Source organism: Segetibacter sp. (assembly GCF_025963695.1).
GTDB lineage: Bacteria > Bacteroidota > Bacteroidia > Chitinophagales > Chitinophagaceae > Segetibacter.
This window is the reverse complement of sequence record NZ_JAOQAH010000084.1, coordinates 1-57,671: the sequence shown is the minus strand read 5'-3', so window position 1 is coordinate 57,671 and position 57,671 is coordinate 1. Positions and strand designations below refer to the sequence as shown.

The 57,671-nt window shown below is 39.4% G+C and carries 41 protein-coding genes and 5 tRNA genes (1 of these 46 running past the window's edge); 8 read left to right on the top strand and 38 right to left on the bottom strand.

The annotated features are described in order from the left end of the window. Window positions 1-324, top strand: partial view of a class I SAM-dependent rRNA methyltransferase gene (locus tag JWR87_RS14270; protein WP_297821239.1) — the 3' portion only. The gene continues 849 nt to the left of window position 1, outside the view; 324 of the gene's 1,173 nt are visible here — the last part of the coding sequence; its start codon lies beyond the left edge, outside the window; it ends in the stop codon at window positions 322-324. A 41-nt stretch (window positions 325-365) separates the two neighbouring features. Here JWR87_RS14270 and JWR87_RS14265 read toward each other — a convergent pair whose 3' ends face one another. The 9 genes from JWR87_RS14265 to leuC form a co-directional block, all read right to left on the bottom strand. Next, window positions 366-719, bottom strand: coding sequence for a T9SS type A sorting domain-containing protein (locus tag JWR87_RS14265; protein ID WP_297821237.1), 354 nt, complete (start codon window positions 717-719; stop codon window positions 366-368). Between the two features lie 251 nt (window positions 720-970). Then, complete coding sequence (locus tag JWR87_RS14260) at window positions 971-2,011, bottom strand: PorP/SprF family type IX secretion system membrane protein (protein ID WP_297821235.1); 1,041 nt, start codon at window positions 2,009-2,011, stop codon at window positions 971-973. 861 nt (window positions 2,012-2,872) lie between these two features. Next, window positions 2,873-3,106, bottom strand: a complete 234-nt coding sequence (locus JWR87_RS14255) for a hypothetical protein (protein WP_297821233.1) — start codon at window positions 3,104-3,106, stop codon at window positions 2,873-2,875. Between the two features lie 197 nt (window positions 3,107-3,303). Then, window positions 3,304-6,219, bottom strand: a complete 2,916-nt coding sequence (locus JWR87_RS14250) for a TonB-dependent receptor (RefSeq protein ID WP_297821231.1) — start codon at window positions 6,217-6,219, stop codon at window positions 3,304-3,306. Between the two features lie 344 nt (window positions 6,220-6,563). Then, entirely contained in the window at window positions 6,564-7,634 is a 1,071-nt protein-coding gene (leuB, locus tag JWR87_RS14245; RefSeq protein WP_297821229.1) for a 3-isopropylmalate dehydrogenase, read from the bottom strand. A gap of 167 nt (window positions 7,635-7,801) precedes the next feature. Next, entirely contained in the window at window positions 7,802-7,894 is a 93-nt protein-coding gene (locus JWR87_RS20290; protein ID WP_366090731.1) for a hypothetical protein, read from the bottom strand. Window positions 7,895-8,136: 242 nt separating this feature from the next. Continuing rightward, entirely contained in the window at window positions 8,137-9,717 is a 1,581-nt protein-coding gene (locus JWR87_RS14240) for an alpha-isopropylmalate synthase regulatory domain-containing protein (protein WP_297821227.1), read from the bottom strand. 60 nt (window positions 9,718-9,777) lie between these two features. Then, the gene (leuD, locus tag JWR87_RS14235) at window positions 9,778-10,374 is read right to left on the bottom strand and encodes a 3-isopropylmalate dehydratase small subunit (RefSeq protein ID WP_297821225.1); all 597 of its coding nucleotides are present in this window, start codon (window positions 10,372-10,374) and stop codon (window positions 9,778-9,780) included. A gap of 307 nt (window positions 10,375-10,681) precedes the next feature. Further along, window positions 10,682-12,115: a 3-isopropylmalate dehydratase large subunit gene (gene leuC, locus JWR87_RS14230; protein WP_297821223.1), complete on the bottom strand. Its 1,434-nt coding sequence runs from the start codon at window positions 12,113-12,115 to the stop codon at window positions 10,682-10,684. A gap of 483 nt (window positions 12,116-12,598) precedes the next feature. Here leuC and JWR87_RS14225 point away from each other — a divergent pair, with 483 nt between their 5' ends. Then, window positions 12,599-12,772, top strand: coding sequence for a hypothetical protein (locus JWR87_RS14225; RefSeq protein WP_297821221.1), 174 nt, complete (start codon window positions 12,599-12,601; stop codon window positions 12,770-12,772). 290 nt (window positions 12,773-13,062) lie between these two features. Here JWR87_RS14225 and JWR87_RS14220 read toward each other — a convergent pair whose 3' ends face one another. The 8 genes from JWR87_RS14220 to JWR87_RS14185 form a co-directional block, all read right to left on the bottom strand. Beyond that, a complete protein-coding gene (locus JWR87_RS14220) occupies window positions 13,063-14,736 on the bottom strand; it encodes a protein kinase (protein WP_297821219.1) in 1,674 nt (557 codons plus the stop codon). Window positions 14,737-14,877: 141 nt separating this feature from the next. Next, window positions 14,878-16,581 carry a serine/threonine-protein kinase gene (locus JWR87_RS14215; RefSeq protein WP_297821218.1) on the bottom strand — a complete coding sequence of 568 codons (1,704 nt, stop codon included), beginning with the start codon at window positions 16,579-16,581 and terminating at the stop codon, window positions 14,878-14,880. A gap of 84 nt (window positions 16,582-16,665) precedes the next feature. Continuing rightward, window positions 16,666-18,408 carry a serine/threonine-protein kinase gene (locus tag JWR87_RS14210; protein WP_297821215.1) on the bottom strand — a complete coding sequence of 581 codons (1,743 nt, stop codon included), beginning with the start codon at window positions 18,406-18,408 and terminating at the stop codon, window positions 16,666-16,668. A 9-nt stretch (window positions 18,409-18,417) separates the two neighbouring features. After that, complete coding sequence (locus JWR87_RS14205; protein ID WP_297821213.1) at window positions 18,418-19,197, bottom strand: FHA domain-containing protein; 780 nt, start codon at window positions 19,195-19,197, stop codon at window positions 18,418-18,420. A 339-nt stretch (window positions 19,198-19,536) separates the two neighbouring features. Further along, entirely contained in the window at window positions 19,537-23,829 is a 4,293-nt protein-coding gene (locus tag JWR87_RS14200) for an FtsW/RodA/SpoVE family cell cycle protein (protein ID WP_297821211.1), read from the bottom strand. Window positions 23,830-23,845: 16 nt separating this feature from the next. Continuing rightward, window positions 23,846-25,267: a protein phosphatase 2C domain-containing protein gene (locus JWR87_RS14195; protein ID WP_297821209.1), complete on the bottom strand. Its 1,422-nt coding sequence runs from the start codon at window positions 25,265-25,267 to the stop codon at window positions 23,846-23,848. A gap of 98 nt (window positions 25,268-25,365) precedes the next feature. After that, entirely contained in the window at window positions 25,366-26,319 is a 954-nt protein-coding gene (locus JWR87_RS14190) for a hypothetical protein (protein WP_297821207.1), read from the bottom strand. 61 nt (window positions 26,320-26,380) lie between these two features. Continuing rightward, the gene (locus JWR87_RS14185; protein ID WP_297821205.1) at window positions 26,381-26,848 is read right to left on the bottom strand and encodes a hypothetical protein; all 468 of its coding nucleotides are present in this window, start codon (window positions 26,846-26,848) and stop codon (window positions 26,381-26,383) included. A gap of 434 nt (window positions 26,849-27,282) precedes the next feature. Between JWR87_RS14185 and JWR87_RS14180 the strand changes: the two genes are divergently transcribed. After that, a complete protein-coding gene (locus tag JWR87_RS14180; protein WP_297821203.1) occupies window positions 27,283-27,468 on the top strand; it encodes a hypothetical protein in 186 nt (61 codons plus the stop codon). A 222-nt stretch (window positions 27,469-27,690) separates the two neighbouring features. Here JWR87_RS14180 and JWR87_RS14175 read toward each other — a convergent pair whose 3' ends face one another. The 13 genes from JWR87_RS14175 to rpsU form a co-directional block, all read right to left on the bottom strand. Beyond that, window positions 27,691-29,673 carry a gliding motility-associated C-terminal domain-containing protein gene (locus JWR87_RS14175; protein WP_297821201.1) on the bottom strand — a complete coding sequence of 661 codons (1,983 nt, stop codon included), beginning with the start codon at window positions 29,671-29,673 and terminating at the stop codon, window positions 27,691-27,693. Window positions 29,674-29,855: 182 nt separating this feature from the next. Next, window positions 29,856-30,461 (bottom strand): transcription termination/antitermination protein NusG, encoded by a 606-nt coding sequence (nusG, locus tag JWR87_RS14170; RefSeq protein ID WP_297821199.1) that lies wholly within the window; start codon window positions 30,459-30,461, stop codon window positions 29,856-29,858. Next, window positions 30,461-30,655 carry a preprotein translocase subunit SecE gene (gene secE, locus JWR87_RS14165; RefSeq protein ID WP_297821197.1) on the bottom strand — a complete coding sequence of 65 codons (195 nt, stop codon included), beginning with the start codon at window positions 30,653-30,655 and terminating at the stop codon, window positions 30,461-30,463. Before secE ends, nusG begins: the two co-directional genes overlap by 1 nt. A 45-nt stretch (window positions 30,656-30,700) precedes the next feature. Then, window positions 30,701-30,774, bottom strand: a tRNA-Trp gene (locus JWR87_RS14160). An 85-nt stretch (window positions 30,775-30,859) separates the two neighbouring features. Continuing rightward, a complete protein-coding gene (gene tuf / locus JWR87_RS14155; RefSeq protein WP_297821195.1) occupies window positions 30,860-32,050 on the bottom strand; it encodes an elongation factor Tu in 1,191 nt (396 codons plus the stop codon). Window positions 32,051-32,265: 215 nt separating this feature from the next. Continuing rightward, window positions 32,266-32,337, bottom strand: a tRNA-Thr gene (locus tag JWR87_RS14150). An 88-nt stretch (window positions 32,338-32,425) separates the two neighbouring features. Continuing rightward, a tRNA-Gly gene (locus JWR87_RS14145) sits at window positions 32,426-32,498 on the bottom strand. A gap of 133 nt (window positions 32,499-32,631) precedes the next feature. Beyond that, window positions 32,632-32,714 (bottom strand) — tRNA-Tyr (locus tag JWR87_RS14140). Window positions 32,715-32,729: 15 nt separating this feature from the next. Further along, window positions 32,730-32,802 (bottom strand) — tRNA-Thr (locus JWR87_RS14135). Between the two features lie 210 nt (window positions 32,803-33,012). Then, window positions 33,013-33,279 carry a hypothetical protein gene (locus JWR87_RS14130; protein ID WP_297821193.1) on the bottom strand — a complete coding sequence of 89 codons (267 nt, stop codon included), beginning with the start codon at window positions 33,277-33,279 and terminating at the stop codon, window positions 33,013-33,015. A 63-nt stretch (window positions 33,280-33,342) separates the two neighbouring features. Then, on the bottom strand, window positions 33,343-33,642 hold the full coding sequence (locus JWR87_RS14125) for an HPF/RaiA family ribosome-associated protein (RefSeq protein ID WP_297821191.1): 300 nt from the start codon (window positions 33,640-33,642) through the stop codon (window positions 33,343-33,345). Between the two features lie 356 nt (window positions 33,643-33,998). Then, window positions 33,999-34,901 (bottom strand): tyrosine-type recombinase/integrase, encoded by a 903-nt coding sequence (locus JWR87_RS14120; RefSeq protein WP_297821189.1) that lies wholly within the window; start codon window positions 34,899-34,901, stop codon window positions 33,999-34,001. A 67-nt stretch (window positions 34,902-34,968) separates the two neighbouring features. Next, window positions 34,969-35,166 (bottom strand): 30S ribosomal protein S21, encoded by a 198-nt coding sequence (gene rpsU, locus JWR87_RS14115; RefSeq protein WP_297821330.1) that lies wholly within the window; start codon window positions 35,164-35,166, stop codon window positions 34,969-34,971. 103 nt (window positions 35,167-35,269) lie between these two features. On the opposite strand from rpsU, the gene JWR87_RS14110 reads away from it, so the two are divergent. Together JWR87_RS14110 and JWR87_RS14105 are read left to right on the top strand one after the other, a co-directional pair. Further along, a complete protein-coding gene (locus tag JWR87_RS14110; RefSeq protein ID WP_297821186.1) occupies window positions 35,270-35,860 on the top strand; it encodes a riboflavin synthase in 591 nt (196 codons plus the stop codon). A 1-nt stretch (window position 35,861) separates the two neighbouring features. Further along, window positions 35,862-36,884, top strand: a complete 1,023-nt coding sequence (locus tag JWR87_RS14105; RefSeq protein ID WP_297821184.1) for a glycosyltransferase family 2 protein — start codon at window positions 35,862-35,864, stop codon at window positions 36,882-36,884. Window positions 36,885-36,972: 88 nt separating this feature from the next. On the opposite strand, the gene JWR87_RS14100 is transcribed toward JWR87_RS14105, so the two are convergent. The 6 genes from JWR87_RS14100 to JWR87_RS14075 all read right to left on the bottom strand — a co-directional run bounded on the left by JWR87_RS14100 (window position 36,973) and on the right by JWR87_RS14075 (window position 52,507). After that, window positions 36,973-38,313 carry a hypothetical protein gene (locus tag JWR87_RS14100; protein ID WP_297821182.1) on the bottom strand — a complete coding sequence of 447 codons (1,341 nt, stop codon included), beginning with the start codon at window positions 38,311-38,313 and terminating at the stop codon, window positions 36,973-36,975. Between the two features lie 72 nt (window positions 38,314-38,385). Beyond that, a complete protein-coding gene (gene hscA, locus JWR87_RS14095; RefSeq protein ID WP_297821180.1) occupies window positions 38,386-40,242 on the bottom strand; it encodes a Fe-S protein assembly chaperone HscA in 1,857 nt (618 codons plus the stop codon). Between the two features lie 114 nt (window positions 40,243-40,356). After that, window positions 40,357-40,734: an RDD family protein gene (locus JWR87_RS14090; RefSeq protein ID WP_297821178.1), complete on the bottom strand. Its 378-nt coding sequence runs from the start codon at window positions 40,732-40,734 to the stop codon at window positions 40,357-40,359. A gap of 129 nt (window positions 40,735-40,863) precedes the next feature. Beyond that, window positions 40,864-45,969, bottom strand: coding sequence for a C25 family cysteine peptidase (locus tag JWR87_RS14085; protein WP_297821176.1), 5,106 nt, complete (start codon window positions 45,967-45,969; stop codon window positions 40,864-40,866). A 31-nt stretch (window positions 45,970-46,000) separates the two neighbouring features. Further along, the gene (locus JWR87_RS14080) at window positions 46,001-47,104 is read right to left on the bottom strand and encodes a PorV/PorQ family protein (protein WP_297821175.1); all 1,104 of its coding nucleotides are present in this window, start codon (window positions 47,102-47,104) and stop codon (window positions 46,001-46,003) included. Window positions 47,105-47,602: 498 nt separating this feature from the next. Further along, entirely contained in the window at window positions 47,603-52,507 is a 4,905-nt protein-coding gene (locus JWR87_RS14075; RefSeq protein ID WP_297821173.1) for a C25 family cysteine peptidase, read from the bottom strand. Window positions 52,508-52,917: 410 nt separating this feature from the next. Here JWR87_RS14075 and tyrS point away from each other — a divergent pair, with 410 nt between their 5' ends. Further along, window positions 52,918-54,204, top strand: coding sequence for a tyrosine--tRNA ligase (gene tyrS / locus JWR87_RS14070; protein WP_297821171.1), 1,287 nt, complete (start codon window positions 52,918-52,920; stop codon window positions 54,202-54,204). An 81-nt stretch (window positions 54,205-54,285) separates the two neighbouring features. Here tyrS and JWR87_RS14065 read toward each other — a convergent pair whose 3' ends face one another. Further along, a complete protein-coding gene (locus JWR87_RS14065; protein ID WP_297821168.1) occupies window positions 54,286-54,726 on the bottom strand; it encodes a hypothetical protein in 441 nt (146 codons plus the stop codon). Window positions 54,727-54,931: 205 nt separating this feature from the next. Here JWR87_RS14065 and JWR87_RS14060 point away from each other — a divergent pair, with 205 nt between their 5' ends. Further along, complete coding sequence (locus JWR87_RS14060; protein WP_297821166.1) at window positions 54,932-55,576, top strand: alpha/beta hydrolase; 645 nt, start codon at window positions 54,932-54,934, stop codon at window positions 55,574-55,576. On the opposite strand, the gene JWR87_RS14055 is transcribed toward JWR87_RS14060, so the two are convergent. After that, window positions 55,569-56,252 (bottom strand): GDSL-type esterase/lipase family protein, encoded by a 684-nt coding sequence (locus JWR87_RS14055; protein ID WP_297821164.1) that lies wholly within the window; start codon window positions 56,250-56,252, stop codon window positions 55,569-55,571. The two genes, JWR87_RS14060 and JWR87_RS14055, sit on opposite strands and share 8 nt — an antisense overlap. A 321-nt stretch (window positions 56,253-56,573) precedes the next feature. Here JWR87_RS14055 and JWR87_RS14050 point away from each other — a divergent pair. Then, window positions 56,574-57,671 (top strand): glutathionylspermidine synthase family protein (locus JWR87_RS14050; RefSeq protein ID WP_297821162.1); only part of this gene is annotated, 1,098 nt, incomplete at its 3' end.

The window sequence follows — 57,671 nt, the reverse complement described above, 5'->3', positions numbered from 1 at the left end:
GACGGCCGGCAATACGACGTTGTGATGCTGGACCCTCCTGCCTTTACAAAAAGCCGGGAAAACATTGACAAAGCGGTGACAGGGTATAAAGAAATAAATCTGAGGGGAATGAAATTGGTTAAACCGGGTGGGTTTCTAGTTACAAGCAGCTGTACCAACCTGGTTTCACCAGAGTTATTTTTAGATACCATCAAGATGGCCGCAATAGATGCAAGAAGAAAATTAAGGCAGGTAACTTTTAAAGCCCAGGCAAGCGACCATCCGATTATTTGGGGAATAGAGAATACGAATTATTTAAAGTTCCTGATTGTACAGGTATTATAACTTGCCTTGAAGTCTAAAGCTTTAAATTTTAAAAACTCTTACTACTTGCTTACCTGAAATTTGCCAGATTCAACAATACGACCCGATTTATCGCGAAGCTGGAAGATGTATACACCGCGATAAAAGTCGTTTAAAGGAACAGAAGTTTTTTGAGAAACTCCGTTAAGCTCAAACACCTTTTTACCTATAAAATTGAAAACCTGGAGCGTTAGATCTCTTTGAACCGGTTTTAAAAATTCGAAATTAATAACTCCTGATGCAGGATTCGGATAGAACTTTAACACTTTTGCTTTAAGTATCTCAGTAGAAAAAGGAGTATCACTTGGTTTACCTTCCTGGGCCCGGGCAAACAAAGTAAAAACAGTAAAAAGAATTATTAAGTAAAATTTATTCATATTTATCTATCGCCTCAATTTATTTAAAATTAATTATTATTATCGATATACAAAATTTTAGCCACAAATGATAAAGACATCATACTTACTCTGATATTAACCTTAACGCTTCTTTTCGATGTTCAATTGTGCAACCTTCCAAATTCATGCTAAAATTGTAGCCCTAGCTATTTAGTCATCTTTCCCTATAACGGAATGTGCAATTTCTTTCTGAAACAAACCCTGGTTAACCAGTTTAAATATTGAACAATTTAGAAGGTGGGGCACCTTGTGGCGTTTTTACTGCTATTATCCCTGTCAAAAAAGCCGATATAGGTTACTGAGAGCTCCAAACCTCCCTGCCCCTGGCTGGCTGTTCTTAGCTGGCTAACGTTTACGTCGTAACTGAAAGCAATTGAAAAAGGATTATAATCTAACTTAATCACAGGTATAAAGGCATCATTTAAACGAAGAAAACCACCAAAATGTAGAGTATAATCAGGGTTCTGGTAATCATCCCCAATCTTGGTAGAATACATTACCCCACCAACTGTTTCTTTTGAAGGACCTTGTGTTGTGTGGTCTGCTTGAATAGTCATGTAAGAAGTTTCGCTTACTCCAAAACGCACACCCGTAGAATATACCCATTTAGGGCTCAATTCGATCTCGGGCCTGCGATAAAAGCTGTTTCTTGGACGATTAAAATGATGATAAGCAACGCCTATGAAGTAATTATCCTGAGGTCGGTCAGGAGACATGGCAGAGTTAAAAGTCATCCCTACACTTCCGTCTAAATAAGAAAAATTATCGTTTACAAACGATTCTCCATCAGCCAACGAAGGATTAAAACCGTTGCCATCAAACTGACTATTAGTAGTCATTTTGCTGCGATCAATTCTACGTTGCACAAGCCCTCCCATGAAACCCAGAGACAAATAGGTGCTCTTATTTGAACCCAGCGATTTATGGTAGTTCAAAGCCGGCAAAACATTGCTTGTTGTAAAATTTGTACTCCCTGCCTTGTCATACACAAGTTGTAAACCCGTTGTTATAAAATCATCCCCCTGGCCAATTGGTTTTTTATACTCCAGGTTAAATGACCCTGTTTTGTATGGAACCGTTACGCTACCCCATTGGTTGCGATACACTCCCTGTACCCTGATGTCGCCGTTAAAAATACCTGCAAGAGAAGGATTGCGTAATAAAGGAGCCTCAAAAAATTGGGAAAAATGAATGTCCTGTCCCCCGGCAATGGTCGGTATAAAGAATGCCAGCACAATGGCACCAATTAAAAAATTTCGCAACTTTGTCATAACACGGGATTGGATACCAGATATAACGTCAACTTTTTAATTTTATTGAATAAGGAATGCTTTTGCAACATTAATGACAGCTTACAAAAATTAAATACCAGCTCTTTTGAAAGAGCTTAAACAGGTCTGAAATTAAGGCTACAAGCCCTGTTTTTTCGAAAGATAAATGATAAAAGGATAACCAGAAAAATTGCCGAAAAAAAAATTTCCTGCTATTCTTTTTTCTTCCAATCCAGATTCTGAATGTAAAATAACCTAATAATATGATTATTTCTATATCTGTTGCCAACAGCTGAAACTGGTTCACGTAGGCCAGTTGAAGGCTATCATGTTTTACAGTGTTAAACTTTACTGCCAGCAAAACCTGTTTTTGATCGAAGTAATTGTAAACGATCTGTTTGCAAATTTATGTGTACTTCATTTTTTACAACCAATGAAAACCGGTTTGCCGGCTTTTGACCAAATAGAATCCCGTATAATAGATTGTGTCGGATTTTTTAATTGAAGTTGTAGGCGCCAGCTAAAGTGGAGTTATTTAATATTTTGTGCCTGTTATCTTTCTTCCAATCGTATCCACTGCGTCATGCGGGTTTTGTTATATTTTGTATGCCACTAAACCTGCTGCCTTACGCGATGCCCGGACTAGTAACATTGGCATGGCCCTGCAGCAGCGTAAGTTGAAACATAAACATATCGGGCTGTAAGCCGCGAGACGAATAATTGACTATGAAAACTTACCCGCAAAATCTTCTTTAGTACGCAAATGAAGATCGGGCCACAAGCTAAACTCGTCGGGTCAACCTCGTTTAGGTTTTATTCGTTAGCCTTGGTTTCCGAAATCTGATGTTAGCGGCAATTGGCTCAACTGGTACGTTGTTGCTTTTTTTTGCCAAAATGGTTCTTCGGTCCAAGCCCACTGCTTACAGTAGTCGATTTAGCCGCTTCCAGGACCGCTACCCTGTCAACTGATTTGGTGTGGAGGAGGCCAATGGTAAATTCCAGAGCAATTTGATTTTTATTGTGAGGCGGGCGTTTGTTCGTTTTTAAGGCTTTGGTTGCGACGCTCCATTCGTCCTTCGTAATTCTAATGTTCATTATGCTGGAAAAGTAAGATGTGCCACACCTTAAAGTGTAGCACATCTGTCATTATCTCAAAGGGGTTAAGTACCACATGCTCTCTGGTGTTTTACCCTGGTTTTAAATTATTAACTAATAGTTGAACGGAGCGTCGCAACGATGTTGCTACGAAAAACAGCATTTCGTGTCATACTAATGATTCCAAACGGGCGGCTCTATTTGCGAAGTAAACCATCTATTGTTATAGTAGCATAATATAAGGCACCGATGGTTGGACCTGCAGCGAATTGTATATATCGTCTGTTGAAAATATTGCTTCCTCCTAGTTTTACAGTAGATTTTAATTTTGGAGCTTTTACAGATACCTGGGCATCAAACGTTGAATAGGCAGGTACGTTTCCGTTTGCTAAAGTACTTTCCCAGAACACCGTATCCTGCCAGCGCCACACAATGTTGAAGCCAAGGTTCTTAACTATTTCACGACTTCCAAAGGATAAATTGGTTACCCACTGCGGCGTGTTGAAACCGGTTAAGAATACATCAGTATTTGAATTTTCAGAAAGCTCATTAAAATTAGCGTTACCTGAAATTGTAAATTTCTTATAGAAATTGTAGGTAATTCCCAGTGATGAACCATAGCTGTTATAAATATTCTTTGCATTGGTATAAACCCTGTAACGATTTTGTTTAGAACGGGTAAGCATATCTATTACAGCAGCATCGGACCCCACTGTACCCGAAGTTGGAACCGCTACTTCGACCTGTCCCAGAAAACCTTTGTAAGAGTTGTAGTATGCATCAAAATCAAGAACTAGTTTATTGTTGAGTAAAACGCTTTTATAACCAACCTCAAATGAGTTAATGCTTTCAGGTTGCATTGTTGGCAAGTTTGCCACCTGTAACAAATTCCTGTTTTTCAAACCTGCGTCGCTGCGGTTGCTGCCGGCAGAAACATCTTTATTTACTGCGGCAGTAAAAATGTCAGAAGAAGCCAAAGTGTAAGAGTTCTCTAAAAATCCAATTCCTTCATTCACCCGGGCTAATCCACCTACACGGCGCACACTGGCGTTGTTAAGAAAAGACAGTGCTTCAAACAAAGCCGGGAAACGGTAACCATTCTGGAAAGAAGCTCTAAAGTTGTGTTTCTCCGCTACAGTATACACAAGGGCTATGCGTGGATTGAACTTAGGACTAAATTCAGGATTGTTATCTACTCTGCCTGACAAAGAAACCTTCAGCTTGTCATTAAAAAAAAGTTTTGCGACCTGTGTAAAAGCACCGTATTTTCTGTAGTACTGCTTTCCACCAAAAGAACCGCTTTTGTCTGCGACTGTTCTTTCGGCAAGTGGCCTTGACAAATCAACGAAAGTATTGCCATCAGGAATTACCTCAAACAAGCGATAATCTGCACCTACCATAATATTTGCCCAGGTAACTTTACTTAAGTTGTACTGAAAATCTACATGGTATGTATTACTATACTGCCATACTGCTGCACCCCCATTTGGTGCACCACCCGAAACAGAAGAAGCAACGTCCCAATTATTGGAATTTACAATGTTGTTTTTTAATGCATCAAAATGTGCAGTTCCAGGCTCAGCTCTGCCCTTGTCAGCAGTGGCTCTTGCTAGTTGCATCGACGTGGCTAGTGAAACGCCATTATTAACCTGCGCCTGTAATTCGTTTCTGAAGCGTGCTCCCCATTCAGCATTAGAAGCGTTGCTCAAATCAAGGCTATAAGAAAGCGGGTTTAGATTATAGGATTTGCCGGTGCTTTCGCGTAACACGTACGCCCTGAAGGTTAAGTCGTTTCCACGCACTTCAAACTTTTGGTTTTGAACTGTTACGTCGTTCAATTGTATCCTGTTACCACGCTGGAAAACTCCATCCATAATACCATAGCGGTAGCTATAAGAAAGTTCGAGCTTTTCATTCAACTTATAAAATAAACCACCGTCAAACTTCAGGTTTCTTACTTTAGGAAAAATCAGGTCTTTTTCGAGGTAACCCGTGCGCGCCACATTGAATGTTTCGGTCTTGCCTAAGTATTGGACAGCAATTGATTGTCTTGCCTGCCTGTCATCACCGTAACGGCTCCATTGGTCTTTTGCGGGGTTATTCTCTCCCGATAGTTCAGGAAACCCTGGATTTGCAGAAGATAGATTTTGAGGATTCTGATCAGTTAAACCATTGGCAACCCAATCCGTTCCTTTTAAAGTGCTAAAATTGAGCTTAAATGCAAACCTGTTATTAAATGCTTTCGCATATCTAATAGCAGTTTCAGTAAGCGCACCTGGATCTCTGTCAATACCATCAACATGATTGATTCCTACTTTCTGATATATGCTCAGTCCCTGGTATTTAAAAGGGCTTTTGGTCTGCAAATTTGCCAAACCGTTAATTGCATTCATTCCATATAAAGCAGAAGCCGCACCTGGAGTGATCTCAACTGATTCTATATCTAATTCTGTAGCACCAATTGCATTACCAAGTGGCACCCCCAGGGTAGCGGCCTGCATATCGACCCCATCAACAAGTTGAAGGAAACGAAAATTGTTAGGAACATTGAAACCACGTGTATTTGGAACTTTAAAAGTCAAACTTGAGGTGATCATTTGTACACCCTTTACGTTTTCCAGGGCGTCATAAAAGCTAGCGGCTGGTGTTTCCCTGATTGCCCTGATATCGAGTTTTTCAATAGCAACAGGCGATTTCAATATGCTTTCAGAAACGCGGGAGGCGGTAACTACCACGTCTTTTCCAAGCATCGTTTGTGTAACCAGTTCTATCGAGATCTTAGAACTAACTCCTGTTACTTCGAATTCCTGGGGCTGAAAACCTACAGAAGAGAAGACAAGTGTGAGAGGAAACTTATTTTTTGTACGGATGCGAAATTCACCCGCATTGTTAGACGTAGTACCGGCGATTGTCCCTTTCATTTGTACACTTACCGCGGCAAGCGGCTGCTTACTTTCCTGGTCTAGTATTGTCCCTGAAATTTCAATAAGGTTAGTGCCCTGGGCAAATATTGATTGCACAGAAAGAAACAAAAAAAGCAGTAATAAGCTTTGCTTGAACCCGGCATTTAAACCAGCTTTTTCTTCTTTAACTTTTCGTAAATCTTTTTTCATTTGGTTTTTTGAGTTAACTAGTCTACTAATTTAGTAGGATTAATAGGTAAAAAAATATTCGGTATAGCAGAGCAAAAAAGTTAGAACGGAGTATTCTTACCACAACAACATCGCCAATAGGAATTGAATAAAATACACATAGTTGGGCTGTTAGTATTGATGATGGGCAAATTTAAAACCATTTCTATTAGTCTACCAAACTTATAGGATAAAAACCTAAACTTTTTTTGAAGCTGATGATGCAACCAGCCTGGAGAGATAAAAAAGTAGTGTAAAACAAGTTGCCTCCCTTTAGCTAGTAAAGGGAGGCAACAATTATAAAAGGATGGTTAAGGAAATATAGCCTAAATATTATTTAGTACTTGTTCACCCATCGCATCGGTACCTAGTATGTTTTTAGAAGTAGTGTGAGAGTCTGCAATATCACGGGTACGGTATCCGGCTTTTAATACCTTGTCAACTGCGTTAATTAAAGCATCAGCTTCTGCTCTTAATCCAAAAGAAATATCAAGCAGCAAAGCTGCGGACAAAACAGAAGCAAGTGGATTTGCAACTCCCTTCCCTGTTATATCGTGTGCAGACCCATGAATGGGTTCGTAAACCCCCGTTCCGTCGCCGATAGACGCTGAAGCAAGCATACCCATAGAACCGGCAATCTGGGAAGCTTCATCTGTTAGAATATCTCCAAAAAGGTTAGCAGTAACCACTACATCAAAGCGGCACGGATCCTTTATCAGTAACATTGCTGTAGCATCTACAAATTGATGCTCAACTTCTACTTCCGGATATTCAAGCGCAACTTTTTGTACTACCTCGCGCCAAAGGCGGCTTGTCTCTAACACATTGGCTTTATCTACAGAACAGAGCTTTTTCTTGCGGGTCATAGCAGCTTCGAAAGCTTTCCGGGCAATTCTCTCCACTTCGTAACGACTATATTCTGCCATATCGAAAGCCGTATCTCCATTATTTTTACGGCCTTTTTCGCCAAAATAAATATCGCCTGTCAGTTCCCTGAAAAACAGGATATCTGCTCCCTTAAGAATTTCAGGTTTAATGCTTGAAGCACTTAGCAATTCATCAAAAAGTTTTATAGGACGAAGGTTAGCGTACAATCCCAGTTCTTTACGCATCCTCAACAGTCCTTGCTCCGGTCGCACTTTAGCAGTTGGATCATTGTCGTACTTGGGATGCCCGACAGCACCGAATAAAACAGCATCAGCATCTTTCATTTTTTGCAGGGTTTCCTCGGGCAATGGATTACCTGTTGCTTCAATGGCTACATGACCGATAAGTGCTGTGTCGTATGTAAACTCATGTCCGAATTTAGCAGCTATCTTATCTAAGACTTTCTTTCCTACTGCTGTTACTTCCTGTCCTATCCCGTCTCCGGGAACAATTAATATGTGTTTTTTCATGTGTTGGTTTTAATAAAAGGCAACTAGTAAAACAATATGGCGTCAGTTGTCTTTAACCTTGTCATATCTTTTTAATTAATGACAATAACATTCGATCTAATTCTTCAGTACTACCTAACAGGTATTAAGACGATCTTGCGCAAGATAATTTAAGTTGAAAGCAATTTCTACTTGTGTTTGTAATTTGATAGTGAACCTACGGTTATTTGTAAAAATTTTTTGCAATCTCCTGTTGAGTGTCTTCCATAACCTTCCGCGATATTACCGGGAATTGAAACTGTGCGGTCGCCGGAGTGGATTTGTCAATCCCCACATTTCCACGGTAGGAAAGCTATTCGAAGCAGCGTAAATATCTGTAAAAAACAATATTGATTTCTCCCAAGCCATTAAATCTCTATAGCTATTTATTGCTGTCATCCTTTCAAATTGAAAAGGGTACCAAACAGGCAGTCTCTCACTCATTGCCTCTTTGCCTGTTGCCCCTTTTGCCTCCTTTCGCCTATTAAATTAAGTTGAGCATCTTTTGCGTCGCCTTTATCGCTGCTACTGTTTGATCGCTATCGAGGCCACGGGTTTTAAAGTGTTTTCCGTTGCTGCACAACCAGGAGATAATGGTTTCGCAGAGTGCATCGGACTTTCCCCCGGGAGGAATTCGCACTGTATAATCGGTTAGTTGGGGTAACTCAAGTCCTTTATTTTTATACACTATTTTCAAAGCGTTCATAAAAGCGTCGTACTGCCCGTCGCCTTGCGCGTGCTCTTCAAATGACTCATCGTCGATCCGCAACTTCAAAGTAACAGAAGGCCTTAGGTTTTTTGAATGCGTGAGCACATAATTTTCCAGCTGCACTTTTTCCTTTATTGTATTACTATCTAAAACATCAGAAAGAATATAGGGCAGGTCCGCTTGGGTAACTACTTCTTTTCGGTCACCCAGTTCAATGATGCGTTGGGTAACTCTTTTCAAATCTTCATCAGAAATTTGTATCCCCAGCTGATGGAGGTTATTTTCAATGTTTGCCTTTCCGCTTGTCTTGCCCAGGGCATATTTACGCTCGCGACCGAAACGCTCGGGGAGCAGGTCGTTAAAATATAAATTGTTTTTCTTGTCACCATCCGCGTGAATGCCGGCAGTTTGAGTAAAAACGTTTTCACCAATTACCGGTTTGTTGTCAGGTGTTCTAAAACCAGAAAATGTTTCAACCAGTTTACTAACGGAGTATAGTGATGTTTCAACTACTGAAGTTTTTACATCTTTCATGTAATCGTTCAAAACTGCAACTGCACTCGCCAGGGGAGCATTTCCTGCCCGTTCTCCCATTCCGTTAACGGTTAAATGTATTCCATCAATTCCCGCTTTTACCGCCTCTAAAACATTGGCAGTACCCAGGTCATAATCATTATGGGCATGAAAATCGAAGTGTATTTGAGGGTATCTTAAAACAAGTTCCTGAACAAATGTAAAAACTTCAGAAGGTATCAATACGCCCAAAGTGTCGGGCAAAAGAACCCTCTTAATTGGCTGGTGCTGTAAGAAGTCGAGATACTGCAAGACATACTCATGAGAGTTGCGCATACCGTTGCTCCAATCTTCGAGATACACATTACAGTCGATTCCTTTTTCAGTTGCAAGTGCAATTACATCAGCCACTTCAGCAAAATGCTGTTCCGGAGTTTTCTTAAGTTGATGGGTTAAATGGTTTAAAGAACCTTTGGTTAGCAGGTTCATTACTCTTGCACCTGCCTGCAACATCCAGTTTATAGAAGTATAGCCGTCAACAAAAGTCAGTACTTCTATCCTGTCCAGGTATCCGTGTGCTGCCGCCCATTCGGTAATATTTTTTACGGCTTGAAATTCGCCTTCAGAAACTCTTGCCGACGCAATTTCTATCCTGTCAACTTTTACCTCGGTAAGTAGTATTTGAGCAATGGTCAATTTTTCTGACGCAGAAAATGATACCCCGCTCGTTTGTTCTCCATCACGAAGCGTAGTGTCCATGATTTCAATATGCCTTTGAACATTTGACCTTTTATTGCCGTTTGCAGTCGTCTGCCTGCCTTTTGGTTCTATAGCTACTTGCATATTTCTTTCGGTAAATTATTCAAAATAAAAAATACAATACTGGTTGTATGAGCAACTGTATTAGTACATGCTACTTGCCGCAAAAGCGTTTACATCATGTTTCATGGCCTGCAGATAATCAATGTCATCAAAGCCGTTTAGCATATTATGCTTTTTGTAACCGTTAATATCAAATGATTCACTTTCACCGGTAGCAAGAATGGTAATGCGTTGTTCTGGTAAATTTACTTCGAGTTCAGTTTTTGGATCTGCTTCAATTGCAGTAAATATTTTGTCTAAAAATTCAGCACTTACCTGTACTGGAAGTACACCAATGTTAATAGAATTTCCTTTGAAAATATCAGCGAAGAAACTTGAAACAACACAGCGGAAACCATAATCATAAATAGCCCAGGCGGCGTGCTCGCGGCTACTGCCGCTACCGAAATTTTTTCCTCCAACTAGTATTTTGCCGGAGTAAACAGGATTATTTAAAATAAAATCTTCTTTTGGAGTGCCGTCCTGGTTGTACCGCCAGTCTCTAAATAAATTATCACCGAACTCCTTGCGCTCCGTAGCTTTTAAGAAGCGTGCAGGGATAATTTGGTCGGTGTCAACGTTTTCTATGGGCAAAGGAACGGCCGAACTTCTGAGGATTGTAAATTTATCGTAAGCCATGTTATGAGCTGCTAGCTTTTAGCCGCTAGCTTCAAGCTTTTTAGGTTTTGATTATTCTTTTTATGAAAAGGATGATTTTACGGATTTTTTTGGTAACGAGCTGCGGCTCCACTTTCAACATCGTTGTGTCACTCACTTGTACTTATATTTTTTAATAAACCATTGCTGCAACTAATTAAAAAGTACAAGAGTGCGACGCAAGAAAGATTCATATTGCATTTCTGCCGGCTTCAAAAATTCTTACAAGCGCTTCAGAAAAGTTCTGATAGAATTTGCAGTCGGTTTGAAGCTGTAGGCTGTTCTTCGCTTAATACGTTCCCGCTACCTCCAGCTCTTCTTCCATCAACTCTCTAGGGTCAGTAACTACACCCGTTACGGCAGCAGCAGCGGCAACTAACGGACTGGCAAGCAGCGTTCTGCTGTTTGGTCCCTGGCGACCTTCGAAGTTGCGGTTGCTGGTACTTACCGCATATTTACCTGCTGGTACTTTATCATCGTTCATTGCAAGGCAGGCGGAACAACCTGGCTGGCGCAATTGAAAGCCTGCTTCATGTAATATATCCAAAATTCCTTCTTCCTTAATTTGTTGCTCCACCACATGCGAACCTGGAACAATCCAGGCGGTTACATTGTCTGCTTTTTTGCGGCCTTTAATAATAGACGCAAACGCTCTGAAGTCTTCAATACGGCCATTAGTGCAACTACCAACGAAGACATAATCGACTTTCTTTCCAATCATTTCATCATCTTCATGAAAACCCATATAGTTAAGAGACTTCTCGTAACTTGCTTTACCCCCTTCAACTTCCCCGGATAAAGGTATGTGCTTGGTAATGCCAATACCCATTCCCGGATTGGTTCCGTAAGTAATCATTGGTTCAATATCAGCAGCGTCGAAAGTAAATTCTAAATCAAAAGTTGCATTTGTATCGGTCTTCAAAGTTTTCCAGTAGATCAACGCTTTATCCCACGCCTCGCCTTTTGGAGCTTTCTCGCGGCCATTTATATAGTCGAAAGTAGTTTGATCGGGGGCGATCATTCCTCCACGCGCACCCATTTCGATACTCATGTTGCAAACTGTCATCCTGCCTTCCATGCTCATGTTTTCAAACACATCTCCGGCATATTCAACAAAATAACCGGTGGCGCCACTGGTGGTCATTTTTGAAATAATATATAATGCGACATCTTTAGGAGTAACTGCCCTGCCTAATTTTCCATTAACACTAATCCGCATTTTCTTAGGCTTGGGCTGCATAATGCACTGAGACGATAAAACCATCTCAACTTCAGAAGTACCAATGCCAAAAGCGATGGCACCAAAAGCGCCGTGGGTTGAGGTATGAGAGTCTCCGCAAACGATGGTCATGCCGGGAAGGGTGATACCGTTTTCAGGACCGACAACGTGTACAATTCCGTTCTTAGGATTGTTTAAGCCCCAATGCGAAATACCGTACTTAGCACTATTTGCTTCTAATTGATTTAACTGGTTGGCAGAGAGCAGATCTTGTACAGGAAGATGCTGATTAATGGTTGGAGTATTGTGGTCGGCTGTAGCGAAAGTTCGCTCAGGTGACATAACATCAATACCTCTTGTCTGAAGACCTAAAAAAGCAACCGGGCTGGTAACTTCGTGAATGAAATGTCTGTCAATAAAAAACACATCAGGACCGTCTTCAATTTTTCGAACCACGTGTGCATCCCACACTTTATCAAATAAGGTACTTGGAGTGTTGCTCATTTTTTAAACTTTACTGATTTCTTTACTATTTGTTGAAAACCAACTACGAAAGTCAGAAAAATATAGTGTAAAACCTTGAGACGTAGGGAATTTTATTAAAAAAATATCCAGTCAAAAATCATTTTCAAAATTAGCTACAAGCAGTTGGATCCACTTTTAACTGCTTGAAATCAAAAAGTTACATATTAAAAAGTAAATAAAGAGTAGAAAAGAAATTACATTGATCAGAATTGTTGAAGCCCAGTAAAACGCTTTTACCGTATATACAATACTGCCTATTGAACCCGCTTTCTCTAGGAAAGTAAAATTGAAACAGGTGCAAAAAAAGTGTGTTGAAAAGCCTGTTTTCAACATTATTATTAATCACCTAACATTAGCATTACATTTACTAATCGACCTCTTAAAACATTAAACATTCTGCTTTACTTACAGTCAAATTAAGAGACAAGCCTAACTTAATAGACAAGCCTAAAACTAAACGAAATGTCAGAGATAGAAAAACACACCGTAAGGTCACAGATAGAACAGATAATTGAAAGGTCGAGATACCAGGAAGAAACGTTTTTAGTAGATAGCAAAACCGCTGCTAGAAACATTCTACAATATCTGCAGAAGGAGAATTTGATACTATTCGAAAATGTAGAGATCAAATCATAACCACCAAATAATTTAGAATAATAAAAGGGGAAGTCGGCTTCCCCTTTTATTATTTGTGGCCGGGAGAGAGAGACATGTACACAAAAAATACGTTATAAATAGTCCAATACAAAGCTACCAATCCAATTATAATTGAAAGCGGAAACACATTGCTAATATGTTTACAAAAATGGTTCACAAATAACCTGCGGATGAACGAAATGCGACGCAACGATGACTAAACAAAGCGATAAAGCTGGTTGCCTAAAAAGACCCAACTGATTTTGAGCAACCTGAATTTTGAAATATTTCTAGTGCTTGACATTCAGCATATCTAAAAACCTGCTGGCAGTAGTATCGCCCCGCAATGTTGCTTCCATTAACAGCACAGAGCCTTTTGCCAGGTTTTTGGCGAAAGTGCATCGCTCGAAATAGTTTGCCTGTTGTAAGGCTGCTTTATCGTCGGCGAAGGAGTACAGAAAGCCAAGTGTTCGTTTTGCCGGTGTATAACCTTTATCGCTTGCTTTTTTTAAAAGCGCGAAAGCTTCTGTACAACTTATATTTTCATTCTTATTCTGGAGCGCCAATTTGCCATAAAAATACATCGCCTCGGGTACCTGCTGGCGCGACAAACTACTGTAGATAATAAAAGCTTCGGGGAGCTTGCCTTGAGTAAGAAATTGTTTTGCAGCCTGCAATTGATTACGTATTGCAGAAGACTCTGTAACAGGAGCAGCTAAAGACGGAGTAGCCGGCTTTGTAGCGAACCGTGGTTCTTCTTTGTTATTTAGTACAAAATAAGCAAGTGCCGACGCTGCAATAAGAATAATAAGAAACAACACCCTGTACTTTTTGTAAACGGCAGCAATACTAATAGCTGCGACAGGGTTCTTCTTACTAATTATTCTTGTGCTTTCGGATAAACCCTTGTTTAAAGAACTATTCTTATTTGTACTGGTTTCTAAAACCTGGTATTTCACCAACTGTTGATGTAAATCTTCTCTTTCCTTGCGTAGCCGGTTATTTTCGGCTTCCAAAAAGTTGATACGATCATGGGTTAGCTGGTGCGTGTTTGCTGTTCGTATGTAATTTTGCCAGGCATATTCATGTAGCTGCATGCCGTTAGAAAAACGATTCTCGGGTTTCTTCTCAAGGCACTTGTATATCATCGTATTCAGCCAATCAGGAACTTTCAATTCCTGCTCCTTCTGTTCGTCGTTCCAGCTATCCGGCAGTGCTTGTTGGCGTAAAAAAAGAATATCTGGCGGTGGCAGTTCCCGGTGAGCTACCATCACTGCGTTTCTACCTGTTTCGCCTTTATTGTGTAACGGAAATGGAACAGAACCTGCCAACAGTTCAAATAATACTACCCCGAAACTATACACGTCTGTTTGAAAGAGCATGATGCCCTCATTTTGTTCGGGAGCCATAAACTCAATAGCTCCTGCATGTCTCAAACTGGTTCTTCGCTGCTCATCAGACATCATCGCCAGACCAAAATCGAGCAATACATAATTACCAGTGCTTGTATTATACTTTACATTATTGCCCTTAATATCGCCATGCCTTACACCTACCTTGTGGCAATGGGCCAATGCACACGAAAGCTGGTCTGCAACTTTTAAAACTTCTTTTATGGTAAACAAACAAGGATGAGGTGGGCGTAATAGCTCTTCCAAATCGGGGCCCTCGATATACTCCATCTCAATGAATGGAAAATTTCCAGAGTCGGTTATTCCTGAACTGAGAATTTTTACCACATTAGGATTAGCATCCTCATTTACCTTCTTAAGTTTTTCAACCTCATTTTGAAAAGCAGTATAATTTTTATCATCTGCACTTTCACTATAAATAGGCGTAGGTAGAATTTTTATCGCCGTTATAATTTCGCCGAATCGCCTGCCTTTGTATACTGATCCCTGGCCACCGGTTTTTATCGCCCCCATATTTTCCAAACCTTCCGTTATGGTAAAAACCTTAGCCATTTATATTTTTTTTGATTTTGTCCTAATGCTGAAATAACGCGGGCATTAAGACTCTAAAAGGTAGGAACAGAACTGTATTGCTCAATTAAGAAACGGGCTGCCCGGGTAATAAAGATGCGCCTTTTCAGCCTTTTTATTTTATCACTTAACCCTTACCAGGTCTTTTTTCAGTAGCCAGCCCCGGGTCGTTTGTTTCTTTTCGTTGGTATAAACCACATAAATAAACCCATTCATGTCGTCTGAAGCGGTAACAGGGGCGTTCCACTTGTTGATGAAGACACCATCGCGACGGGTGTCCTCGTCCGGTTCATTATAAAAATAAGCTACAGAGGCAGCTTTGTATCTTCCAAATTTATTAGCCGACTGATCGGTATTATCTTGTTCATCCTCTTCCACTGTATTCTCGTCATCGCGATTATCGCTCGTTGCCTCTTTCGCAGCAGAGTCTGCACGAGCCAGCGTTTTTTTATTTACTCTTTTAATAGAATCCGCCACTTGCTTTACACGGGCTATCGAATCTTTTCTCTTTTGTGTTGATGCTCTTGTAGGCTCGGGTATTACTGCTCTTTCGGTATCTAAGGTTGCTGTAGTCACTGTACTATCGTCACTAACATTTTGGGTTATTGCCTTATTGTTTTTAATAAATGAGTAAGCAGAAAAAGCTCCAAGCCCAATGGTTAGTAAAAGCAACGCAAAAAAAGCGGTTTTCGATACACCCTTGGATTGGTTTTCTGTCTCATAAGTTGCTACATCGGCATTTTGTAACTCACTCTCACGCCTTTTCAATGCTGCCTGCAACTCAGACAATTCCTTGTCTCTTATAGTTAACTGATCTTTATACTGTAAGAGCTGGCGATGGAGCTGCATACTCTCTTTTTGCAACCTTTCACTCTCCTCCTGTAAGGCTACAGATTGAGCGGGGTTAGTAACAGGACCGGCATGAATACTATTGTGAACAATAAACTCGTGCAACTCCATACCGTTTTTGAAACGGTCTTCGGGCTTTTTCTCGAGGCATCTATAAATTAGAGTTAACAGCCAGTCGGGAACCGACATTTCCCTGTCTTTTTTTTCTGCTGGCCAACTCGCCGGTAAATTTTCTCTTCTTAAAGCTATCAGGTCGGGAGGGGGTGTTTCGAGGTGGGCTAAACGAACAATGTTTCTTGCAGTTTCGCCTTTATCTTCTAAAGGAAAAGGAACGCGTCCTGCGAGCAGCTCAAATAGCACCACTCCAAAGCTGTAAACGTCCGTATGAAAAAGCATGAGGCCTTCGTTCTGTTCCGGCGCCATAAATTCTACCGCTCCGGCTCTTCTTAAACTTGTTCGCCTTTGTTCGTCAGACATTATAGCGAGGCCAAAATCCAACAGTACATAGTTGCCTGTATGAAGGTTGTATTTTACATTATTGCTTTTTACGTCTCCATGCCTTACGTCAAGCTTGTGGCAGTGAGACAAGGCATTAGACAATTGCTCTGCAACCTTTATTACTTCTTTTACTGAGAAGACAGGATCGTGAGGAGGTTTTAATAATTCTTCAAGGTCTGGCCCTTCAATGTAAGCCATCTCTATAAATGGAAAATTGCCTGTCTCAGACAAGCCAAAACTTAGGATTTGTACAACATTTGGATTAGGTTCTTCATTAACCTTTTTTAGCTTTTGTACTTCATTTTGAAAATCTCGATAATTCTTATCGTCCTCACTCTCGCTATATATCGGAGTTGGTAAAAGTTTAATAGCTGTAATAATTTCACCAATTCTCCGTCCTTTATATACAGAGCCTTGCCCGCCACTTCTTAAGGCTCCCATATTTTCCAAACCTGGTGCTATTGTAAAAACCTTTGCCATTATTTGTACATGAATTTTACCATCTGCACTTTTATATGTTGTAGATGAAGTAATGCATTATTTGCGTTCGAAGTCATAAATTTTTTAAATAGTATACAGCTTTACGTCTTTCTTCCGCAACCAGCCCTTGAATACCTGGCCTGCGGGGTCAGTAATAACTACATATATAAAACCGTACCTTTCATTTAATGCCTGAACTACTGCCTTATCCAACGGACTTATAAACTCGTCACGTCTTGTATCCTCAGCCGGCTCATCATAAAAATAGGCCTTTTCAACTACGAGGTATTCCTTTTCAATTGTTTGCACTTCACCCCCTGTTTCATTGCCTTCAGCAGCATCTTGCCCTTGTTCATCAGTTGCATTGTTAGTAGGCTGGTTGTGCTCGTTGCCTACATCAATTTCAACCGTTTCTGTTTTACCGGAATTATAAATATTGACATTTTCAGTAGATTCAATTCCTTTAGATAACCCAGCTTTTTCATCACCTAATTTTAAAATTTGCCCTGGTCTGTTTCTATTCGGGCCAACACGCGCATTCGTCGAAGTTCTACTATAATTTGTACCCAACCCTTTTGTAGAAAGCGGAACTATTTTTAAATCTGTAAAAAAGGATTTCTTAGTAAGGGCATACACCGCAAATGCACCAAAGCCTATTGTTAAAAACAATACAGCGATGAAAGAAGCAGAGGAGACTCTATCTTTGTTTACAACAGTTTCAATCTTCTTAGGGCTGTAATTTTTTGATTGACTCTCACTTAGTCGATTTCTTAATTCTGCTAATTCGTTTTCTTTTTCTGTTAGTTCCTGTTGGTACTGTGACAACTGTTTTTTCAGTTGTTTGTGGTAAACGACAAAGTCTTGTTTACTCAGTGGCTTAACAGATATTGAACTTACCGGAGCAGAAATATTAATTGCCTTAAAAGCGAGTTGCTGAACAATATGATTGTGAAGTTCGCCTCCATTTGCAAAACGTCTTTCTGGTTTTTTTTCAAGACATCTACTTATCATTTTTATCAGCCACTCCGGCACATTCATTTCACGCTCTTTTTTTTCACTCTTCCACCATGCAGGTAAGGCTTCTTGTCTTAGCTTTAAAAAATCAGGAACAGGAGATATCATATGAGCTAGCCTTACTTCATTGGCGGCACTTTCTCCCTGGCCTTTTAGGGGAAAAGGGACGGTGCCGGTAAGTAGTTCGAATAGAACAACACCAAAGCTATACACGTCTGTTTGAAACAACACCTGCCCGGCATTTTGCTCGGGAGCCCTAAATTCTATAGCGGCGGAGCAACTTATATTACTACGCCTTCCCTCACCAGGCGTCATGGCAAGGCCAAAATCAAGCAGAATATAATTACCTGAAGCGGTATTAAGTTTTACTTTATTGCTTTTTATATTACCATGGGTCACAGCCATTCTATGGCAGTGAGCAATTGCATTTGATAATTGCTCTGCAACTTTCACAGCTTCATTGATAGTGAAAACGGATGGATGAGGCGATTGAAGAAGCTTCCTGAGGTCGGGACCTTCTATGTATTCCATCTCTATAAATGGGAAACTGCCTTCCTCGGTTAAGCCCGAGCTTAAGATTTTTACAATATTCGAATTAGCAATTTCATTGACTTTTTTAAGCTTTGTTACTTCATTTTGAAATGCTGCGTAGCTACTACCGTCCCCGGCAGCAGTGTAAACAGGCGTAGGTAATATTTTTATAGCTGTAATAATCTCTCCTATACGGCGGCCTTTATATACTGAGCCCTGGCCTCCTGTTTTCAGGCCACCCATATTCTCTAAACCCTGTGCTATTGTAAAAACCCTTGCCATTTCATGTGCTTAATTTTCAACCGCGGAACTTCTAAATTCGAGTAGTGCAGATTCCCCCAGTATTATTTGGTCTCCCTCCTGTAGCCTATGACCTATTTCGGTTGTTTGCAGTTTTACAGGCACGCCACCTTCTGTTCTTACTTTCATCTTATTGTGGGGAGGTATTCCACCTTCGTCTGCATATAAATAAAAAGCGGCGTTCTCGGCATCCCACTCTATATGCGCGTGTTGACGACTAACAGAGCGATTACTTTCATCGTTGCTATTGCTAGGAAAAGCAATGTGGTTTTCCCTCATAAAGCCGTCAGCAGTTTGCGCTCTTTTTTCGCGCCCTATATTTACTTTGCCACGGGCGGAAGAAATAGTATAAACCTCTTTTTCAGCTTCACCAATTAATACTCTTACGTAAGCCGTAACATCCTGGAAAACTTTTGGTTTTTTCTTTGTCGATATAAACAAGCCTGCATTTAAACCTGGTGCTTTTAATGCTTCAGCCGGAAGTTGATCCACAAATTCAATTTGCAGTGTCCAGGTTGGGGGAAGAGCAATCGCATAATCATCGGCTATCCTCTGTACCTCTTCTTCTTTAAAACGGCTTTCTTCATCTATATAAACTGCTCCTTCGTACAAATGTTTTTCTTCATCTGGGCAATTTATGTACAGGGAAAGTCCCTTAATATTAGAACCTTCTCCACCTTCAACCCGTTGAAACTGGTCTTTAATAAACTGAAGCAAAGAAGCCCGAATGCCTTTTATATCTGTGGGCCGGCTTTTAAAAATATCGAACATTGGATGGGCAGTTTACTTTAAATACAATTTGATACACTTCTTAAAAAAATACAAAAGACATACTAAACCTTACAATACCACGAAGCTTATATTACTTTAAACACAGCTGAGTTAGTTACACCAGTACAAGTGAGTGACACAACAAATGTTTAAAAGAAATACATAAGCTTGCTGTAAAAACCTGTATTCCTATCCCTTGCAATAACCTTACTATTGCATCTGTAGGGTCAATATTAGAAATACGAAGCAATATATTCAAAGATTGTCCAATTTTTTTTGTTACAAGCGCTGGTACTACTATTTAACTTTTCTTGCGACGCTCCCTTGTACTTTTTACATTTACTGAGCAGTATCGGCAGGTTCTTCTTCGGGTTTTTTAGCACTGAGCACAGCTGGTTTTCCAGTTTTAATTTTTTTACCTGCAGGTCTTTTAACTATTGGCGACTGCTTGTTCAACTGCATTTGACTATCGGGCACGGAAGCCTCATTTTCCGGGTCATCATCGGTAACACTTACCTTATCAGTTGCTAATGCAACTGCCCTGTTAGCAACTGCGTTTTGATTGTTATTGTTTCCAAAACTTTTAATATAGCCCCTCTGAATTAGTTCAGGTATAATATAAGTGCCGGCAAGTCTTACTGCTTCACTTGAACCTTTTGCAGCCTCTAACCGAATACACGTAACAATGTGGCCCGGTCCTTTTGCTTTAGGGGCAAAAAAGACATACCATCCGTCATTGATTCTTTCACTTTTCCAGATTCTTTCAGGAGTTCCGGTTTTTCCTGCAGCAATTAATTGCAGCCGCTCGGCTTTTCCGGCGCTTTGTTTTAACATATAATCCGTCATATGCATTGCAAACTGTGGGCTGTTTGCTATTCGTACACCGGGTTTAATTGCAGTTTTCACTCCGCTTACATTTAGAACGTACCTGTTAGGTACCAATACTCCATTATTGGCAATGCCCGACGCCAACCTTGCAACCGCCGCAGGTGTCGCAATCAATTCACCTTGTCCCCACGCCATCCCTGAAATTCCTTTTCCACGGGTACGCTTTATGTTGTTTGGATTATAGCTTCGAGCGCTTTTAAATTCTGTTTTTCGCCATAACTCACGCCACAGGTTTTGCTGGTTATTATTGTTCAACTCGCTTTCATAAAAATATCCTCCCACTCCATGTAGAAACATTCCTGTTTGTAAATACAGCGTAGCCATTTCTTCCTGCAGCTGTTCTTCGTTTGCCAGCCTTATAAAAAAGGAGTTGTTCGATTTTACTATTGCCCGCTCAATGCTAATATTTCCGGCCTCGTCCGGCTCTGCACTTTTAATCCTGATTAAGTCTTGAGGTAATACGCGTATTGTTTTTGTTGCTGCGGCTTCTCCTAACTTATTAAAAGCAGCCAGTGCAGTTACCAGCTTTGCTGTAGATCCTGGCTGCGTTGCATACGTGAATCCAATGTCGCTGTTTACGTTCCATCCTGGAAGCCTGTTTAGTTCAGCTTCGGTAAGGGTGAGCATATCCCAATCATTTACAGGAGGCAGGGGATAAGAAGCAGAGGCAAGTACGTCACCGGTATTATCCTCCATAATAACTACGGATACGCGTTTTATTTTTACGCTGTCATCAGTTGCCAATACTTTATTAAGGTGTGTTTGCAGGGTTGCATCCATCGTCAATTGTACATCCCTGTTTTTTTGCTTAAATGTTGCGACTTCGCGACTATTAATACCGGCCAGCAGCAATGGCGCTATCGCGCTATAATCTCTTCTGTTAACCGTCATTTCGGTAGAAGTTCCGGGCAAGAATCTATCTTCCTTGTACCGGGTAGCACTTACCTGGAATTTAGAAGTAGGCGTTGGAAAACCTCGTAATTCCGCAGCGTGTTCGTATTCTCCAAAGTACCCGTTAGTTGAACCATTAAAAACACCGGTGTTTGCATCTCCTGTCCAAAAAAACATCTGTTCACCAAATGGATAATACCGGTTTAAACGTTTGTACGCAAATGCCTCCAGGTTTTGTTTAGGAATGCCTACGGCAATCAATGAGTCATACTGCTTATTAATTTGCTCCTGGTGACTGGTAGCAAGTATCAATCCTTTCCGGTCAAGAAGATTACCAGCTTGTAATCTATTCATTAAAATAGAAATGCGTGGATTGTAGCTAAACATTCTTGCCCCAGATCTATCCGCCACCAACGCTGGTTCTACCACCCATTTTTTATTATTAAATAAATACTTAGAAACATTCACTCCCAATAGCACTATTCCAACACAGGCTGCAACAAGAGCGGGCAACAGATTTTTATCCTGCTGCCGGGTTATAAATTTCATCTGAGCAACAGAGCCTTGCAAATGTGAGGCTGATAATAAAAACCCGGCTGCAAGCATGTTACAAAGCAAGGACGATCCACCGTAACTCATGAAAGGCAAAGCAACTCCCGAAAGGGGTAAAGCGCCGGTAGAACCACCGGCAATTAACAGGAACTGAACAAAGGTGCTAACGCCAATACCAGCGCAAACGTAAAATAAAAAAGGAGTTCCTGTTTGACGACCAATGATAAACGAGCGGTGCAGGTAGATAAGAAAAAGAATAAAGATGCAAATAATTCCGGCCCAGCCAAATTCCTCGCCCAGTGACGGCAATATCATATCTGTATGTGCTTCAGGGATAGTCTTGGCAAATCCTTCACCTACACCCTGCCCTGTAACTCCGCCACTCGACATGGCCCAAATACCGTTTGCTACCTGGTCACCACCAAACACCTCATTGTTCCAGGCATTTTGCCAAATGGCTTTTCTATCGGTTAATCGTTGTACAGGTCCCGGGATCAATCTATCTAAGTAAGGAATTTGGTCAAGTAACAAAAACCCGGCAATAACGACTAAAGCCATCACTGCTGATTCGCTTAACTGTTTCCTTTTGAAGAGTGTATAAAGCGTAAGAATCGCAGCAATTATTGCAGTGCCGATCCAAACATTCTTACAGATCCATAGAGCAAGCACATAAAGAACCACTGCTCCCACCATATCTGCAAAATCACCACGGGAAAAAGAAAAAAGAATGATGAAGGTGAAACAGCAAACCATTGCAGGACCTAAATCACCGAGGATCAGGAATAGAAAAATGGTGGTAAGAATAGCAAACAAAGCAAAGAAGAAGAAGTAGAAGCGTTTGTTTAAAGAGGTATATTCTGATATAAATTTTTCATTAGCTGCAAAAAAGCCGGCAAGGAAAATAATGACTAAATACTTCACTATTTCACTTGGTTGAAAACCAAAAAGGTTCACTTTAACACCGCTGCCTTCGGGACCAGTTCCAAAAACAATTGTAAGAAGTAGTAAACCCATTGCCACTACCGCCCAGGGCCATCCATTGGCAGCCTTACGGTTTCCTTTAAAGAAGAATAAGCGATAAATAAGAGAATCGGTTGTGAAGTATCGAAGATTAAAAAGCATTAATACAATAATTCCCAAAATTCCTCCTCCGAAGTAAAAAAGTGTACTTTTTGAAAGGAACCTATCTCTCAACGGATCCTGCAGACTGAACAAGGTTACAAATGACAGCCCTGTTAAAACCATTATTACCGGCAAGATAAGTTGGTCTGCCTGCGGAAAACGAAAAGTTAAAAGCAGGTGAAGCAACCAGAATGAAACAATAAAAGACGCAACAATTATCCAAAACCATGTTGTTGCTTCGCGTGGTGTACGAACAATAAGCGACTTTTCTTTTTTCAGGTTACTAAAATCACGGTTTGAAAACAGCTTTATTGTATTGGGAGATTGGATAAAAGTAAACGTTTCACTGCCTTCCAAATTTTCCACTCCCTGGGAACGGCCAAACTCAAAACCAGGTTGAAGGGGTAACACTGCAAAAGACCTGTTAGCGGGTAAACCGGTGAAAGTGAATGCGCCGGCTGCATCAGTTCTTGCAAAGGCGGTTAAAGATTGCAGTTGACGATTATTTAGAGAATCCACCACAAATACCCTTCGTACCCCTTTGGCATTTACCGCGATCCGTTGTTCCACATCTCCCACATTTTCGCTGTATAAACTGTCTTGCGGAAGAATAACCTGTAAACGAACCAGTACACCTTGTACCGGCATTTCTTCTCCATTTTGAACTACTCCAACAACAGAGCCGGCGCCCATGGCCAAATTATTAGTTGAAGGAAGCTGAACTGGTTTTCTGCGCTCTTGTTGAAATAGTATTGAGTCTTCATCTGAAAAACCGAGTAAAGACCTTTCTACCTGTACCCTTTTTCTAAATACTTCTCCTCCCTGTAAATATGCCGTCTCTGTATTTACATTAAAGTTGCTTTTATTTAATTCCCCGATGTTATCAATAACACCCGGCACATTTCTGCTGCCATTCTCCACCACATCGCCGATAAAATTGATATCCCTCTTATCTCTTAGATAAAAACCTTTTTGAAGCAGTATTTTAATTCGCTCCCCTGGTTTGCTACTGTTTAAGTTAATCATTGTTCCATTTGCCAGTCTTTTTGGAACATCAGCAAAATCTGCAGTTAAGACCGTAAATAACTGATAGAAAAGTACTACCATCACGACACTCAACAGAAATAAAAAGAAACGCTCAACCTTTCTCGAACCAACACTGGAGGAATTGGAAGCCATTTTAAATCAGTGATTATTATAGGTGTATTGAATCTAAATTGTAGAAAGCCGTATCTGCAAATCGACCGTTTATAACCGGCCTGTCTTTAAATAAAAAGTTGTACTGTACGGGTACCCGGCAATTTTTAAACTGCACATTTTTTAAATGTAACCCCGAAGTTTTAGTGAGAACACCTATGTCAAAATTTTCAAGAGTAAGACTATCCAGCAGAAGATATTTACAATCGGGAGCCATAGTAAAGGCGGCACCTTTATAAGTTGAGTCACTAATCAGCGTAACCCCATTGCCTATAATATGCAATGAGTCGTTCTTTATAAGTATTGAGTCTGTAATCACTATAGCTTTAGTGTCGGGAGTATTAAGTACAAAAACTTCTTTCGTTGTGTTGCCATTAATGCTGTCTACAAATTGCCGTTCCTCGGGGTTACGTTCCTTTACGACTATAGCACTTCTCACTTCTTCGTCGCGAGTTTTCTTATTGCTGTAGTTGGAGTATAGAATCCATAAAAAAGCTACCAATATAAGAAAGGAGAGAAAGATGAGAAAAGGCCCTATACTGCTTCGCTTTCTATTTTTTATAGCCGTCTTTTCATTTGAATGTGAATTTGTATTCTTCAAAATATCGTAACCATCCTGACTTTCATTTTTTTTTATATTTACTGCAGGCTTTGTCGCAGTTTGCATTAAAGGACTCTTATTATTCTGAACCAGTACAACGGTAATATTATCTTTTCCGCCGGCCGCATTAGCGGCATCAACAAGCGCTTTAGCTTTAACAGATAGGCTTTTAGTTGTATCCAGAATGGCAACCATAGCACTGTTTCCAATCATGTCAGAAAGTCCATCGCTACAAAGTAAAATAGTATCGCCGGGAAGGAAAGGAGATTCTCCTGTTTCTATATAATCATCGCCTTTAATTGAGGAATCAAAACCAAGCGCTTTATTAATCTCATTGCGTTTAGGATGTCGCATTGCTGCCTCTTCGGTTAAACGACCGCTATCTTCTAAAAAGCCAACAAAAGAGTGATCGCGCGTAATTTTTACAAGTGAATTGTCTCTGAATAAATAAAGACGAGTATCACCAACATGACAATAATAAAATTTGTTATTTGCAATATCAGCTAGTGCTACTGTAAGCACGCAGGCCATCTGCTCATTGGCCCGGCTTACTTTTTTCTCTGTATAAATTGCTTCATTTGCAGCTGCAATTGCTTCCTTCATCAGTTTAATATAGTCATTCACTTTGCTCTTAAACCGATCCAAAATAGCATCGTGCGCAAGGCGCGCCGCTACCTCACCCCCTTCATAGCCTCCCACACCATCTATAACGCAGGCAGCAATAAACTGATCATTCAAAACAGGCTGTGCAATGAAGGTGTCTTCATTGTTTGTCCGCATTTTTCCGGTGTCCGTTATTCCAAAATAATTTTCAGCCATTGTTATTGTGTGTGTTTTTAATATCCTTAAAATTGGCTACAAGAAGTAAAATGCAAATGACCAACAAGGTGATGGATAATATTGAACTCATAACTGATTTAAGACTTAAAAATGTTAATACCCACTATTCCGTTTAAAACAATCTTTGAGTTTAGCGGCAGTTCTACCCACGAAACATTTTCGGTATTGCTAACCACAATCTCATTTTCATTTAATATGGTCTTTTCGCCGAAAGAAGAAAGAAAAAATTTTCCATTATTTTTATCAAAACGAATTCTCAAGTGAGGGGTATTCACCCACTCGGACGGTATCTTGAAGATGTTGGAACTGTCGCGGTGATCTTCTTTTCCTGTAACAATTATGTCTTCCTCCTTCATCAAAAACTCAATCTTTTTACCTGCATACTCCCGGTCGGGAACGATTGTTTCAAAACGGGCAAATATCGAATTCTCCGAATTAAAAATTTTTTTCTCATCCAGTATCAGGTCTTCCTGGTAAGGCACCTCATAGTACCCTTCGCTATAAAAAGTAAAATCTTTTAAAATTTCATCATTTATATCATACGTTTCTGCTATTCCTGTTTGTCGCGGAATAAAAGTTACCCGCAAGTTTTCCTCCTTATGAACGTTACTTCCCGGTAATAGTTTGCCTATAAAGCTTTTATCGCCCCTTTTATAATCGGGGTGCGAAACAAACCTGAAAACCCATTTATTACTGGAAGGCTCTACCGTTTTACCTTGTAGCCTGTAGGATTTTAGACTTTCGTAAAAGTGCTTAACAGACTCCTGAATAATTAATCCGAAAATACCCCTCTTATTATCCATGAACTGGTTATAATCCTCCGGATTAAAACAAATGATGTATTCATGAAAAAAGACAACGCGGTTAGCAAAAGAGAGTTGCGCAATAGATTCATTAAACTTTTGAATGATATACTTATATACATCATCAGGAGTTAGCGTTGGAATTTGTTGGGTAACGCTGGTTACTTCTTTTTTAAGAAACCAGTCGTGTAACCCCATACGTTGCCACAATGTCGTCTTCGATTTCATTTAAAATTTCTTAATAATTGTTTCATTAAAGCAACTGAAAAAGTATATATCATTCAATATTTTATTTACGCTTTCCAAAAATTTTATTTAAAAATTTACCAATGCCTTTTTTAGATTTTTTTACTGCCGACTTTTTTCTTGTAGTAGCCCTTCCTTCTTCAACAACTTTGCGTTCCGCCACTTCCGGCCCAGTGGAAGTACTTGTATCTACCACACTAATGCTATACAACTTTCCGGCATACAACTTTCTGTGGCTCTCATTATTTTTGTACACTTCGCTATCCTCGGTATAAACTGCCACTTTACTACCCAATGTTTTTGGTTCGCTACCTGTACTATCAGTAAATCTATTCCAGCTTTTACCGCCATTTAACGAAAACCAGAAGTTTTTTTTTAGAGAATCGTAATACACATTTTTATTAGGATAATAATAAAATTGCGGTTTAACGTCGGATTTATCACTACCACATGCTACGAAAAAAAATAACAGGATGCTGATAATTCTTTGCAAATACAAGCCTCTGACCATACCTGCTTTTTGGCTTTAACTATTCAAAGACCATTCCATAAACAATTTTGTTTCAAAAGGTTACCGGAATTTTAGGGCCCAAAATTTTCTGTCTAACTTCTAAAAACGAGAACTTTCTAAAAAAAGTTGCGCTTAATAATTTTTGTAAGAAAAAGTCTCGAACACTCTTACGCACGCTTCTAATAATTCTCTACAAAATCAAATACTTTTTACATAATTATTGTTTGATACAAACATCCACTCTTTATTCTACATTCTTGTGTCACTCACTTGTACCTTTTATTATTCTATTCTACGTTTTTCATGCATAAGTAGTCAATAAATAGCAATTATCGACTATTAGCAAGAAGCCTTGAAAAAAGCGCGGATTTTTGTTCTGCTGATACTATTTCAAAAACAGTTTCGTTATCTACTTCTTACATAAAATCCAATACATGTCAAACCTCGAGCGATCAGAGATTCAATTAAAAATTGCACAGATAATAGAACGGTCACGTCACCAGGAAGAGCGCTTCTTAATAGACAGTAAAACTGCGGCTTCAGACATCATGCAATTTCTTTACAGGAAAAACCTGGTTGAAGGTTTCTACCAGGAAGAATTCCCCCATTTCGAAAATTAGTGAAGCAATGTTTTTAAGAACAAACAATTCAAACGGAATTGTTTAAACTGCAATAGTAGAATGCTAATAAGCAATTTTTTGACGAAGCTACCGGAGTTGCCCGGTAGCTGCATAATTGTTTTTGTAGGTCAATTGGAATAAAAGTGGCAGAATAATGTTTTGCTGTACACGAGTGCGACGCAACCGAAGCATGGATTCGTTCTATCGTTGACCTCAAAAACTTTATCTCATAATTACCACGTACCCTTTCAATTTAGACAGCCTTAACTTTAAATCCAGCAGATAGTAATAGGTTCCCACAGGTAATGGTTTTCCATTAAATGTTCCATTCCACGCAGTACTGTAATTCTTAGTATCCAGAACCTTTTGCCCATACCTGTTAAAAACAGAAAGTTCGTAATTATCGTAACTGGCCAATGCCTTTATATTCCATGTATCGTTCACGCCGTCGCCATTTGGGGAAAAAGCATTTGGAATTACTACGTTTTTATATACTTGTACCCATGTTGTATCTATAGAGATACCGCATCCGTTGTTAGAAGTGGCAGTTAAGATATAGCTGGTGCTGATAGCAGGATTTACAATTGGCTGAAGGCCGTGTATGTTATCGATAAAAAAAGCAGGGGACCAGCTGATGTCCGCATCTCCTTCGGTTACGCTTCCCTTTAATTGTACGGCTTGACCTTCAACCATAACCTGATCCGGTCCTGCATTAGCAACAGGTTTCTTTAAAACATTGATGGTTACCCGTGCGCTGTCTTTACAAAATGCGGCGTTAGAAACCACAACAGTGTATACAGTACTGTCAGCAGGTTTTGCTACAGGATTAGCAATAGAAGTAGACGACAATCCCAAAGCGGGTGACCATAAATAAGAAGTACCGCCTGCACTGCTTAGTAATACACTTTCGCCCTTACAAATATTTTTGTTGGTGAACCCGGTTGAAATTACGGGGGCAGGTGTAACTGAAACAGTTGTTGAGTCTAAATGTTTGCAGCCGTCGGAATTTACAACCTGCACATAATATTTCCCCCCGTTTACTGAACTAACGTTATTAATGGTAACAGATTGGCCCGTAGCTGTAAAAGAATTTACCCCAGACCACGCATATTGAGAGGCAGTTGTTCCGCCAGTGGCAGACAAAGAAATTGCACTTTTTTCACAGGCAGGGCTATTGCTGGTTATACCAATAACCGGAGTATTTTTAACATCAATAGTAAGGGATGAGGAAGCTACCCTGCATGTAGCCAACCCCACATTATCAGCCTCTCCCACCGTGAGCCTGTATAAATACTGCCCGGCAGGCGTTGTTGAGGTAAATTTTCGCACCATTGTATTACTATTTTCTCCGGCAATGTCTGACCAGGTGTTCCCTCCGTCGCTACTTTGTTGCCACAGATAAGCAGGATTATTATATCCGGCCGAAGCCTTGCATTCAAAGGTTATATCAGCATTGTCTCCTCTACATAAAGTTTTCACTTTATCAGGTACTCCCTTTATCGAAGGTGTCAATTGCGGGCCACATGGACGAAATGTGATATCATCAATTGCGAGATCGTTTCCACAACCGCCTATGGAGTTATTAATAAGCCGTAAAACAACATTGGTCCCGTTTGCAGGTGTAGTAAAAAAAGAGCCATATTGTTTCCAATTTAGACTTTGTGTCGCTTGAATATCTCCTGTATTATACGTTTGTAAAACCGTTCCATCAGTCTTTTCAATATTAAAAGTAAGATTGGGCGTTTTGGGATTTCCAAAACAAGCCGTGGGCAAAATAACATTTGTTATCCAAGCGGCAAACTCGTAAGTAGTGTTTGGGCATAAGCCCTTTAAGGTATCAATATAAAACTCACTCTTTTGAAGTGAAGCATTAACTAGCATAAAATAACCATTAGGATCACCGGTGTGATCGCTATTTAAGGTATGCCAAGTGTTATTATGGCATCGGCTGGTATTATTCCTAACCGTATAAAGACCGTCCTGAGGGCAATCGTTAAAAAAATAATTGAGATTTTTAGTGGTAGTTAGAACCGGACCAGGGTTGGAGCCTGCACCAAAAGTAATATTTACGATGGGGTCACCAAGACTTCCCTGACATAGTTGCGCTGGTACTTCTGCGCCCAGAAACATTATTACCAGTAACAGGAAAGGCCTTTTTACAATTGTTCCAATATTCAAAGTATACCCTTTAATAGCTTTAAACATGAATATAGTAGTAAAAGCCTAATCGAAAAAGAATTGCTGAAAAAGAAGTGGAAGCTCTTTAGTGTCTGGGACTAGTGATAAAAAAAAGTGCAGTAACCATGGCTGTAAGAACATTATTAATAACAGGGCAAAAAAAAGCCACAGATAAAACTGTGGCTAAATTAAAAAAATTTTAAAAAACACTATCCAAGTTTCTCAACCTGCATATAGTTCAGTTCTACAGGAGTAGATCTTCCAAATATTTTTACGGTTACTTTCAACTTCTTCTTCTCGTCGTTCACTTCCTCAATCACACCATTAAAATCATTAAACGGACCTTCAATAATTTTAATAGTTTCTCCCACAATAAACGGTTCGTTCATCACAATCCCCTGGTCGTTCATCTCATCCACTTTACCAAGCATTTTATTTACCTCGCTCTTACGCAAAGAAATAATATTTCCTTTGGCACCTTTACCATCGGTTAAGAAGTGCATTACATTACTAACATTACTAATAACCTGAACCATGTCATCAGCAAGTTTTCCTTCGAAAGCTTCCAAAAAAAGATACCCCGGGTAAAGGTTCTTCTCGCGCATTACTTTTTTACCGTTCTGCACTTTGTAGACCTTCTCCATCGGTAAAAAAACCTGCTTAATAGTTTCTGTCCAACCGCTTCGTACTACTTCTTTATCCAGGTATTCCTTAACCTTACGCTCTTTGCCGCTTACTACCCGTAAGGCGTAGTATTTAGTAAGTTCCTGCTCTGCAGGAGGTGATACATTTATATTTGATGTTGTTTCTTCCATTACTTAAATAATGAGTAAATAGCCTTCAATAAATTCTGCGACGCAAAATCCATCACCCAAACCAAAGCTGTTATTATGATTGTTGCAACTAATACTATCACTGTAGATTGTTGTAATTGGATCCAGGACGGCCACGTAACTTTTTCTGTTAACTCTGTATAACTCTCCCTAAAGTATGTTGAAATTTTATTCATGATAACATTTAAAAATTTGAAAACATTTTTAATCTTCAAATTATTTGGCACGGGAACAAGGATTCGAACCCTGATCAAAGGTTTTGGAGACCTCTATTCTACCGTTGAACTATTCCCGTATTAAGAACAAAGTACTTAAGCTTTAGGCCTAAGTACTTTGTAAATATATATAACCGTTTCCAAACCCCTTTTCGAGATTAGGATTTATTTTAAAATTTCCGTAACCTGACCAGCACCTACTGTACGTCCACCTTCACGAATAGCGAATTTAAGACCTTTCTCCATCGCAATTGGTTGGATAAGTTTAACTGTAAGATTAGTATTATCACCAGGCATAACCATTTCAGTTCCCTCAGGTAGAGTACACTCTCCTGTTACGTCTGTTGTGCGGAAGTAGAACTGAGGACGGTATTTGTTAAAGAATGGAGTATGACGTCCACCTTCTTCTTTGCTTAGTACGTAAACCTCACCTTTAAATTCCGTATGCGGAGTGATAGAACCCGGCTTACAAAGTACCATACCACGACGGATTTGAGCTTTCTCAATACCACGTAATAGAAGGCCTGCATTATCACCAGCCTCACCACGATCCAATAATTTCTTAAACATCTCAACACCAGTAACGGTAGAAGTTAGCGGAGCTTCCATCAAACCAACTATCTCAATAGCCTCACCAACTTTAATTACACCACGCTCAATACGTCCGGTAGCAACAGTACCACGACCGGTGATTGAGAATACATCCTCAACTGACATTAGGAAAGGCAAATCAATTGGACGAGGAGGAAGAGGAATGTAGCTGTCAACAGCATCCATCAACTCATCTATTTTAGCAACCCATTTATCTTCACCAGCTAGAGCGCCAGTAGCAGAACCTTGTATAATAGGGGTATTGTCACCATCAAAACCATATGAGGATAGAAGGTCACGAACTTCCATTTCAACTAACTCTAATAATTCAGGATCATCAACAAGGTCAACCTTATTCATGAAAACCACAAGTTGAGGTACACCAACCTGACGTGCAAGAAGGATGTGCTCTTTAGTTTGAGGCATAGGACCATCAGTAGCAGCAACCACAAGGATAGCCCCGTCCATTTGAGCAGCACCCGTAATCATATTTTTCACATAATCAGCGTGACCCGGACAGTCAACGTGCGCATAGTGACGGTTAGCAGTCTGATATTCTACGTGAGCAGTATTAATAGTGATACCCCTTTCTTTTTCTTCAGGTGCACCATCAATTTCATCATAGTTTTTCGCCACATTACCCATACCTTTTTTAGATAAGATCATTGTTATAGCAGCAGTCAAAGTGGTTTTACCGTGGTCAACGTGACCAATGGTACCAACGTTAACGTGAGGCTTATCCCTCTTAAAATTCTCTTTTGCCATTTTATTTGTTTTTAGATTGTGGTTTTTTTAAATATTAAACCTGATTCGGAGCGCGAATGTAAGGTTTTATTGTTATTCTTTTTCTTTCCGACCGTTAAGCCACTATTAAACATCCTTGCGTCGCACTCTTGTACAGTTAATAGTCATACTGAACAACTCAGTAGGTCTAAAAGGAAATACCTAATGACCCATTGATCTAATAATTTTTTTAGCAGAGCTGTTGATGAGAATTGAACTCACGACCTCTTCCTTACCAAGGAAGTGCTCTACCCCTGAGCTACAACAGCTTAAAAAAGCGATTGACCGGGATAATTGCAAGCCGACAGCTGTTAAAAGATCCGTCAACTGCCAACTCTCACCTGACAACTTTATAAGAGCGGAAGACGAGTCTCGAACTCGCGACCTATAGCTTGGAAGGCTATCGCTCTACCAATTGAGCTACTTCCGCTTATTACTTTGAATAATTTTGAAGATGTGCTGATTTTAAAAAGAAGCACTGACAAACATTCAATTTTTAAAAGAACCTAAACACGGCAATTTTATTTTCAAACAATAAAATTACCTCATTTCAAATTGTTTTGTGGGCAGAGTAGGGTTCGAACCTACGTACTCGTGAGAGAACAGATTTACAGTCTGTCGCCTTTAACCACTCGGCCATCTGCCCCGATTATTAAACAAGAGCCGAAGAAGGGAGTCGAACCCCCGACCTGCTGATTACAAATCAGCTGCTCTACCAACTGAGCTACTTCGGCTTATAACTTAAGAAGTTATCAAAAAACTTGTAAACTTTTTTAAGTTTTAGTAGTACAGTTACTAAAATAAATCCCATTTACATCTCAATCCAGTAAAGAACTTGTCCCCTTTAAATACAACCTATTATTTTAGGGATGGCAAAGGTAAGGGAAAACTTGAAATACCAAAATTTTGAAAAATCTTTTTTAATTTTTTCTTACTCATAATTCTTAATTTTTTTCTTTTATATCCGGAATCGACCTGCCAGGATTAGAAGGATCAATTAATACAGTAATAGAATCGCTATTGATTATAGTATTAGCTACTGTTGCGCTATCAATATATGTCTGATCATCTATTATGTATTGGTATCTAATCATTAAACGATTTCCTGCCATCTCTCTTCTTTCAAAAATTTTAGCTCTCAGTTGTCCATGTTGACCACAGGCCACTAAGATGATTACGATTAACAATAACGTGACAATAATATTTTTCATGGGGTAAAGGTGAAATAAAAAAGGCCTCAATGGAGGCCTTTTTTATTTTGATATTTTAGAGTATTAAGCGGCTTGTCTTTCTTTCTGCCTTTTTAATTGATTTATGAGGGATAGAAATGCGTTGTCAAAAGATTCTTCAAAAGATTTGGAAGATGCTTTTACAAAAAAGTCACGTTTTGGAACGTGAACACGTAGCTCTACAATCTTATCTTTTAAATTATGAACTACGTTATCTAATTTTAAAAACACATCAACTTTTGTTATTCGGTCATGGAAAGTATTTAGTTTTTCGAGTTTTTTCCTTACAAATTCCAGGAGTTTTTCATCGCTTTCAAAATGCACTGTTTGAATTCTTACGTCCATAACATTTCTGTTTTTTATGTGAATTAATAAATAAAGAACTAAGTGTACATTTCTATTTCATACGCAAAACCTGTTACTATTTAGGAAGTATGAAGTTAAATAATCAGTTGGTAAGAATTAATTTTATCCTTTGTTTTTTTTATGTAAATTATCTATTAACAAACACTCCAGGTGGCTTAAAGACACGAATTACTAATGAACGTTTAATCCCTTTCTTTCTCCTTATATACCTAAACCATATATAACCACGCCTGTGTAAAAAGTTGAGAAAAGATTTAGCTGTAAAAGTGAGTGACACAACAATGTAGCATCAACGATTAAATGCCGGAAACATAAAACTTCTATAGTTTTTTATCCTAAGCTTTTGGGTGGGCCTTTTTGTATACATCTTTCAGTTTTTCAATAGTATTATGCGTGTAAATCTGGGTGGCAGCCAGGCTACTGTGACCCAACAATTCCTTCACGGCGTTTAAATCTGCGCCGTTGTTGGTTAGATGGGTGGCAAACGTATGACGTAGTACGTGCGGACTTTTCTTTTGCAAAGTAGTCACCAAAGAGAGATTAGCCTTTACGACATTGTACACGTATTTCGGGTAGAGCGGTTTCCCTTTTTCATTTACAAAAAGGTTAGGAAAAGACAGGTTTGAAGAGGATTGCTTTTTATTATTAATATAAGAAGCTAATTGATTTGCCAGCACTTTAGACACTGGAATAATCCGTTCTTTGTTACCCTTCCCTAAGACTTTGACCTGGCCATTTGCTACATCAAGTTGGCTTTCTTTGAGGCCAATTAATTCACTGAGTCGCATTCCTGTAGCGTAAAACAAGTTCAACAACAATTTATCTGTTTGACCTTTCCAGGTATCTGGAAACTCCACGTATTGCTGTAGCGTGTTCATATCGTTCTCAGAAACAAACGATGGAAGTCGTTTACCAACTTTAGGGGAAACAATTGTGGTCATGGGGCTTTGCTTAACCTCGCCCACTTTGATCTGGTATTTAAAAAAAGATTTTAAAGAGGAAATTTTACGATTGAGACTTTTAGGAGTCATATCATCATTGCGCATTTCTGCCAGCCACGAACGTACAAAGCCAGGAGTAATCGCCGACAACGAAGGACTATCATACTGACTAGCTAGAAAAGCAAAGAACTGGTCAAGATCAGTTTGATAAGAAACTATCGTATGCTGCGAATATCGCTTCTCGAATTGGAGATATTGTATAAAAGGTTTAACCTGAGGATAGAAACATTGGGACATAAAAAAACTGATAGCATAAAGTTATTACTTTATGCTATCAGTTTAAATATGTTTGAGAAAACTGAAATTAACTTTCAAAATCTCCGTTAGCCATTTGCTGACGGTAGATTGCTTTTAACACCTGAGTTCTGCGTTCAACAGACGGTTTCATAAAAGACTGTCTGGCTCTTAATTGCAATAAAGTCTTTGATTTCTCAAATTTCTTTTTATATTTTTTAAGTGCCTTGTCAATGTTTTCGCAATCTTTTGAATCGATAATGAGCATAGTAGATACCTCCTTTGGTAAATTTTTGGATTGCAAAGATAGGATAAGTGTTTAAAAAACCAAATATCTGTAGACTTTTTAAAAAGAGCGGTAATTTGCAGGCATGTTTACAGGAATTATTGAAGCATTTGGTATTGTTCATTCAATTGAAAAACACGGCACTAATACCACTTTTTGGATCTCCTCTCCTATTTCAGATGAATTGAAAATTGACCAAAGTGTGGCGCATAATGGCGTTTGCCTTACTGTGGAAGAAGTGCATGAAGGACGTCACAGGGTAACGGCCATCGAAGAAACGCTAAAAAAGACAAACCTTTTTAAATGGCAGGAGGGAATATTGGTGAACCTGGAACGTTGTATGACTTTTAACGGTAGAATTGATGGACATATGGTGCAGGGTCACGTAGACACAACCGCAATTTGCACTGACAAGAAAGATGCAGACGGAAGCTGGGAATTTCGATTTCAGTTTCCGGCAGCATTTGCATCACTGGTTATTGAAAAAGGTTCCATCAGCCTAAACGGTGTAAGTCTGACAGTTTTTAATGTAGATGCAGATGCGTTTTCAGTCGCCATCATACCTTATACTTATACACACACTAATATTCGACAGGTCAAAGAAGGAAGTACGGTAAACATTGAGTTTGATATGATTGGGAAATATGTAAACAGGATGTTAGCATTACAGAAATAATATGAATAAACCTGCTCCTTCTGTTGCTATTGCCATTCTCAACTGGAACGGGAAAAAGTTTCTTGAATCATTGCTGCCCGAACTTCAACAACTAACCTATCCAAATTATACGGTGTATGTTATCGACAATAAAAGCAGCGACAATTCGGTTGCCTTTGTTCAGTCAGCTTTTCCGGCTGTAAAAGTGATCGAACTGGACGGAAATTATGGTTTTGCCGGAGGCTATAATAAAGGTTTGAGGTTAATGAATGAGGATTACTACTTGATGGTAAATTCCGATGTAGAAGTTCCACCCTCGTTTATTGAGCCGCTGGTTAATATGATGGAACTTGATACCGACATTGCAAGCAGTCAACCTAAATTACTTTCTATAAAAGATCCCAAGCTACTCGAACATGGAGGTGCTGCCGGTGGTATGATTGATTTTCTGGGTTACCCTTTGTGTCGCGGAAGAATTTTTGATGCCTCTGAAATCGACAAAGGACAATATGACCAGGAAACAGAAATTTTTTGGGCCAGCGGTGCCTGCTGCCTGGTTAGAAGAGATGCCTATTGGAAAGTAAATGGCATGTACAATTTCTTTTTTATGCATTCGGAGGAAATTGATATGTGTTGGCGCTTTATTGCTGAAGGTTATAAGGTTAAATATTGTCCCGACTCATACATATACCACCTGGGCGGCGGCACGCTTTCGCACCAGTCGCCTCGTAAAACGTACCTCAATTTTAGAAACAACATTATTATGTGTTTTCGAAATTCTCCGTGGTACGTAAACCTTTGGATGATGCCAGTGAGGCTTGTTCTAGACTTGGCGGCGGCCCTTCGCTTTTTAATAAATGATTGGAATAACTGTAAAGCTGTTTTGCTGGCCTACAAAGATTTTATCAAATGGTTGATTTTAGAAAAGGATAAATTTCCTGCTAAAAAGAAAGCCCTGTGGTCTATTCCTTTTGTGCTTAAAACATCTGTAGCCTGGCAGTATTATATTAATAACATAAAAGAGTTCAGTAAGATAAAGAGATGACCTTTGCAATTGCTTTTGATCGGGGAGGATCATGTTTAGTCAATCGAAAGACTAATACAGGTAAGGGTTTATGAACTTTTAACAGAAATTATTGTAACTCGCGATGAACCACTTCATCGTGAAAATACTTAACTACTATTTTATTAGTATCTATCTTATCATTCAACCAGTGAATACCCGTTTTAAACCCCCTTCTGAAGACAGGTAAACGATGAACGGTAACATGTAAAGTATCCAAGTATAAAGTATCTGAAGAAGTCTTAAAATGCTCCTGAACCTTTAAATGAATAGATTTAGAATACAGAGAGGCGTTTGTATAAAATTTTGACGCTGTGTATTTTCCTTCCAGCCAATAAGCTATCAGGCATACTAAAAACACTAGTAGAGGAACTTTAATTCTTTCTGTTTGAAGAACAATATCAAAACCTGCGATACTTAGACCAATAATAAAAAATATAGAAGGCAAATAAAGAAAACGGCCGGATTCAAATGAATTAACTGCAAGACCAAGAGAAACAACAGGAACTATTAACGCAAGGATGATGCTTGCGAAAAAAATAATTGCTTTTCGGTTTGAGGATAGTTTTTTTGCCGAATAAATGATAAAACCAGCGACTAAAAGCAGTATTACAGCGCTTGCAGCAAACGTTGTTTTAGGAGCAGGACTGAGTATCATTCTAAAAATAATACGAAAAGCATTTGCGACCAACGTTCCCCAATTCATCCGTAAAAAATTACCGGCTTCATACATCCCGGCAACCTCTGATGTAATGACCTTTCGAGCAATTATATAAGCGATGCTGACAACACATAATACTGAGGCATACTTAAACATGCCTCGTCTCTTTTCTCTTTCCATTTCCATAAAAGCCGCTACCATTAACACCAGGGGTAGCAATAGAGTTTGCTCGTAAGCAAAAAGATTTACGGCAAAGAAAAAAGCACCTCCAAAGCAGTTATACCATTTATAATTACGCGTAAAAAATAAACGCAAGGCTATCATTACAAAAACGGCGGACAATACCGGAGCACGGCCTAAAATCCAGCCCAGCGATTCTGAAGATTGCGAATAAGCCAAAAATAAAACAACCGCTAACAAGGCTGCTTGCATTGCTTGCTGTAGCGGAATCTGCAGCCACTTTACCTGTATTAATAAACACAGGTCAAACAATTGGATACATACAATAAAATGAAGAAGCAAGGCCGTAATGTGATAACCGCAAGCGTTTTTTAGCGAAAAAAATAATTCAAGTTTCACTAGTAATTCATGTACCGGACGAACAGAGTTGGTTTGAAATAAGTAGCCTTGATCTGTTAATGGAATATGCAGCAGGTCGTCGTTCAGAAAATACAGGTTGCCTGGCCAAAACAATATTATGTTGATTACAGCAAGAAGGAAAATACAAACAAGCCACGCTTTATTTTTCATGGTGATTAAATAAAGAAACGATAAATCAATGAAAAATAATGCACGGGCTAATTACTTACCCAATGTAATTTACTAAATAGATTTCCCCTTCATGGCAGTGCTAATTGCCTGGTCCATTACCCTTTCAGCATACGGGCGCGATATTTCATTAAGTTCTTCCACTTTTCGGTGAATAAGGTCTTTGTCTTCCATAGTTAAGGCAAGTTGTAATGCCTGCATCGCTTCAGCAGTTGCAACCAGCTCTTGTTGGGTTAGCAAAGACGCATTTTTACCTATGAATTTTTCAGTTGTTTCAAGCAATTGTTCGCCTTCAGTTCTGGCTTCTACCAGTGCCCGTTTTGTGATATCGTCTTTCGCGTTGGTGATACTATCCAGCAACATTTTCTCTACTTCATCGTCACTTAACCCGTATTGAGGTTTTACTTCTATGCTTTGCTCAACGCCGCTACGTAGCTCCTTTGCTTTTACAACTAAAATTCCGTCTGCATTTATTAGAAACGAAACTTCGACTTTTGGGAAGCCTGCAGGCATTGCAGGAATGCCAGATAAATTAAACTCAGCCAGTCTTCGGTTATCTTGAACCAAATCTCTTTCGCCTTGAAAAACACTGATGCGCATTCCACTTTGGCCATCTTTATGTGTGGTGTATTGCCGTCCTACCTTCGTTGGTATTTTAGAATTTCGGGGAATTAGTACATCCATTAAACCTCCCATCGTTTCAATGCCTAAACTGAGGGGTGTAATATCTAGTAACAAAAAATCTTTGTTATTTCCGGCAAGAATATCCGCCTGAATCGCAGCACCTAAAGCAACTACTTCATCGGGATTAACCGTGTCGTTTACAGGCCTTCCAAAAAAAGTGCTCACTGCTTTAATAACTGCCGGCACTCTTGTACTGCCACCAACCATAACCACACTTTCAATGTCGGTTACAGATATATTGGCGTCTGCAATTGCACTTTCACAACTTTTAATAGTCCTTTCAATTAGCGGAGCAATTAATCCTTCAAACTCCGTCCTGGATATTTTTAATACATCGCCATTCACTTCAGCTTCAAAATTCTCTGTGTTGCTTAAGTGTTTCTTTGCTTCTTCAGCCTTCAGCCTCAGCGTTTGTGACAGTTCCTTATTGTTAGAAAGTTCTGCTTCAGAAAGGCCTGTTTGCCTTAACCAATGTTGAACAATTACACGATCAAAGTCGTCTCCACCCAAGTAGGTATCGCCATTGGTACTGAGCACTTCGAAGATGCCGTTAGTGATCTGTAAAATTGAAATATCAAAAGTACCTCCGCCCAAATCGTACACTGCAATAGTTTTCACCTCTTCTTTGCCTAAGCCTAAACCATAAGCCAGGCTGGCTGCCGTCGGTTCATTTATGATGCGAAGTACATCAAGTCCGGCAAGTTTGCCGGCATCGCGTGTTGCTTGTCGCTGTGCATCGTTAAAATAAGCAGGAACGGTAATGACTGCTTTGGTTACCGGCGTTTTTAAAATATGTTCAGCACGTTGCTTTAGTTCTTTTAGAATAAATGATGATAAATCTATAGGAGAGTAAAACTTATCTCCTACCTGCACTTTTACCAAGCTCTCCGTATTGTCGTCAATAACCTTATAGGTGAAAAATGATGCGTTATCCTTGATGTCGTTGTAGCTTTTGCCCATCAAACGCTTCGCACTAAATATGGTATTGTGAGGCTCTGTTACGAGATATTGTTTCGCCCCCTCTCCCACGGTTACATTACCCCCTTCATCAAAGTGAACAATGCTTGGAACGAGGCTACTAGAGTTGTGCTCCTTTAATGCAATTGGCTGTTTACTTTCAGGATGAATAATGGCAACAAGGCTGTTGGTTGTTCCTAAGTCTATACCCACAATCATCTCTTCTTTTTGCAAACTTCCGGTAGCTATGTTAATTCCTATTTTCGCCATTTTTCTGCTGTTTCTGCAAATGTAGCACAAGAAACTGCAAGAGGTTTTTGAATTGGGGAATTAAAGAAAGCTCACTGTAAAAGCATTAAACCATCGTTTCAAACCGGTAGCTAATTATGCTTCCACCACTCTTGTCTTACTTAACTGGTCGTGCAAGGGACGATCAAAAATGATGATGAAAAACATGTCGATAAAGGTTAAACGCAACAGTGATCTTAGAAGCACCTGGTAAAATGCGGGCCTCTCTCCTTTTAAATTTCGCACCCTTGTAATTGAGAGCAACTTGCCGGGTGAACGACCGGCAATAGTTTCAAAAATGGTGTAGTAAACAAACACCATGGGATAGAAGAACAGGTAGAAAGGGTAGAACTTATGCTGCCAGTAGTACACGTAGAAGTTATTCCATTTGTAGAGTGCGTATGCGATTAAAGCAATGAGAATGGTATCTACCACGAAATTTATGACCCGGCTGCCTATTCCTACTTCCTTCATACGGCAAATTTACCCCAAACAACATGAGCGCTGGCAATGAATTTAAAGTCCGGCCCCGTCTTCTTACGGCGTTACAAGAGTGCGACGCAACGATGTATCATAGAAACTCAAAAGCGGGGTTACAAAAACCTACCTCATTAAATACATTTTACCATAGCCTTTATTGAAATACTTGTCCGTATCAATTCTATCTCCGCTAGCGTCTGTTGTATTAAATTTATCGAGAGACGCCCCATTGAGGTTTGTAATAACACGATATAAATAGATACCATTTGCGAGCTTCTGCCCGTACTGGTCGGTACCGTCCCATTTGTAGTCGGTAATGTTTCTGCCAATATGAATATTTCCCAGTTCCTGCCTTGTTATTTCCTTTACTATTTTACCGGTAATCGTCATGATTTGTATTCGGATGTTTTGAGGAATATCACTTCCTGTAACGGTAAATACAAAAGCTGTAGAAGTCGTAAAAGGATTGGGATAGTTGAACATGTTTGAGATCATAGGTTTGGTATAAACCTGGAACCTCACGCTATATTCAATTGTGCCGGTGGCATTACCGCTTTTATCTTTTGCCTTTACGTTCAACTCGTAAAAGTCTCCTTCGCTATCCTGTAAAAAGGCAGGTGAAAACTCTATAGTAGCCTCGTTTTTGCCGCTGGAAAGATCAGCAGGAACAAACCTTAATGTGTCGGTACCAAAGGCAAACCGCTGCAATTTTCCGTTGCTGCCGGGATACCGTACAAAAACAGTAGTAAGGGACGTATCGTCTAAGGCAAGAAACTTTGACTCATCCTTTAACTTGATAACAATTTTAGGTTTGGCAGAAACGATGTCACCGTTTAAAATATGCACGCCATCAAATGTGACATCCATAACGGGGTGATAGGTGTCGGCTTGTACAAAGAAATTTTTATAAAGCACATTATTGAAATGATATTGTTCGGGCTGGCCCGGGGTTGGGTTGACATCAACAAATAAGGTATTGTTGCCAAGCAACGACTTTGTATCGATGGAATAACTGAGACTGGTTGTATCGCCGGGTTGAAGGCTTTTTCTTTTGGGGACAGGAACAATATTGGCTACATTATTCTTATCGTACACTATCATGTTTACGTTAAGGCTGTCATCAAAAACTCCATCGCTTACGTTTTTGAAAGCTACTGAAAAATTGAGTTTTTCACCAACTTCCAACGTGTCTTTTCCGGTGTATACAATATTGGGAGCAAGGGCACCTTCGGGAACGGGGTCGTAGTACAATCGCCAGTAGCGCAACTGGTAAGGTGTTATTGCAGCAGTGTCAAGGTCGCTGCTGGGCATGCCTAAACGGATGTAAGGATATTGAACGGCGCTTACATTACTTAGAGCAAAATCCTGTTGGTTGGGTTGTAAAGTATATAAAGTATCTTCTCTGCCTGTAGACGTAATGCCTATTACTTTTACAGAGTAGACATCGCGGGGTGAAGCTTCTACACTCGAACCTCTCCATTTTACCTGTTTCCATGTTTTAGCCGGACCGAAGGCAGGAGAACTTATATAACCCGCAGTGGAAGGTATATTGATGGTAGTATTGAGGGTAATTCTTTCTAAGGCGCTGCTCATTTTAGAAACGGGCGTAAAAGAAGTATTGTTTTTTCTATAGGCAAAAACCCAGGTACGTGCATATGTGTACGCATCAATATCTGAAAAACCGGCGGCCTTTAGCCTGCTGTATAAAGTGTTGCCTTCTCCATAAACTGCTGCATCGTTTTTCCAAACATCTACATAGGGATTTTGATCATTCGGACCATCCAGGTTAAGCCTCATAGCAACGTAATACCCCGAAGGTATCCAATCGATAAAGTCTCTCATTTTTCTTCTTCCGGCTGTATCCATGTACGAAAACTCAAAGTTGAACTCGCGTAAAGCCCTGCCACAATTAGTAGCACTGCCCATAAAACCTCCTGATAAAACAGTTGGCGTAGTTGAGGGAATTGCCTGGTTGTATAAAGGTTTTAGCGTAATTGGATCGATAACAAAAAAGACAACAGAATGACCTAAACATGCACTTTGAGCGCTTATAATGCCGTTGATGGCAAAGCTAAAATGATTGTCTTCGTCGCCACTAACAGGATAAACAGAGTTTACGACCGTTAATGTATTAGGCTTCGAAGTAAACTGCCATTTTCTTGATGCACTATCAATAACAATATCTGTTGTGGTTGATTTTTTGTGTTGAAAGAAATGGGATTGATTAAAGCCTACACTGCTGCCATTTATATAGGTGAAAGATGCCGTATTCCAACGAATAGCCGTTGATGAAGCAGGGGCAACACGCCAGTAATAAGTAGTACTGTCGGTAAATGAAAACGCAGGATCAAATTCTATCAACCCTCCCCTTGAAATGACATTACGACTTACTTTAAAAGAGGAGTTGAAATTCTCGGTAGTATCCATTTCCATTAAATACTGCCGGCTTTCTACCAAAGGATTTGCAGTACTAGCTGACAGCTTAATATTGTTCTTATTAACAATAGAGAAATTGTAAGGGTAAACAGGCGTTAACTCATCTTCGAAAATAGTAAAGGTGTTTGTAGCGGTGTTATTTGTTTCACTTAATTCTGAATACACGTTGTCAGGATCGATGGTAACGATAATCTTATTTTCACCTTTATCTCTTGTAGCGACAATGGGTACTTCAATAGAAATAGAATCGTTATAACGAACAGATTTTATACGCCTATTATAAATTAAAGTATCGCTTCCATTAGGATAGCGGTGCTTTATTTGAACAGTAACAGAATCTCCTGTTGCTTTACCAATATTATACAATTGAACTTTTACGGTAAATTTTGTATCAGCAACAGAAACAATATTAGGCACTGTTTGCACCATCGGATCTTCTACATCAAAATCGGGCTTTGGAAAACTATTGATTTTAATAGCAGGATCACCATGAAGCGTATTCTCTTCCGAATGTAATCTTCCCCCAAGACTTTCAGTTCCAAAATAGCTATTTACAGCATTGGTCGCTTCACTAATGTTATAAGTTATACTTTTCCCATACCCTGTAGTAGCAATTGACCTGTATAAATACTTGTTGTAATAATCAAGGTAAGTGTCTATTCCAAAGTGAGTACTTGCAATAAACCCGATTGCACCTTTATTGGGAGCCAGTACAAATTTTTCTGACAGCGTTCCCAAAAAAGAAAATCTTGAAGTGTCAAAAGAGAATAAGTCGCCGGCGTTACAACCACTTACCAGGAACATAGGATATTTGCCTGTATTGCTATAAGCAGCCGGATCGTCAAGGTTATAATCTAATGAAGAAGCAGAAGAGTGGCCAAAATAAGAAAGAATACTTATGCCTTGCTGAAACAAACTACTCATTAAATTATTAACGATAGGCGTAACAGGACCGGTAGATGCTTTGTTGAAATTTGTCACTTTTCCACCAAATAAAGTATCCTCAATAACCGTCTGGTAGTTCCTCATATAGCTTGAGAGACTTTGGTCAAGGCTTGCATCATTAGCACCTACCACATGCACAATATTCTTCATCCATGCTTTATTGTCAAACGTCTGCGTGGCATTTTGCTGTGCTTGCTCATACTGCTTTACCTTATCTAAATATTCCGCCAGTTCTTTAGGAAATAAAACAGATAACCTGCTTATCAATGTACTCATCACCGGATCAAGGTTATTTGAAGCAAGAAGAATATCTGAGGCAGGATAACCGAACGTCGGAATGAGGTTTAATCTGTCAGCATTTTTGTTGCTTTCATTTTCGCGATAATCAGCATAGGTTAAACCTTTTCCTATTAGAAAAGCATATTTTGGAGCAACCGAAAAAGTGTTTCGTGCATAGCGCAGAAAGTTTTTTATTCCTAAAGGGTTCTTTTTTATACCATACCCAAACTGGTCTGTCAACTGCTCAATGTCATATATTTTTCCATTAAACCCTCCGCCTACTGCCGAACTTCTGTAAGCTCTGTACTGCTCTACCTGGTTAGCACCTGAATAAGGCACCTGTAAAGAAGGATGGGTAATGATCAAAAAATCACCCTGGTTGGCGGGAGCGAGATAATTAATAAATATTCTTTGTTGAAGTAAACCTACAGTTTTTGCATTCCCAACATTTTGCGCCACCAAAACAAGGTTAGCTGTTGCTGCAGATGGAAGAAGTAAAAACTTAAGCATTCCTGTTGATGATGCGTCAGCAACATAACGGCGAAGATTAGTAAGATCGTACAAAACCGGAACTGAACCGCCTGCGTTAAAGTTGGTAATCTCAAGATATTTTGAACCCGCTGATGCGGGTATAGAAAAAGCAAAAGTTGACTGATTACTGAAATTGAACAACCGTGGGTAGGTTAACTCGAAAAAGCTGGAAACAATTCTGTCATTAACATTAGAGCTTTTATTAGTGATTTTAAAAGCAGCACTATTAGACGCGATTAACGAAACAGGTACCGCAGGGTTGCTGATAATTCGGGAAGCGAAGACACTAATCGTAGTATCTACAATAGATGTATTGTTGAGGTCTACTTTAAAATTGCGATTGTTCGGAGCACTTCCGGCAATGGCAACGCTAAAAGCAGCAGCCGGTCCTGCAGAAGCAACCTGTAAATCAGTGAAGTTAACAGTAACCGGTGATGCAGGATAAATATCTAAAGATGCCCACATCTCTCCAACATCATAAGTACTTGAATAAACATATTCACTTCCAGCCACCAATGCCTGGCCTCTGTGTATTCTATTTTTAAAGCTTTGGCGTATCGAATACAGAAAGTAGGGCTCAGCGGGTCTGGTGTTTCCTGCAAGATTATTATCAGCAGGTAAAAACCGAAGATTATTACCAGTTGCGTTAACAGTTAAAAAGAAAGCTGCTGTATCGGTAAGCAAACTTTCCCTGTTAGATAATTGGTTACCCGGATTTCTATACAAATCACGATCTGAAACACCGTCATTTCTTTCGCCCCAAAACTCTATATAACCACCGCTGCCTAAAGCCCCCGTAGCAGTACTGGTAAACAATGGCACTTGCCTGCCATTTCTCCAAAGCTGAAAATTTTGAGCAGCCTCATTTGCAAGACCAATACCAGCTAAATCATTCACAGAAATTCTATACAAGTCGGTAGAACCGACTTTAAATTTATAATATGTTTTGTTGTAATCAATCCATTCATTGTAGTAAGACTGGCCAATAGCAACTCCTGTCACCAGTAATAAAACAATAAATACAAAAACGTTTTTCATGCTTTTCAAATTATATATGGGCTACCACCAGCTATTTCTTGTTTTTTGTGAGATCTACCCTTAGTGAAAAAATATGGGTATATAAGGGATTTGACTGGTTAGCCAGGTTTGTAAAAGCATAATCAATCATTACATTGTTTATCTTAAAACCTGCACCTATACTAGGCTGGTAAACCCAAACCTTTTTCTGATTAAGTGTATCAGCATCCGCCAAAGCTTTTTGAAAATTCGATATTCCTGCCCTAAAAAATATGCTTTCATTGTAAGAAGCTTCCAAACCCATCCGTGGATCTACATTAATAGTTTTATTACTCACCACCGTATTTCTTTGTCCATCAAAAGTAAGATCGAGGTTGGCTTCGGCGGTAAGGCTTATTTTTTTATTAAGTGTAAAAACATGAGCAGCCCCAAGAATTAGTCTTGGCGCCGTCAACTCTGTAGACTTAACGGGAATGTCGTTATTAGTAAGGTAGAGAACTTCTTTTTCTCTTTCGGTAAAAGAAAAAGACCATGCATTAAACGTAGTTGAAAGGTCACGCGCTGTAGCACCGAAACGCCACTTATTCCGCTGGTATCGTACGCCTGCATCAATTCCAAAACCCCAGGCAGTAGCAAAGCTTCCCACTTTTCGGTGTATAATCTTCACATTGCCTCCAAAACTTAATTTCTCATCATCTTCATCAATTACACTTTGTGCATATGATAACAGAAATGCATAATCTGCAGAAGAGAAAGTTTTAATATTATTATAGTTAACCGAGCCATCTGGCTCTACCAGGAATAAAGTATTTGGGATGTCATCTACTGCAAATCGTAGCAGCGATACCCCCACTACCCTTTTTTCATCCCGCAACGGAATTGCAAGGCTTGCATAATCGTATTTGCCAATTCCGGCAAAATATTCGGCATGCATCAAATGCAAAGAAGGCGATACTTTCACGCCCACTAATCCCGCAGGGTTCCAATATCCGGCAGTGCCGTCAGTAACAGATGCCACCTGCGCACCGCCCATAGCAAGTCCGCGAGCTCCGGCTCCTATGTTTAGAAACTCATTAGAATATTTTCTAAATTGCCCCGATACATCCACACACGCCATTACCCCAAAGACAAAGGCACCTAGTTCTTTCCATTTCATGAAGAAAAATTACAAAATCAACAATAATTAAAGTAAAAATCAGTGAATAATGTCAGTTTTTGAAAATTAAATGGGGGTTAATGTAGAAGATGAACGCTTTATTTTGGTAACTATTGTCCTCATTCGTGTTCACTTCAATTCACTAAAGACATTCCTGCCGCGCAAAATTCTTATTAGTTTAGCTTTTTTTAAATACCAGCATTATACTTTCATAGCGTCATCGTTGCGTCGCAATCACTTCATCCGCATAACGTTTAGGTACTACAACCAACAATCATTAAATTATTAATCGCATCATAGCGTTTCGGCCTTCAACAGCAGACATGTAAGAAAACTGTTCTGCTGCTTATTTTGAAATATTAAAAAAGGCCGGCTGCCTTCTTATTGCAGCGGTAGCGGTAGGCGAACTTGTTGAGTTATTTAATGAAGAAATAAGAATTGATTAAATAAGAAGATGATAATAAGTCAGTGGTGGTAAAGATTCTCTAATACTTACTCTTATTGCTTCTGAATCTTATAAGTACTTTCTGCATTTCCCACATTTACTTTTATAAAGTACGTTCCGCTTGCCCAGCTTTTCATATCCACCTGTGCCGTTCCGTACACTTTCTTTTGCCATAGCTGCTGGCCAAAAGTATTAACCAATCTTACCTCAGAAATTTTTCCATCCCGCCTGGTTACACTAATGTTCAAAATATCCGTTGCAGGGTTTGGATAAATATTTATTTCCATCCCATTAGCAACCGTAACAAGCCTTACACTGGAATATTTAATGGTTCCCTCATTGTCAACAACCTTTAACCGATAGTAGTTATTACCAGCCAGGGGATTTAGATGCATGAAAGCGTAGCTTTTATTTAAAGCACTTGTAGCCGCCAGCGGATTAACAATGCCGATGTTATTAAAACCAGTACCGGTAAGGCTGTGTTGAACTTCATAATGTTTCACATTCGTTTCAGTAGCAACAGACCAAACAGTTTTTACGCCTGTGTTTTGCAAAGCGGCAGTGAAGTCAACAAGGGTTACCGGCATTACTCTTCCCCTGTCTATATAAACATTTTTATAAAGAAAGTTATTAAAGCTAAATTGTTCAGGTTGATGGTTAGTTAAGGGGTTCACTTCTACATACAGATTGTACCAGCCGCTTAAAGAACTAACATCGAGAGCCAGCTCTGCATGAAGGGTATCGCCAGCAACCAACGGACGTAGTTTCTGCAAAGGGTAAACCAATGGATTATAGCCAGCATCATACAAAACTACCTTTACACTCAGACTATCAAAGTTGGCCTTCGAAACGTTTTTAAAAGCAAACCCAACATTTAAAGTACCGTTATAAGCAGCGCCATTTAACGTACCTACTGTATCGGGTATGTTGTAGTACAGGTTTGAAGCAATAGCGCCTTCAGGTACCGGCACATATCCTACTCCCCATTTCGCCAGCTGGTAAGGTGTGGCAGTAACCGAATCTGCATTGTTCATCTGCAACCTGATGTAAGGATACTGAACTGCATTAACAGCAGAAATATCGAAAGATTGTGTTGAAGAGTCTAGCGTGTACAATAAGGTGTCACTGTTGTCTTTTTTAATACCAAATACATTTACTACCGGCACATCACTACCTGTCTCCTCCCGATACCCATTCCAATAAACGCTCTTCCATTCTTTAGCTGGTCCAAAAACAGGAGAGTTGATAAAACCTTGCGCGTTAGAGGTAGCACAATTAACTGATAAGGTTATGCGGTCATATATTCCTTTACTCATGGCGTAAGCTGGAGCGAAAGTAGTATCTCCTTTCTTAAACACGAAGGCCCACGTACGGGCATAATAGAACGAGTCAATTGCCTTAAATCCGTGGCTTTTTAAACGGTGGTACAGCGAATTTTCCTTGCCATACAAAGCAGTGTCTGCTGCCCAGTTTTTAACGAATGTATTAAACGGTTCATCAAGAGTAAGCCTTACAGCAACATAAGAACCATTGGGAATAGCATCAAGAAAATCAAGTGCATTTTTACGTGTTTTAGCGGTGAGGTATTCGTATTCGAAATTGTATTCCCTGGTTACATTACACACCGCTGCTGCACCAAATGGTTTTGTAAGATTTTTTGTTGGCAGAAAAGTAAGCGAGTCAAATACATTGAAAATAATTGAATGACCAACACAGGCACTTTGAATATAATTAGAACCATCTACTGAAATACTGAAATGTTCATTTTCTGTTCCACTGTAGGGATACACTGAGTTTGTGATAAAAAGGTTATGCAATTTTTTAGTGTAAGAAAATTTACCTGACGAGCTATCCAGCGCCAACCTGTCAAGCTGTGACTGAAGGTGTTGGTAAAGATGTCCTTGTTCATAACCTTCAAGCGTTTTGCTTCTGTATACAAAAGAAGAATTAAACCAATGAGGTTCAACTGCAGATTTTGGAGCAACCCGCCAATAATACACAACTCCATCTTGATATAACACTCCCGGGTCAAACTCTATAACACCTCCCGAAGACGTGACAGTTTTAATTATTTTAGTGGGTGAATTAAATAGAGTAGTTGTATCAAATTCCATCATGTATTCCCTGCTGGCAATTATCGGGTTTACAGTAGAAGCAGTGAGCTTAATATCCGGTGAGGTAATGACTGAATAATTAAAAGGGAACACAGGTCTTATTTCCTCTTCAGAAACTAAGACTTCTATCGCTGCGGTGTTATTATCCTCACTTAACTCTTTTGCACTATTAGCAAAGTCTACGGTAGCAGTTATTTTGTTTACACCTTTATCACGACTTGCTATCACAGGTACATCTAACACCACGGAATCAATAAAGTTAATTGACGGAAATGTTTTAGAAAGAACAGTAAAAACTTCTCCACCTGGTGTTTCACGGTTTATTTTAACTGTAACAGGTTTATTGGTTGCACGGCCAATATTATTCACCTTCACCTTCACCCGAAAACTTGTATCAGCAACTGAAACAAAAGAAGGAGACGCTTGCACTTGAGATGCTTCTATTACATAATCAGGCAAAATTGAAGAATTGACGATAATTGCAGGATCTCCATGATAAGCATATTGCTCAGAATGTACCCGGCTATAATAATCATTGGCTCTGCTGGAATTTAAAGATGAAGCAATGGCTTCTTTAATAACAGCCCCCACACTTTTATTGTAGCTTGTTCGCCCCAACGCCTTATAAAAATCTACCGTATATAAATTAAGGTAATTAACAACGCCAAAGCCGGTACTTGCGTAGTAACCAATTGCACCTCGTTGCGGACTTAAAATAAACTTTTCTGAAATGGTAGATTTAGTGGTTAACCTGGCAGGTTCAAATAAAAAGTGGTCGCCTGCACTACACCCATTTGCGATAAAGACGGGGTATTTACCGCGGTTGTTATATGTCTCAGGATTGTCGAGATTAAAGTCAAGATTTGTGCTGGAAGAGTGGCCAAAATAGGTAATCAGCGAAGCACCGCTCTCGTAAATCTGCCGAAAAGAATTTACCGCTTCTGGATAACCATCCGGGTTTGCCGACTTACTAAAATCTTTTACATTGGCGCCAAAAGCGGTGTCAGCAATTATCTTTTTGTAAACCTCAAGGTAATTATCAATTTGATCACCGGTACTAAGGTCATTTGCACCGGCTATTTGTATCACGTTTTTCATCCACCCCTTTGCATCAATGGTTTGTATGGGGCTATGTTGTGCTGAATCATGTTGTTTTACTTTCAATAAATAATCTCCAACTTCTTGTGCAGTTACCGCAGACAACCTGCCAATAGGTATTTCGGGAATTGCTTTAAAGTCATCGGACGCCAGCAAGTTGTCGGATGCCGGGTTACCAAAAGTTGGAACAAGGTTTAATTGATCTGCAAGGGCATTACTCTCATTTCCGCGATAATCACTGTAGATAACGCCTTTACCTATTAGAAACACAAACTTCGGCGAGGCGGTAAAAGTATTTCTTGCAAAGCGTAAAAAGTTCTTAACTGATAAGGGATGTTTTTTTATACCCCAGGCAAATTGATCTACCAATTCGTTTATATCAATCACTTTGGCATTGTGAGAGCCGCCGGTTGGTGACGACCTGTACTGGCTGTACTGCTGCACATAATTTGAAGAGCCACTACCATAAATAAGCGGATTGCTTATGATAAGATAATCGCCCTGGTTTGCCGCATCCGCATAATTTATAAAGTTCCTTTTTTGTAGGGCTGAAATCACTTTCGAATAGCTTCCTGACTGTGTTGTGAGTACCAGGTCGTATGGCAGATTTGACGGATCTAGTGCAACTTTTACAGTATCTGTATAAGAGATATCACCGATATAGCGTTTGTTATTTGCGAGGTCGTATAAAACAGGAGGAACGCCGCCGTGAGAGAAATTTGTAATTGCGAGATAACGACCATTAGACGACGAGTCCATCAAAATCTTCATCACTGGTGCCCCACCCATATTAAATACTCTTGGGTAGGTTATCTCAACAGAGGCTACACGTATTTCATCACATCCATTCGGACTTTGATTAACTACATAAACTGTTGCAGTGCCCGAGCTTAATTTGTTTACATCAATTAGCTGCTCATCCTTTACGTAGTTAATGTAATCCATTTGAAAGGTCGTAACAGAGTCTGTATTCACGTTTATTCTTACACTCCTACTGTTTTGAGCGTCACCTACTGCATTTACCCTTACCGTTGCGGCTGGCCCTTGCAGGTAAGGAAATAAGCCGGAAAATACCTGGGGCAAAGTTGCAGAACCACAACCGGCAACCGGCCTCACTGCTCTACTCACCCAACCCTCGCCTTTGTCGTACGACGAGGAATAAAGTTTTTTTCCTAAAGTAGCTGCAAAGCCGTTAGAAAGGTTGTTTCTAAAGTACCGGCCAACCGTATACATGAAATACTTTTCTGGCGGCAGCGTATTCTGAACAATATTATTGTTTACAGGTAAAATACGCCTGTTAGCAGAACCAGTATTAACGGTAAGAAAATACGCCGCAGTATCTGTTTGAAGACTCCATTTGTCATTTAACTGGTAGTCCGGATGGCGGTACAGTTCCTTATCTAATTTGCCATTATTTATTTCACCAAAAAATTCTATATAATCATTGCCGCTTAACGGTCCATTTGTTTTAGAAACGTAAATCGCCACTTCTTCGCCATCTCTCCACAATTGAAAATTTTCAGCAGCAGTGCCGGCTAAACCGGCTGATGTAAGCGTTGAAAAAGGTATCCTCACCATACCATTCCTGATGGGCGAACCCACATTGTCGTTGCCGAAACCCATTACTTTAAACTTGTAATAAGTCTTATTGTAATCAATCCACTCATTATGGAATGCATAGCCCTGACCTATTGCAAATGAAGAAATAAAAAGGAAACAAAATAACCAACACAACTTTTGGTTCATGATCAGCAACATTTATAACGCTAACTCTATAAAACGAATAAATCGTCATTCTATTTCACGCCGCGCTGCTATTTAACATTGGTTATAAGGCTACCAGCTTTTATGTCACTATCTTATAATCTCCTAAAAAATGTTTTTGATACCATCATTAGTCTTCTTATGTGGCTTGGGTTGTGTCACACTCGTGTACTTTATATTTTTATAGCAGCTTTTTTTAGCACCGGGAATTGCTGCCGCACAAAGCCGAATAAAGAAAAAAATGCAGAAGAGTGCGACGCAAGAAAAGTTATATCGAAGGGATCTGCCGGCTTCCATATTAATCGCGCCAATAAGCTTGCAACTGGTAACCCCTGTTTTTGACAATATCAATACACTATCTGCTTTACATTTGCGCAAGTCAAAAAAATAGCATGAATTTAATTGAAGAGTTACGGTGGAGGGGCATGATACAAGACATAATGCCGGGAACTGAAGAACAGCTTTTAAAAGAAATGACAACGGCATATATTGGTTTCGACCCAACTGCTGACAGCTTACATATCGGAAGCCTGGTTCCCATTTTATTACTTGTGCATTTACAGAAAGCCGGGCATAAGCCAGTGGCACTTGTTGGTGGAGCAACTGGCATGGTAGGCGATCCGAGCGGAAAAAGTGAAGAAAGAAATTTGTTAAGTGAAGATGTGCTGCAAAAAAATGTGGCAGGAGTAAAAAAGCAATTGGAGCAATATCTGAATTTTGACTCTTCGATGCCCAATGCTGCTGAAATGGCCAACAACTACGATTGGTTTAAAGACTTTTCGTTTTTAAATTTTATAAGAGACGTTGGTAAGCATATCACTGTTAATTATATGATGGCTAAAGACAGTGTAAAAAAAAGGCTGGAAGGCGAGACCGGTATGAGCTTTACCGAGTTTACCTATCAATTGGTGCAGGGATACGATTTTTACTATTTGTATACCAACAAGAATTGTAAGCTGCAAATGGGGGGAAGCGACCAGTGGGGCAATATTGTTACAGGCACAGAATTAATTAGACGTAAAGCAGGCGGAGAAGCATTTGCTTTTACCTGCCCTTTGATAACCAAAGCAGACGGAAGCAAATTTGGTAAAAGTGAAAAAGGTAATGTGTGGCTCGATCCTGAAAAAACATCTCCTTATGAGTTTTACCAATTTTGGTTAAATACCACTGATGCTGATGCTGCCAGGTATTTAAAAATTTTTACTTTTTTAAGCCCCAAAGAAGTCAACCAAATTTTAGAAGGCCACAATGGAAACGAAAACCAGCGCAACCTTCAAAAACGACTCGCAGAAGAAATAACCACTTTTGTGCACGGAAAAGAAAACTTTACAAAGGCAGTACGGGCAACGGAACTTTTATTTAGCAAAGACACTTTACAAATAATTGCAACCTTATCACCCAATGAATTGGATGCAACACTTACAGGAGTTCCTGCGGTTGAAGTAAACAAAGAACATATTGCCACCACCAACCCAGACGTTGTTTCTTTTTTAGCAGAAACGGGTATTCTGCCAAGCAAAGGCGAAGCCAGAAAAATGGTTCAGGGAGGTGGAATAAGTTTTAATAAACAAAAAGTAACGGACCTTTCGAAAAAGGTTAATCTGTTGTTGTTTATTAACGAGAAGTATTTGTTCGTACAAAAAGGCAAGACAAATTATTACCTTGTAAAAGTGTCATAGAAATTATAGAAAGCCGATTAAACAAGATATAATGAAAAAGCCCCGACATGTCCGGGCTTTTTCATTATATCTTGTTTGTTTTTACATCTTATTTGCTCTGCTATAGACAAAAACAGATCCTTGTGCTACTTTTAAAACAAGACTTTCTTTTTCATTTTCTGCTGATACAAAATACTCAGTCTCGTCTTCAGCTGTAAATTTAAAAGCTTCTTTTACTGTATAGTCGCTATACTTTTTTGTGAAAGTCCTTTTTACAAAAGTTGGCAACTCTTCCATTTTTACGTGTTTGGTAGTAGCAATAAAATCGCCTTCAGGATTGTAAAAAACTTCTACTTTTTGTTCATCCTGCAAAAAGCTGGCTTTTGTAAAATTATCTTTTGAAGTCCATTCTACTTTAGAAGCACCACCATAAGAAGATTCGAAATTTTGTACTGCCTTTTGATCAATTTGGGTTGCCTCTTGTGCAAAAGCACTTGTTGAGATGGTAAGAGTAACCATGGCCGCGATGAATAACTTTTTCATAATTTTTGTTTTTTAGTTTATTTATAATTGTTTTTTTATTTCTATACCGTAAAGCTAATCCTCACATTTGCCCTTTATATTCAATTGAGATGAACTGGAAAAACTATGCGACGAATAGTAAAAATGGTTTTTAAAAGAGATGGAATAACATTTGAGCTACTTGCACATTTTAAACAAGCAGCATAAACATTGCTACTTTAGACAAATGAAAAAAGTATACTTTATAGCAGGCTTAGGTGCAGATAGCAGGGCATTTACCTTCTTAGATCTTAGCTTCTGTAAACCTATATTTATTGATTGGCTGCCCCCTTCTCATAAAGAAACCCTACCATCTTACGCTGAAAAATTATTTACAGTTATCAAAGATGAAGAGGCAACAATTGTAGGATTGTCTTTTGGAGGCATGCTTGCAACAGAGATCGCTAAAAGACATCCACGCACTAAGGTTATTATTATTGCCAGCTCAAAAACTCATTTAGAGATTCCGAACTATCTCAGGTTCTGGCGGCATTTCCCTATATATAAATTACACTCAAATAAAATCAAAAACAGTGCTGGTGGTTTTGTATTAAGCATATTAGGTGCAAAAGGTATTGAGCAGAAAAAGTTACAGCTTCAAATTATGAAAGACTCCGATGCTGTTTTTACCCGTTGGGCAATGGATGCGGTAGTTAATTGGAAGAATAATGTAATTCCAAAAAATGTCATCCATATTCATGGTACTGCCGACAAACTCTTACCCTATCGTTACGTAAAAGCAGATTACACAATCAAAGATGGAGAACATGTATTGGTTATGGATCGTGCCGAAGAACTATCACAGTTATTAAAAACAATTATTACTACTTAACGTCTTTCAAAACCTGCCACATCTCTTCGGCCAGCAAAGCATTCCCTTTATTGTTCAAATGCACTTTATCCCGGGTCAATACTCCCTCTTCCTTGTTTTCAATATTATAAGCAATATTGTACGAAGTAAAAGCTTTCCTGACATCCACAAGAGGAAGATCATATCCCGAAGCAAGACCTCTTATTACGTCTGAATAAAGCTCCAGTTCTTTATCCTCGTTACTTTCAAATGCAGGGTTTTCACCTATCAGCGCCGGCGTACATAGCACCACCTTTATTGTTGCAGAAATAAGCCTTTCGATAATAGCAATGTAAAACGCTTCAAACCTTTTAATGTCAGTTCCGGTAAGTAGCGAAAATTTATGACCAACGTCATTAACACCTATAAAAATCACAACGATGTCTGCACCCCTAAACAGTATGTCTTCACTCATGCGCAGGTACAAATCATAAATCTTATCCCCTGAAACACCCGCGTTCACCAATTCATAATCATCATCAATCGCCGCTTCCCCCAGCAAGTATTGAAGTTGCTTTATATAGCCACCCTGGCTGGTTCCCTGTTCGGTTATCGAGTCGCCAAAAAACACAATTTTTCTTCGCCTTTTCTTATAGTTCATCGACATTAACAGCATACTAACTACAAAGGCTGCAAACAACAAAAGTTTGGAAGTCAATGATTCGATTTTGATTTTTTTTTTGGAGCCAGCAATATAAATCTATTTAACTTTTGTTGCGTCGCACACTTTTACCGCACCGATACATTCAGCCCATACAATTATTCAAAGCATCTTTTAAACGCTAAAAAGTCTTATGCCCGATGGCCAGCAGTAAACGACTTTATAATATTATTACAGCTAAAAAAAGCTACGCTGCAAATGTGTTATACCCTTAAAAAAACAGACCCCTTACCTTTTTAAAATTCTATTTCTTACGAAAAGTTATTCTAACATTACTTGGCCGTTTTCTCTAATTTTAAAAAAGTTATACTATAGAAAATGTTTAGAAAAACAACAACTCCACGAAACAACTGGCAGGCAGAGGTAGAAAAGCTGGGCTTTGGTTTTCATACCACCAATGTACCTTATTGGGACGAAAGTGCTTATTACGAATTCACTATTGACGAGGTGTTGAAAATTGAAAAGGCTACTAATGAAGTATGGAACTTATGTCTGGAAGCAGTCGATCATGTAATAGACAATCGTCTTTACAACAAATTCAATATCCCTGATTGGTTAATACCCTATATAGAAAAGACCTGGACAGAAGATCATCCCTCCATCTTTGGCCGTTTCGACTTTTGCGTAAAAGAAGGTCAAATCAAACTTCTTGAGTTTAATGCCGATACCCCTACCAGTCTCTATGAGGCAGGTATCGTTCAATGGTTTTGGCTGCAGGATTTTGATAAAAACAAAGACCAGTTCAACAGCATTCACGAAAAACTGATCGCCTATTGGAAACATTTAAAAACTTACCTCTACCCTGCTCCGCTTCATTTTGCTTGTCTAAAAGAAACACTTGAAGACCTTACTAATACCGAGTACCTGCGCGACTGTGCCATACAAGCTGGCTTAGAAACTAAACTGATTTTTATTGATGACATTGGCTGGGATGAGCATGCAAGAATGTTTATAGATATGGAAGATGAGCCAATGAAAAACATATTCAAACTATACCCATGGGAATGGATAGTAGCAGATGACTTTGGAAGAAGTATTTTGCTTGATGTTAACCGACCTTTCTGGATAGAACCAGCGTGGAAAATGTTGTTATCAAACAAAGCAATTCTTCCAATCTTATGGGAGTTATTCCCTGAACACCCAAACCTTTTGCCTTCATATTTTGAAACAGGTAAACTTACGAGTTATGTAAAGAAGCCCATCCTCAGTCGCGAAGGAGCCAACATCAACATTATTCAGGAAGGCGAATTATTACAGGCTTCAGAAGGTGAGTATGGCAAAGAAGGTTATATTTTCCAGGAGTTATTTACATTGCCTGGTTTTGATGGAAATTATCCTGTTATTGGCAGTTGGGTAATAGGCCAGGAGGCGGCAGGTATCGGGATCAGGGAATCAAAAACTTTAATTACGGATAAT

Bases quoted from the DNA above. Each gene is read 5' to 3' on its own strand.
- JWR87_RS14265 (WP_297821237.1), bottom strand. From the start codon at position 719: ATGAATAAATTTTACTTAATAATTCTTTTTACTGTTTTTACTTTGTTT.
- JWR87_RS14260 (WP_297821235.1), bottom strand. From the start codon at position 2,011: ATGACAAAGTTGCGAAATTTTTTAATTGGTGCCATTGTGCTGGCATTC.
- JWR87_RS14255 (WP_297821233.1), bottom strand. From the start codon at position 3,106: ATGAACATTAGAATTACGAAGGACGAATGGAGCGTCGCAACCAAAGCC.
- JWR87_RS14250 (WP_297821231.1), bottom strand. From the start codon at position 6,219: ATGAAAAAAGATTTACGAAAAGTTAAAGAAGAAAAAGCTGGTTTAAAT.
- leuB (WP_297821229.1), bottom strand. From the start codon at position 7,634: ATGAAAAAACACATATTAATTGTTCCCGGAGACGGGATAGGACAGGAA.
- JWR87_RS14240 (WP_297821227.1), bottom strand. From the start codon at position 9,717: ATGCAAGTAGCTATAGAACCAAAAGGCAGGCAGACGACTGCAAACGGC.
- leuD (WP_297821225.1), bottom strand. From the start codon at position 10,374: ATGGCTTACGATAAATTTACAATCCTCAGAAGTTCGGCCGTTCCTTTG.
- leuC (WP_297821223.1), bottom strand. From the start codon at position 12,115: ATGAGCAACACTCCAAGTACCTTATTTGATAAAGTGTGGGATGCACAC.
- JWR87_RS14225 (WP_297821221.1), top strand. From the start codon at position 12,599: ATGTCAGAGATAGAAAAACACACCGTAAGGTCACAGATAGAACAGATA.
- JWR87_RS14220 (WP_297821219.1), bottom strand. From the start codon at position 14,736: ATGGCTAAGGTTTTTACCATAACGGAAGGTTTGGAAAATATGGGGGCG.
- JWR87_RS14215 (WP_297821218.1), bottom strand. From the start codon at position 16,581: ATGGCAAAGGTTTTTACAATAGCACCAGGTTTGGAAAATATGGGAGCC.
- JWR87_RS14210 (WP_297821215.1), bottom strand. From the start codon at position 18,408: ATGGCAAGGGTTTTTACAATAGCACAGGGTTTAGAGAATATGGGTGGC.
- JWR87_RS14205 (WP_297821213.1), bottom strand. From the start codon at position 19,197: ATGTTCGATATTTTTAAAAGCCGGCCCACAGATATAAAAGGCATTCGG.
- JWR87_RS14200 (WP_297821211.1), bottom strand. From the start codon at position 23,829: ATGGCTTCCAATTCCTCCAGTGTTGGTTCGAGAAAGGTTGAGCGTTTC.
- JWR87_RS14195 (WP_297821209.1), bottom strand. From the start codon at position 25,267: ATGGCTGAAAATTATTTTGGAATAACGGACACCGGAAAAATGCGGACA.
- JWR87_RS14190 (WP_297821207.1), bottom strand. From the start codon at position 26,319: ATGAAATCGAAGACGACATTGTGGCAACGTATGGGGTTACACGACTGG.
- JWR87_RS14185 (WP_297821205.1), bottom strand. From the start codon at position 26,848: ATGGTCAGAGGCTTGTATTTGCAAAGAATTATCAGCATCCTGTTATTT.
- JWR87_RS14180 (WP_297821203.1), top strand. From the start codon at position 27,283: ATGTCAAACCTCGAGCGATCAGAGATTCAATTAAAAATTGCACAGATA.
- JWR87_RS14175 (WP_297821201.1), bottom strand. From the start codon at position 29,673: ATGTTTAAAGCTATTAAAGGGTATACTTTGAATATTGGAACAATTGTA.
- nusG (WP_297821199.1), bottom strand. From the start codon at position 30,461: ATGGAAGAAACAACATCAAATATAAATGTATCACCTCCTGCAGAGCAG.
- secE (WP_297821197.1), bottom strand. From the start codon at position 30,655: ATGAATAAAATTTCAACATACTTTAGGGAGAGTTATACAGAGTTAACA.
- tuf (WP_297821195.1), bottom strand. From the start codon at position 32,050: ATGGCAAAAGAGAATTTTAAGAGGGATAAGCCTCACGTTAACGTTGGT.
- JWR87_RS14130 (WP_297821193.1), bottom strand. From the start codon at position 33,279: ATGAAAAATATTATTGTCACGTTATTGTTAATCGTAATCATCTTAGTG.
- JWR87_RS14125 (WP_297821191.1), bottom strand. From the start codon at position 33,642: ATGGACGTAAGAATTCAAACAGTGCATTTTGAAAGCGATGAAAAACTC.
- JWR87_RS14120 (WP_297821189.1), bottom strand. From the start codon at position 34,901: ATGTCCCAATGTTTCTATCCTCAGGTTAAACCTTTTATACAATATCTC.
- rpsU (WP_297821330.1), bottom strand. From the start codon at position 35,166: ATGCTCATTATCGATTCAAAAGATTGCGAAAACATTGACAAGGCACTT.
- JWR87_RS14110 (WP_297821186.1), top strand. From the start codon at position 35,270: ATGTTTACAGGAATTATTGAAGCATTTGGTATTGTTCATTCAATTGAA.
- JWR87_RS14105 (WP_297821184.1), top strand. From the start codon at position 35,862: ATGAATAAACCTGCTCCTTCTGTTGCTATTGCCATTCTCAACTGGAAC.
- JWR87_RS14100 (WP_297821182.1), bottom strand. From the start codon at position 38,313: ATGAAAAATAAAGCGTGGCTTGTTTGTATTTTCCTTCTTGCTGTAATC.
- hscA (WP_297821180.1), bottom strand. From the start codon at position 40,242: ATGGCGAAAATAGGAATTAACATAGCTACCGGAAGTTTGCAAAAAGAA.
- JWR87_RS14090 (WP_297821178.1), bottom strand. From the start codon at position 40,734: ATGAAGGAAGTAGGAATAGGCAGCCGGGTCATAAATTTCGTGGTAGAT.
- JWR87_RS14085 (WP_297821176.1), bottom strand. From the start codon at position 45,969: ATGAAAAACGTTTTTGTATTTATTGTTTTATTACTGGTGACAGGAGTT.
- JWR87_RS14080 (WP_297821175.1), bottom strand. From the start codon at position 47,104: ATGAAATGGAAAGAACTAGGTGCCTTTGTCTTTGGGGTAATGGCGTGT.
- JWR87_RS14075 (WP_297821173.1), bottom strand. From the start codon at position 52,507: ATGAACCAAAAGTTGTGTTGGTTATTTTGTTTCCTTTTTATTTCTTCA.
- tyrS (WP_297821171.1), top strand. From the start codon at position 52,918: ATGAATTTAATTGAAGAGTTACGGTGGAGGGGCATGATACAAGACATA.
- JWR87_RS14065 (WP_297821168.1), bottom strand. From the start codon at position 54,726: ATGAAAAAGTTATTCATCGCGGCCATGGTTACTCTTACCATCTCAACA.
- JWR87_RS14060 (WP_297821166.1), top strand. From the start codon at position 54,932: ATGAAAAAAGTATACTTTATAGCAGGCTTAGGTGCAGATAGCAGGGCA.